We start from the raw sequence: 49,974 nt of genomic DNA on the forward strand, positions 1-49,974 counted from the left end.
CCCCCTCTGGTGGGCAGGTTACCCACGTGTTACTCACCCGTGCGCCACTCAACGATCCGGTGAGTGCAAGCACTCGGTGGATCAATTGCGTACGACTTGCATGTATTAGGCACGCCGCCAGCGTTCGTCCTGAGCCAGGATCAAACTCTCATGAAAGATTGTTTGATTGCTCATTTCAAACCATTTCTGGCTTGTGTTTGTTATCCTTATTTTTAATTCCGATAACAGAATTGTTAGTTTTCATTAAGACCTAGCCGAAGCTAAATCTTAATGACCCTACACATTTGGTTCGTCTTTTTGTTCAATTTTCAAAGATCAATTTCGCCATCAAAACAGCTTTCATCTGTCGTGACAACTTCTATATATTAGCATTCAAACAGATATCATGTCAAGGAAAAATAACCATTTTATTCGATTATTTTTCCCAAACTTTTTCGATAAACTGATCTCTGCCGGAACCTGAACGATAAGCCTTATAATGGTCCGAATCTTTATGATAAAAATCTTGATGGTAATTTTCAGCAGGATAAAAAGGTGCTGCAGGTTCAATTTTAGTAACGATTGGTTTATCAAAACGTCCACTTTTTTCTAGTGCTTCTTTTGATGCTTCAGCTATGCGATGCTGCTCTTCATTACTATAGAAGATAACCGGTCTATACGAGTCGCCTCTATCACAAAATTGCCCAAACGCATCAGTTGGATCTGTTTGTTGCCAATAGACTTCGACTAACTTTTCATACGGAAACACTTCTGGATCATAGGTGATTTCCACTGCCTCAGTATGACCTGTTGTTCCCGAACATACTTCTTTATATGTTGGGTTTTTAACATGTCCACCTGTATAACCTGACACGACTGACTCTATGCCCGGTAAACTATCAAACGGCTTTACCATACACCAGAAACATCCACCAGCAAAAATTGCTTTTTCATTTGCCATTAAACGATCTCTTCCCTTCCTCAGTAACAAATTGATGGTATTCTCTAGCTTAATGACTTCATCTCAATAAGTCAATTTAACGGCTCCCTTAATAGAAGTTTCAAGAATGAATCTACACTAAGGATGCTTTGTTGTTTTATTTGATACTGTTGATGCCACCCATGTATGGTACTAAGGCTTTAGGAATAGTAACCGTTCCATCTTCTTGTTGATAGTTTTCAAGAATGGCGGCAACTGTTCTACCAACTGCTAATCCCGACCCATTTAACGTATTAAGCAACTGTACTTTCCCATCTTCACCACGGTAACGAATTTTTGCTCTTCTTGCTTGAAAGTCTGTACAATTTGAACAAGAACTAATCTCACGATAGGTATTTTGAGCTGGAATCCAAACTTCGATATCATACGTTTTTGCAGCAGAAAATCCCATATCCCCTGTGCTTAGTGCAATAACTCGGTATGGTAATTCTAAACGTTTCAAAATTTCTTCTGCGTTACCCACCATTTTTTCAAGCTCATTATATGATTCTTCTGGTTTTGCGAATTTGACCATTTCAACTTTATTGAATTGATGTAACCGAATCAAGCCACGTGTATCTCTACCAGCACTTCCAGCTTCTGAGCGGAAAGATGGGCTTAATGCTGTAAAATATATTGGAAGGTCACTCTCTGCCAAAATCTCATTCGCATAATAATTGGTCAATGGAACCTCTGCTGTTGGAATCAAGGTCATTTCTCGTTCACCCTTCATTTGAAAGGCATCTTCGCGGAATTTTGGATATTGTCCTGTCCCAAACATGGCTTCATTGGTCACAAGGTATGGTGGGATCATTTCAGTGTATCCTTGTTCATTAACATGCATATCGAGCATAAAGTTATACAATGCACGCTCAAGTCGCGCACCTAGTCCCCGATAATAAAGGAAGCGACTTCCCGACACTTTAGCTCCTCTTTCAAAATCTAAAATGTTAAGAGCTTCTCCAATCTCCCAATGCGGTTTTGGCTCGAATCCGAATTCTTTTGGAGTTCCCCACCGTCTTTGCTCTTCGTTTTGGGCCTCGTCTTCACCTACTGGCACACCTCGTCCCGGCAAGTTTGGTAATGTCACTGCTATATCATAAAATGCTTGTTCTGTATCTTCAAGATCGCGTTCTAAGTCCTTGATAGTTTGGCTAATAGTTTTCATTTCAAGGATTAGATCATCAGCAGATTCTTTTTGCCTCTTCAAAACTGCAATTTTTTCCGTCACTTGATTACGAGTTTGCTTCAGATGTTCACTTTTTTGAATTAATTCTCGTCTTTTCTCATCTAAATCACGATAATCGTTAATGGTTTGCTCGTCAACACCACGTGTCACTAAGGCTTTCTTCAAACTGTCAAAATCTTCTCTTACTAATTTGTTATCTAACATTGCTCTTCCTCCTTGTATTAAAAAAGACCATTCCATCATCCTAACAACCTCACAGCTGCTAGGGACGATAAAACGGTCGATCATCGCGGTGCCACCCTGTTTTGATCCAACTCTCTACCATTGCATAGAATGGGATCACTCTTAAACAAAATAACGGTTTGCCGCCGCAATAACTTATTCTGATAACTCAAGTTATGTGGGTCACTTCAGTTTCGTTACTGACACTCCTTATGGATTCATTAGTTTCGACCAAGTGCCTCTCACCTACCGGCGCCTCTCTTGATGGCTTCTCTAACTACTACTTAAAGAGATTGTTCATTATTGTAATGTGTTTTTTCCTATAGTTACTCTTATTATAGCGTAAGGTTCTGTACTGTCAACCTTACAAAATTGCATTTATGAATTCTCTGGCACTACTCCATAAATCTTTGACAAATTGTGAAATGACACGCCCAGCTCGTACGAATATATTGGCTTTAGCAACAGAATCACTGGCCACTGCATCGGATTCTGCTTCACTCTTTCTACCAGCAATAAAACCTAAATCATCCGTTACTGTTAGGGCAACTTTACCTAACTTTTCACCCTTCTCAATTGGCGCTTCTATCTTGCCATCGCTCGTCGTTAATCCTTTAACTGGTGTAAATACAGCTTCCAGGTCCATTTCAACCGTTCCAATTGGTGCCATCATCACCACATTCGATCCGTAAGAGATTCCGACTTCTTTTTCTTTACCCTTGATGACAGGGATACTTTTGACATGACTAACAGGATCTCCAGCATTGGCAATTGTTGTCTTCTTGAAATTCTCAAACGTAAAATCTAGTAACTGTGCTGTTGCATGAAATCTTTCCTCAGCTTCTGAAGAGCCGATAACAACAGTAATCACACGAAAATCATCTTTTTTGGCTGTTCCAGTAAAAGATGCTCCCGACCCATCTGTTGTCCCGGTCTTTAACCCGTCAACGCCTTCGTAGTAACTATCATAACCTTCTAACATATGGTTGTAACTGTGCATTTTTATTGTTGTGTTAGCATCAGCACGAAAATCGACAGTTGGTTGTGCTGTAATATCTAAGACTTCAGGAAAGTCTGTCAATAAGTGATATGCTACTGTAGCCACATCTCTAGCGGACATCTCGTTTTCAGCATCTGGATCTAAACTATCATCTTCTTTTTCAAGTCTGTATTTATTTGGTAGACCAGAAGCATTTAATAGGATAGCATCATTAATTCCCCAACCAGATACAAGGTCATTCATCTTGGTCACAAAGTATTCTTCACTACCAGCAATCAATTCAGCTAAAGCAATGGCTGATCCATTTGCTGAATAGACTAAAACACTCTCTAATAGTTCTTTAACGGTATAGACTTCATAGGCACTCAATGGCACATTTGAAAGTTCCATATTGTTACTGATTGTAGCAACATAATCACTGATTGGCACTGTGTCGTCCCAAGCAATCTGTCCTTCTTCGATTGCTTGATAAATCAAGTATACCGTGATTAGCTTCGTCATTGACGCGATTGGTAGGCGTTCGCTCCCGTTTTGATCCACTAATACTTTGCCCGTCTCAAGGTCCGCCACTAAAGCCCCCTTAGCGTCGACAGATGGGGCGTTAGCCGGCTCGGCTGCTTTAATGACAGTTGGAGTCATTACACCTAGAACAAATAGCAAAAGGCCTAGTACTGCTCGTTTGATACTTTTTTTTGATTTCAAGTCACTTTCTCCTAACTCATTTCATCATTCTTATCCATATTAGCCGAAAAAAAGAACGAGAACAATTACATCCTCGATCTTTTTTGTTTTTTTATTTAAATGACTGCCGCCACAAGTCTCTCACCATTTTCTTTTGGCTTAGATTTGACGAACGGCTTCTTCGGTCTCTGATTGATCTTTTGACTCTAATGGTAGGATCACAATAAAACGGGTTTTATCATCATCACTTGTCACTTCAATACGACCACCATGGAGCATAACGATATTTTCAGAGATGGCAAGCCCTAAACCTGACCCTCCAGTCTCGACTGACCGAGAGGCTTCTACCCGATAAAACCGATTGAACAAATGATCAATCGCTTCTTTTGGAATTTTCTCACCGTTGTTTTCTACCGTAATAAATACTTCTTTTTTTTCGTTATCAACATAATCCGAGACTTTGATATAGGTTGCATGCTCTCCATATTTCAAGGCATTTGTAATCAAATTGCTAAAAACACGGACCATCCGATCAGGATCAAGATCAATCACTAGATTGCTGTTCTCAGAGTCTAAAGTGATTGTAACTCCCTTTTTTTCAGCTTCCCACTCAAACTCTGCACAAACTTGTTCCAAAAATTTTGTGAGCACAATATTTCTTTTTTGCAAATGAGTAGCAATAGAACGAGTTGTTGTATATTCAAACAAATCATCGACCAAATGCTTCATCTGCTTTGCTTTTTTATCGGCGATATCAATGTATCGTTTGACCTCTTCTTCATTTTCAAATTGGCCATCACGCACTAATCCCAGATATCCTATTATAGAAGTCAATGGCGTCCGGATATCATGCGACACATTCGTAATCAGTTCATCCTTTGATTGTTCAATCTTACGCTCTTCGCTCATCGCCTTAACGGTGTTTTGCACCAAAGCATTAATACTGGTAACAACCTTTCCCATGTCTCCTCTTACCTGAAAAGGAATCTGGTAATCGATGTGGCCTTCAGCAATATAATGCAACTCGTCCAAAATGTGGGTAAGTTGCATTTGACGATAACGTCTAATTAAACGCCATGCTGTAATGGCTGTACCGCCTATTACAGATAACCAGGTAAAGATAATATTGTATAATTGCAGATTTCTAGGCGTTATAGACCACTGCTGTCTAATAGAATAGCTAGGCCCCAATCCAAGTAAGGGGGCTTCCAACAATTGTTTGATGATGATTTGGATGCCCAAATAAATCAAATAGATCAAAGCAATCGTAAAAACACCCTCGAAAATTAGCTCTCCAATTTCCCTTTTGGACAATTGTAGTTGCTCCATATCTACTGGAGAACGGGTATGGCTATTTTTATGATTTGATGTTGGATTATCATTTATCTTCAATCTTGTAGCCAACTCCCCAAACCGTTTCAATCACTTTATCACCATCAGTGGCTTCAGCAATTTTATCTCTCAAGTGACTGACATGGACCATGACTGTTTTAGCTGACACGATACTTTCTTGTTGCCAAACGATTTCGAAAATTTCATCTGTACTATACACACGATTGGTATGACTTGCCAACAGATAAAGAATACCAAATTCAAGTGCAGTTAATTGAATTTGTTTGCCTGTCAAAGTCGTTACTTCATGTGATGCCTTATTGATAATCAATGGCCCTACCTCTATTTGTTCAGGGGAGTCGCTTTCAGGACTGATATGACTTCTTCTCATGAGTGATTTTACACGAGCAACCACTTCTAGTGGATTGAATGGTTTCGTCACATAATCATCCGCCCCAGTTGTAAGTCCTTGAATCTTATCCATATCGGTTGATTTAGCACTAAGCATCAAAATAGGGAGCGTTGTATTCGTTTCTCTGATTTCTTTCAATACTTCGATGCCATTCTTTTTCGGCATCATGATATCTAAGATCATCATGGCGATATCAGGATACTCATTTAACTTGGCTAAAGCTTGCGCCCCATCGTAAGCTTTGATGATATCAAAATCATCATTTTTCAAGTAAATCGTCAATAAATCCACAATTTCACGATCATCATCTACAACTAATAACTTCATAATTTATATCCCCCTATTGCGTCCGTATACATTTTTTTGATAAAAGTACTCACTAGCATCTTTCTTCCTAGCATATCTCTTCCTATGTATCACACACCTACATCATACACAATTACTGCTATAATCTAAAAACGTTATCCCTAAACTTGATAAAAGTTTAAGAATTCTGTGAGAAACACCTGAATGCGTTTGAATTTTTAGTCGTAACGTGGTATTTTAGTCAATAAACAAAATCACATAACCAATCGCTAAAAATTTGAGGAGGCTTATCAACGTGACCAATTGGGACGCTAAATTTAGTAAGCAAGGGTTGACCTTTGACGATGTCCTATTAGTACCACAAGCTAGTGATGTTTTACCACACGACGTGGATCTCTCTGTAAAACTAGCTAAAAACTTGCAACTGAATATTCCTATTATGAGTGCCAGCATGGACACTGTGACAGATGCCAAAATGGCAATCTCCATAGCCCGTCAAGGTGGACTAGGTGTTATCCATAAAAATATGAGTATTGCTGATCAAGCTGAACAAGTTACAATCGTAAAACGATCTGAAAACGGTGTGATTATCAATCCTTTCTTTTTGACACCGGACCATCTCGTCAGTGATGCCGAAGATTTAATGAGTCGCTACCGTATCAGCGGCGTCCCCATTGTGGACGATCTAGTGGAGAAAAAGCTTGTCGGTATATTAACGAACAGAGATCTCCGTTTCATCACCGACTACACTATCCCAATCAAAGATGTCATGACAACTGAAAGCTTAGTGACAGCTCCAGTTGGAACATCACTAAGTCAGGCAGAAGCGATTTTGCAACAACACAAAATCGAAAAACTGCCTTTAATCGATGCAGAAGGTCATTTATCCGGTTTGATCACAATCAAAGATATTGAACGCATCATTGAGTACCCTAACTCTGCTAAAGATGAGCATGGCAGATTATTAGTGGCAGCAGCAGTAGGAATCACTTCAGATACATTTGAAAGAACTGCGGCTTTATTAGCTGCTGGAGCTGATGCCATCGTCATTGATACCGCTCATGGTCACAGTGCCGGTGTGATTCGAAAAATCAAAGAAATTAGAGCACAATTCAAAGACGCCACTCTTATTGCTGGTAACGTTGCAACTGCTGAAGCAACCCGTGCTTTATTTGAAGCTAATGTCGATGTTGTCAAAGTTGGGATCGGCCCTGGCTCTATTTGTACCACTCGTGTCGTAGCAGGCGTCGGCGTGCCACAAATCACAGCCATTTACGACTGTGCGACAGCCGCTAAAGAGTTTGGAAAAACTGTCATTGCAGATGGTGGTATCAAGTATTCTGGCGATATCGTAAAAGCTCTCGCAGCTGGTGGTCATGTAGTCATGCTCGGAAGCATGTTAGCTGGAACAGATGAATCTCCTGGCGAATTTGAAATTTTCCAAGGAAGACGTTTCAAAACCTATCGTGGTATGGGTAGCTTGGCCGCAATGGAAAAAGGATCAAGTGATCGTTACTTCCAAAGTAAAAACGAAGCCAACAAACTCGTCCCTGAAGGTATTGAAGGACGTGTTGCATATAAAGGGTCTGCCAAAGATATCCTATTCCAAATGATTGGTGGCCTACAAGCCGGAATGGGTTATGTCGGAGCAGCTAATCTGAAAGAGCTCAGAGAAAACTCTAAATTCGTTAGAATGTCTGGCGCTGGGTTGAGAGAATCGCACCCCCACGATGTCCAAATTACAAAAGAAGCCCCCAACTACTCTTCCCAATAATTTATTTTTTACAACATTTAAAACAACACTAAAAGAGCTTCGGATTGTTATATCCGAAGCTCTTTTGCTGTTAATTTTTATCTATAAGCCTATTCAAAGCCTATTCAGACTGGGTCAGAACGCACCGCCTCCGCCGCCTCCGCCGGAACCGCCACTTGATCCACCACTGAATCCACCACCACCGCCACTATAGTTACTACCACTAGAACTTGGTGTGGAGGAAGCTATAGCTGTCGCGTTAGATTGTGTCAACCGATTTTGGAACATCAAGGAACTAGCACCGTGGTAGTAATACATACTAGCTAAGTACCCTTGATCTAATTGTTCTGGAGGGATGTATGTTTCCATTGCCTTCGCAACTTTCTCTGCTTCCCCTAAAACGATGGCATAGACTAAATATTTCTCCCATAAAATAATGGAGCCCACTTCTGCCATATCAAGCGTACTGATATCCTTCAACATTTGCGTAAATGCATCCCATTTTTGTTTCTCAACTATACCTTCTTTGGTGTAATTTTTAGGATACAAGAACGAGATTACAACGTTTATCATCAGCATTGCGATTAAAATAGCCATAGAAATGAAAATATAGGGGAATATATACTGCCCAAAATCCAAGAAGTTTAGTCGCGGTACCAAGACTATTACTGCTCCAATTAGAATGGTTCCCACAAAAGCATAGCGTGAGACTTTAGCAACAAAACCACCAATGCCCTTATCACTTTTTTTGGAAGTATTCTTATCAGCAATATAGCCAAACCCTTTTGCATCACTTTTGACTTTCGTTGTAAAGGTCGTATATTTCCCTCTAAATCTCTTTTGTTTCTTCTTAGCAAAAGCTTCAACTTCATCTAAAGTAACGGTTTGACGATCACCAATTACATTAAAGTACCAATCGATCAGATGTTTCTCATAATCATCTAGTCTTTCATCGTGATCAGACAATAATGTTAAGCGATAATCTGTGTCACTAGCACCAAAAGCTTTTTTTAACTTTCCAACAGACTTTTCGATCGGTGCAATCTCAATAACATGGCGACGAACTAGATCCATGATAGTAGCTGATAATTCATCTGCCCCAACCTCTTTACCATAAACGGCAGGTTTTAATAGTGCAGGCTTGATATCACTCGGGGGCTCGAACAAATGGTCAGGAATATTTTCTTTTAAACGATTGAGGCCTTGACGCTTTTTATATAGGACATAACCATTTAGCGCAAACGTTCCTATTGCAAGGAGGGATGTCCCCCCTATTAAGAATTTTCCTATTCTAGCAGCTTTTTCTTTTTGTTCTTGCTCACGTTTGATTTGATTAGCAGTTTCTTCTGCCATTGCCCTTTCATCAGACATGATTTGATCTAGTTTGTCTTCCGCAACGACATTCGTATTAGCTTGAACAATTCTTGTTGGGAAAACAATATTGGCTTCCATAAATTGACCAGCTGGATTATAAGGAATTTTCAAAGTGACCGTTTGATTATCATCACCAATGGTAATGTCACCAGACAGTGCCCCATGAGCCCATCCCTTCAATTCACCAGACTCAACAGGCTCTGGTAATCTGATTGTTGCGGTCACATTCGACAATCCAGCTGACCAGTTACTCCCAATTAATTTTCGATTATACTGAGCTGTATCATTATAATTGATGACAAAATGAGGAAGATCATAGTCAACTTGTAAGATAACTGTCTCATCATCACCAGGAACAAAAATTTTATTCTTCCAAATCCCTGAAGCGTTCGTTTGCTCATAGGTAAAAGGTTGCTCTGAACTATTTTCAGTGGCTTCCTTGGACTCTCCACCACGTGTTATCGTCAGCTTGAAATTTTGTGGTTCTTCTGGTAAACCGTTCGTATCGAGGTCGTATAAAAGACCATTGAACTCTCCATCAAATCGATACTCATACCGTTCTTTTACCTTAGCAGTCCCATCTGGTTGAATTGCAACATCTATTGTAACGGGATCAATGTCAAAACTCGTATCTGCTTTTACTGTTGCCTGTTTGGTCAGCATAAAAAGACTGAGAACCAATGCCAGGCACCAAAACAGCTGCTTAAGTCTAACCTTCATAGCGTCACTCCTATCGGTTTGTGATCCACAATTGTCTTTAAGTGGATTTGTGCTAATGAACATAGTATTGAATGTCTACGTGTCCTGTGGTCTTTTTAGGCTTAAACTAGATTTCCTTTTTAAAGTTAGAAGATAGTCCCTCTAACATCAAAGTGTTTCTTAAACATTATTTTACCAAGAATCGCTACAGCACCGATAATAATATAGCCTGCAGCTGGCAAGGCAATGTTAAGACTAGCTGGTACAAGAAGAGGTATAGACACAATAGCTAGTAACCATACTGCCATAACACCTAGTGAAACGAGTAGATATTTGAAATAGCCTTTCTTTCCTTTTTTTCTTTCAGCAGTTGGAAGATGGTTTGATAAGACAATAATCATCAGACCACCAGCGATAAAGTTCATCAACAAGGTGATCAATCCCATTGGTTGGGCATCTTTTTGATTGATTAATAATGATATTCCAGATATCAAGGCAAATATTCCGCCTAGTAGTAAACCACCATCTACCCCTATTTGCCATGCTGGTGATTTACCATCGACATTAGTATCGCCTGTCTCACCAGAGATAATTTTTTCACTATACTCCGTCAACGTACCATAAAGTTGTCTTGCAGTGACACCACTTTTTTGCTTTTCAACCAATTCAATGACCATCGGATCAATGATAGCATCTCGTTCTGGAAGACTGTAATTTGCTGCTTCCAGAATTTTATTGAGTTCGAAGAGATATTGATCATTTCTTTTGGTCAATTGTTTCTTTGTTTCATCTATTGATTGCACTACAGTTGATTCATTTTTCTCTGATTCGGTCATTTTTTTGCCCCCCGGAAACCTAGCTTAAAACTGTCTCATTACACATTAAATCTAAATAGCATGACATCGCCATCTTGAACGACATAGTCCTTACCTTCTAATCGCACTTTTCCAGCCTCTTTGGCGCCTTGCATACCATGGTATGCTATTAGATCTTCGTAAGACACCGTTTCAGCTCTGATGAACCCTTTCTCAAAATCAGAATGGATGATTCCGGCTGCTTGCGGAGCCTTCATTCCCTTCTTAAAAGTCCATGCACGAACTTCTGGTTCTCCAGCTGTAAAATAGGTAGCAAGACCCAATAACGAATATGCCTTTTTAATCAAGGTATCTAAGCCTGATTGTGCAATACCCATTTCTTCTAAAAACAGCGACTTCTCTTCTGGCTCAAGCTCTGCTACTTCTTCTTCTACTTGGGCACAAACTGGTACAACTTCTGCCTGTTCCTTTGCAGCATACTCTTTCACTGCGTTCACAAATTTATTGCCTTCAATATCACTTAATTCATCTTCTGAAATATTGGCAATATATAAGACAGGTTTCATCGTCAGCAAGAAATAATTCTTAACAATCGGTAATTCTTCATCCGTGAAGTTGATGGATCGTGCTGGCAGACCCTCTTCCAACGTTGGCTTCAATTTATCTAAAACAGCAAGCTCGGCACTTGCTCCCTTTTCTTTAGCCTTCGCCATTTTGAATACACGAGAATAACGCTTGTCGACTGTCTCTAAGTCAGCCAATACTAATTCGAGGTTAATGGTTTCAATATCTGCGATTGGATCAATCTTTCCACTCACATGCGTTATGTTTTCATCTTCAAAACATCGCACCACATGGCAAATAGCATCTACTTGGCGGATATGACTCAAAAACTTGTTTCCTAAGCCTTCTCCTTTACTAGCACCCTTTACGATCCCTGCAATATCTGTAAATTCAAAGGTTGTTGGAACTGTTTTTTTAGGATGTACAAGTTCCGTCAATCGATCTAATCGTTCATCTGGCACTTCAACGACTCCAACATTTGGGTCGATTGTTGCAAAAGGATAATTTGCTGCCTCAACACCTGCTTTAGTTATTGCATTGAAAAGTGTCGATTTCCCGACATTTGGTAACCCAACGATTCCCGCTGTTAATGGCATTATTAGTCACTCTTTCTATGGTTAGTTAACTTAATTTCAATCAGCTGATGATAAAACGCGTTTTAGCTTACGATCAAACTCTCGTCTTGGCATCATTACTATTTGCTGACATTTTTGACATTGTATTTTGATATCCATGCCCATCCGGATTACTTTCCACTCATTAGTCTGGCAGGCATGAGGTTTTTTCATTTCAACTATATCATTCAATTGATAGTTTTTATTGACCATTACCTATCATACCTCCTCAAGATTGAACCCTTAATAATGACATGTGCATCACTGACAGACTCATCACTGACAGACTCATCCCATTATTGTCTCAATCATCTAGTTCTATTCCCAATACATCTAGGATACGCATCAAATCAGAAGACGATAAATACTCTATCTGGATTTTTCCAGAATCTTTTTGAGGTCCAGCGGGGTTGATCGAGACTGAAGTACCAAACTTATCCATCAAGCGATCTTCACTTGCTAGAATATAAGGTGATTTTTTGATTTCTTTCCGCTCTCTTTTTGGTTTTTGCTTAGGCGCATCCAAAATCGTTTGAATCAGTTCTTCTGTTTGTCTAACAGTCAATCCTTTTTTGATAATATCTTTCGTGAGGTCAACGATATCACGTTCATTGCTTAAAGCCAATAACGCTCTTGCATGACCAACAGATAATTGGTTTTCTTCTAATGCGGTTTGCGTTTTGACTGGCAATGACAATAGCCGAACAAAATTTGCAATATAGGGTCTACTTTTCCCAACCCGCATTGCGACATCCTGTTGGGTCAATTTTAATTCTTTCATCAGCGTTTGGTAGGCTTTAGCTTCTTCAATAGCATTCAAGTCTTCCCGTTGTAGATTTTCAACAACAGCTATTTGAATCATCGTTTCTTCATTATAATCACGAATAATAGCTGGAATGGTTTCTTTTTGAGCTAACTTACTAGCCCTTAGCCTTCTTTCTCCAGCAATCACATCATAACCTTTGATTGTTGATCGACGAACAATAATCGGCTGAAAAACACCATTTTCAGTAATGGAATCGGCTAACTCTTGTAGACTCGTTTCATCGAAGAGTTGCCTTGGTTGATAAGGATTAGGCCTGATATCAGACACTTTGAGAATCACAACAGATTCTTCATCATGGTTGATCTCTTCAATCGCTTCTAAAGAATCTTCATCATAGGCAGAATTGAACAATGCATCGATTCCCCGTCCTAAACCTTTATTATGTTTTTTAACCATTTGCCATCACTTCCTTAGACAAGCTCAAATAGACCTCTGCACCCTTAGATTTCGGATCATAATCAATGATTGATTGTCCATAACTTGGTGCTTCTGAAAGTCGTACATTCCTTGGAATAATCGTTTGGTAAACCTTTTCTTGAAAATACTTGATCACTTCATTTTTGACTTCCGTTCCCAGATTCGTCCGTGCATCAAACATCGTCAGTAGAACACCTTCAATTTTTAAGCGAGAATTAAAATGCTTTCGAACCATGGTAATGGTATTCATCAATTGTGATAATCCTTCAAGCGCATAATACTCACATTGGACGGGAATCAAAACCGTGTCACTTGCTGTAAATGCATTGATTGTTAAATGCCCTAACGAGGGTGGACAATCTATCAATATAAAATCATAAGTTGTTTCAAGCGATTGAATCGCCTGATTCAATCGTTGCTCCCTTTTTTGTTGCGTGGTCAACTCGATTTCAGCACCGGCCAGCTGGATGCTAGAAGGAACGACCCATAACCCTTCACGTGAAGATGGTTGAATCACGTCGACTAAGGGAACATCATTGATCAAAACGTCATAAAGATCGTCTTCTAAACTTCCACGATTGATGCCTAATCCACTAGTCGCATTTCCTTGAGGATCAGCATCGATGAGCAACACTTTTTGACCATTATACGCTAATGCGGCTCCTAAATTGACGGTCGACGTCGTCTTACCGACACCACCCTTTTGATTTGCAACTGAAATAATTCGGGTCACTGCGTTTCCTCCATTCTACCTTGATAGATCACTTGTATCCCTTTGACTCATTCCTTACACGATTGACTAAAAATCGCAATAATTCTACTATATCGTACCAAAAAAAAAGAAGATAAACCATAGAGGTTGTAGCACAAGCGTTCAACTTTATGCCATAAGGCAAGATAGCAGAAAATTTGTAATTTTTGAGCTAGATTGACTTATGGACGAAAAGTTGCTTGGGCTACACCGTTTAATAGAGGTTGTTCAATCAGCGCTTAGCTTCGAGAGATAAGGAAAGCTACCTGAAAATTTTTAATTTTCAAGGGAGATTAACTTATAGTCGAAGAAGCTGATGATTGAACACCGTTTAATAGAGGTTGTAGCACAAGCTCCTTCTTTTACCCAAATAGCGACCTATCTGAAAACAAGACCTTAAAAAACTGTGACATAGCCGTTGTCACAGTTTTACTAAGCGAAAGTTTTCTTCATATGATGATTGGGCCTATCTCTTTACACTAACATCATCCATCTAACTACTTTATCCATATACTTTACCTTACAACATTACCAACTATCTAGCACAACCACTAGTTCATCACTAACATTACTCAGTTGTAACAATATCATAAACCAATGGTGGTAACTCTGGTTTTTCCCCAATTTCAATCGTGCCATACAACTTATCTTCTACTTCTGAAACATCTTCTCGGTTACTATAAATTGTTAGAAGAGACTCGCCAGCAGTGACATGATCACCGATTCTTTTGTGCATCACGAGACCAACACCATAATCGATTTCGTCATCCTTAACAGCTCTGCCTGCTCCTAATAGCATCGCAGCAAGGCCAATTTGCTCAGCATCTTTAATATTGACGTACCCACTCGTAGTTGCCGGTAAATCAAATTGATAGGTTGCTTGTGGTAAGAAGTCGTAAGTCGTCACTACTTCTTCATTACCGCCTTGTGCCTTGATCAATTTTTGAAACTGTTCAAGTGCTTTTCCACTTGTAATCTGTTCTTTTAACAGTTGCTTAGCCTCAGCTACTGTAGTAGCTTTTTGAGCTAATACAACCATTTGTGCTCCAAGTTCAAACGCAAGATCTGTTAAAGCTTTAGGCCCTTTCCCCTTCAAAACCTCTATGGCTTCGATAACTTCCAGGGCATTACCAACTGCATTTCCTAATGGTTGCGACATATCTGAGATGACAGCCACTGTTTTCCGACCAGCATCATTACCAATTTGTACCATCGCCTCAGCAAGTTTCCGAGCCTCTTCTGGTGTCTTCATAAAGGCACCAGACCCTACTTTGACATCTAAGCAAATAGCATCAGATCCAGCCGCTATTTTTTTACTCATGATTGAACTTGCAATCAACGGGATACTCCCCACTGTTGCCGTCACGTCTCTTAGGGCATATAATTTCTTATCGGCAGGAGTCAAATTACCTGTTTGTCCTACAATCGCGATTTTATCACGATTGACATGAGCAATGAACTCTTTAGTCGTCAACTCAATATGAAATCCTGGGATTGATTCTAGTTTGTCGATTGTCCCACCTGTGTGGCCTAGGCCTCTACCAGACATCTTGGCAACTGGAATCCCCAACGAAGCTACTAGTGGACCTAACACGAGCGTCGTCGTGTCCGCTACACCACCAGTTGAATGTTTATCCACTTTGACACCATTGATTTTTGAAAGATCGATAGTATCTCCCGACTTGACCATTGCTCTTGTGAGCCATAAACGTTCATCAGGCGTCATATCTTTAAAATAGATTGCCATGAGCAAAGCACTCATTTGATAGTCTGGAATAGTTTCTTCGGTATACCCTTTGATCAAAAAGTCAATTTCCTGTTTCGTCAATGCTTTTCCGTGTTGCTTCTTCTCAATCAATTCAACGACGCGCATAATGACTCTCCTTAGTTATTCTCTTTGGCCTCTTCTAAAACGATTTGAACGCCAGCACTTGCACCAATCCTGGTTGCACCAGCTGCAATCATATCACGTGCTTCTGACAAGTTATGGACACCACCTGAGGCCTTGACCCCTACAGTATCAGGGACAGCTGCACTCATGATTTTGACTGCTTCAATAGTCGCGCCGCCAGTCGAGAATCCAGTAGACGTCTTCACGAAATCTGCTCCTGCTTTTACTGCCAATTCGCTAGCCTTTTTTATCTCTTCATCTTTCAATAGACAAGTCTCTAAAATAACCTTGACCACTGCTTTATGATTACTAGCTTCAACAACGGCACGAATGTCTTTTTCAACGGTGTCGTAGTCATGGTCGATCATTGCCCCAATGTTTATAACCATATCGATTTCTTGTGCCCCATTATTGATAGCATCGGTAGCTTCAAAAGCTTTAACTGTAGTCGTGTTGGCTCCCAGAGGAAATCCAATAACCGTACAGACTAAGACATTTGAGTCTTTTAGTTGCTCACTAGCATAGTTGACCCAAAACGGATTGACGCAAACAGAAGCAAATTGATACTGTTTTGCTTCTGCGATTAATTGGTCTATTTGCTTCTTCGTCGTATTGGGTTTAAGAGCTGTATGATCAACAAAACTTGCAATAGTTGTCATGTTAATTTCTCACCTTTCATCGTGTCTTTAAACTGTCATTAGAAACTAGAATCACATCATCATACGATAGGGTTTCTATTTGGTTTGCCGGCTTGTCTTGGATACTTTCGGGGTGTTTTTTTAACTTTTTCAATCAAAATGATATCTCTATCACTGTGGTCGCTAGGTAAGGTCAAAGAAACGCTTTTAACAACTTTTCCGCCTAAAACTGTGATTGCTTTTTGAGCCATAAGTTCTTCCTCTTGTGCCTTTGCCCCTTTTAATGCTGCAAAATGACCGGATACCCGAGCAAACGGCAAACAGAGTTCTGCCAACACATTCAATCGTGCGACTGCTCTTGCAGTCACTAGATCAAATCTTTCTCGTAGTAGCGGGTCTTGACCTGCATCTTCTGCTCTTTGATGGATTAACGTCACATCTTCCAGCCCCAAGTCATCACTTAACTCTTTTAGGAATGTAATCCGCTTATTTAAAGAATCAACGATTGTAACTTTCAAATGAGGAAAAACGATTTTCAGTGGGATACTCGGAAAACCAGCTCCCGCTCCAACATCCATGATAGTCGAAACCTGAGATAGGTCCATCACAGCAGTCAAAGATAAAGAATCATAAAAATGCTTTTCATACACTTCTGATTGATCAGTAATGGCAGTCAAATTGATTTTCCCATTCCAAGTCGTTAGTAAGTCATAATAACGGTCAAACTGTTCCAACTGTTTATCTGTTAGGTCGATCTGCCAGTTTTGTGCAATCATTTCGGTGAATTGCAACTCATCCATTCGTGGCACTCCTTCTCCTGTGACATCCTTCTCTTGTCTTATTATCTATCTTACCTTATTTTACTTTAGCGATTCTACCTTGTTCAACATAAATCATCAAAACAGAGATATCAGCTGGGTTAACGCCACTGATTCGACTTGCTTGAGCGATTGTTTCAGGTTGAATCAATTTTAGCCGTTGCTTAGCTTCAGTCGCTAGTCCGTTGATGGCATCGTAATCGATATGTTCAGGTATTTTCTTTTCTTCCATTCGTTTGAGCTTCTTCACTTTTTCGATGGCTTTAGCGATATATCCTTCATATTTGACTTGTATCTCGACTTGTTCCTTTTCTTCAACAGTCAACGTCTCACTACTAGGAGCAAATTCCAACAAACGGTCATAGCTTATTTCTGGTCGTTTCAACAATTCACTGAATAGTATGCCATCTTTTAAAGGAGCTGATCCAATTTCAGTCAAGTAGTTACTAACTGGATCGTTAGGTTTAAAGCGAAATTGTGTAATACGCTTTAATTCTGCTTTGATTGCAGCTTTTTTCTCACAGAAGTTGGCATACCGTTGATCATCAATCATTCCTAGCTCGTGGCCCTTTTCGGTCAATCTGAGATCTGCATTATCATGCCGTAAAAGTAACCGATATTCAGCACGAGATGTCAACAAACGGTATGGTTCCGTTGTTCCTTTTGTGACAAGGTCATCAATCATCACACCAATATAGGCATCACTTCTCTTAAGAATAAACGGCTCTTTATCTTGGGCCTTGAGTGCAGCGTTGATGCCTGCCATAATACCCTGCCCAGCAGCTTCTTCATAGCCTGACGTCCCATTCATTTGTCCGGCAGTAAACAAGGCGTTTATCCGTTTTGTCTCGAGTGATGGACGTAGTTGATGTGGAATCATCACGTCATATTCAATCGCATAACCCGGTCGCATCATCTTAACTTGTTCAAGACCTGGAACACTCTTGATCATTTCTACTTGTATTTCTTCAGGTAGCGACGTTGATAAACCTTGAAGGTACACTTCATCTGTCATTTCACCTTCCGGTTCCAAAAAGATTTGGTGTCTTGGCTTATCACTAAACCGAACGATTTTATCTTCAATTGAGGGACAATACCTAGCTCCAACACCTTCTACGATGCCGGTAAACATTGGTGCACGATCTAGGTTTTCTCGAATAATCTCATGTGTTTCTTCTGTGGTATAGGTCAACCAACATGGAACTTGGTCTGTGCGATAGCTTTCTAAATCGGAGGTAAAGCTGAAAAGATGTGGTTCAACATCTCCAGGTTGTATCTCCGTCTTAGAATAATCAATCGTATTGCCGTGAACGCGCGGTGGCGTCCCTGTCTTAAACCTTGCTAACTCAAAACCAAGTTCTAATAGATGTTCCGACAATTTGATACTTGGTTGGCTATTATTAGGACCGGAAGAATACTTTAGCTCTCCAATAATAATTTGCCCTCTAGAAGAGGTTCCAGCAGTCAAAACAACTGCTTTTGACCGATAGATCGCACCTGTGTGGGTAATAATACCTCGGGCGGTTCCTTCTTCAATCACAAGACGTTGTGCAATGCCTTGTTTTAAGTCTAGATGGTCCTCTAACTCGATTGTATGTTTCATTGTTTGGGCATACAGAGCCTTATCTGCTTGTGCCCTGAGTGCCCTAACAGCTGGTCCTTTACCAGTATTCAATAAACGCATTTGAATATAGGTTTTATCGATATTTCGGCCCATTTCACCACCTAGGGCATCGATTTCTCTTACAACAACGCCTTTAGCTGGTCCACCTATGGAAGGATTACAAGGCATAAACGCCAACATCTCCAAATTAAGGGTCAACAATAGCGTATTTTGCCCCATTCGAGCACTCGCAAGAGCTGCTTCACATCCGGCATGTCCGGCCCCAACGACAATCACATCATAAGATCCTGCTTCATATGTTCTCATTTTTTCACCTATTTTCCTAAACAAAATTGACTAAACAATTGTGTCAACAACTCATCTTGAACACTTTCGCCTGTTATTTCACCAAGTAAGTCCCAAGCCCTGGTAAAATCGATTTGAATCAAATCTACTGGTACTTGCTGCTCACAGGCATTCAATACCTCATCAAGACATTTATCTGCCTTCTTCAAGAGATCGATATGTCTAACATTTGAGATATAAGTCGCATCTCTTTCTGCGATCTTACCATCCATAAAGAGATCCATAATACTTTTTTCTAATGCATCGATGCCAACTTGTTCAAGCATGGAGGTTTCGATTACTTGATCAGTGGTCACCAATAGTAACTCTAGCTGTACACGATCCAACTGTTGGGTTAGATCCGTCTTATTCAATAAGATTAGTCTTTTCTTGTCTGCTGTGGCAGCAATCAAGGCCCTATCTGATTCACTTAACGGTTCTGAACGATTGAGGAGCAGTAATACTAAGTCTGCTTCTTCTAAAGCTTTACGACTACGGGCCACACCAATTTGCTCTACAACATCAGTTGTCTCCCGAATTCCTGCTGTATCAACTAGCTCTAGTGGAATACCATTGATAGTGATTGTCTCCTCAATCGTATCTCTGGTGGTCCCGGCAACTTCCGTCACGATTGCTTTCTCTTCTTGAATCAAATTATTCAATAAACTCGATTTTCCGACATTAGGTCGTCCAATGATAGCCGTTTTAATCCCGTCTCTGATGATTCTTCCTTGTCGAGATTGTTTCAGTAGTTCAGCAATCCGTTCCTTGATGTGCTTAGCCGTATGACTGAGTGCTGTAAGTGAGATATCTTCCGCATCGTCATATTCAGGATAATCGATTGTCACTTCTACTTGAGCTAGTGTCTGTAACATCTCCTGTCTAAGGTCTTTGATTTTACTTGATAATCGGCCACTCAATTGGCCCATTGCAAGATCCATCGCTCGATCGCTCTTCGCTTTGATCAAATCCATCACTGCTTCTGCTTGAGAAAGGTCTATCCTACCGTTTAAGAATGCTCGTTTTGTAAACTCACCTGGTTCCGCTAACCTAGCACCCGCATCTAACAAATTTTCTAAAATGCGTTTTACCGCTTGATTGCCACCATGACAATTGATTTCTATAACGTCTTCACGCGTGAACGTTTTTGGAGCTCTCATCACACTGACCATCACTTCGTCAATATCTTGTCCTAAATCATTGCTGACAACTTTTCCGTAATTGATTGTATGGCTCTTTACAGCCGATAATGACTGATGGTGCACTAAACGCACAATGTGATTGCATATGGTTATTGCATCCGGACCACTCACACGTACGATTCCAATAGCCCCTTCGCCAAGTGCCGTTGAGATAGCTGCAATTGTATCTACTTCATTGATCATTTTGGTCCTCCTTTTTGTTATTTTATAAACCGTTGACTAAGACCGAGATTCTTGATACTCAGTATCTCATTGCCTCATTGTCTTGATACTTATTATCTGTTGAATACAAGAGTTTAAAACTCATAGCACCATTTCCAATAAAAAAAGTGCATACTACTCCCTTATATGGGAGTGTACACACTTTGACTGTGAAAACTCTGTTTTATTATACCGAAAAAAAGCATAATTGCAACGTTTAGACGCTACTTTCCCAATTTTTCGCTATTACTTTTAGCTACTGCCTTATCTTCTTGACCCATCACTCAGTCGATAGCTATCAACATCAAAAGTCACCAAAAAATCACCGAAAAGGAACACTCAAGAATTGTTGACAGTTGACAAACTATTTTTTTAAATCACTTTCAATACGTTGAATGCGTTCCTTAGTGAAGAAGACATTCGAAGAGTTTTGTTGTAAGCGATAGACGACTTGAGATCCTGTCATATCTTCAAGCGCATCCTCACTCATCCCCATTTCGAACAAGGTATTTCCGCGTTCGTATAGTACCTCTCCAAGATGATAAATCGATTCCTTTGCCACTAATAGATCGATACAATCGGTTAGAGTTTTGATTGCTTCACCATTGCGGTGGAGCAGATGCTGATTTCGTCCTAAATGGTACATAATGTCAACATTCAAACGAAAATCATCTAATTTTTTGCTCACGAGCTGTGCTCGCTTCAAATAAGAGGTTGCTTTTAACTCATCATTTATTTTGGTATATATGACACCAATCGAATAAGCAACAAAGGCTTCTAATTTTCGATTTTCAATGGCTGTTGCCTTGTCAAGCAACTCTGTTAATTGGCTTATACTTTCTTCATGATCATGATCGATATAAAAGACTAACTGACTATCTACCCAATGATAAAACAGAACTTCTAATTCTGACAGATCTGTTCTTTTTAACTCGGTTTGGATAATTGCTTGTAGTGATAAATAGTCTTGACCACATAACATTGCTAAAATCTGACGTTGATTGTGAACAAATAACTTTTTATCTGCAATATCTGATTCATTAAAAAAAGACTGAATTGGCAAACCAAGCCGCTGTGATATTTTGTAAAGAATATCAGTTCCTAACCCAATCTCCCCTTTTTCAACTCTGGAGATCAAGGTCTGACTACAAATATCTTGAGCAAGCTCCTTTTGCGACATATGTCGCTTCTGTCGTTCTATCTTTATACGATTGCCAATCTGCATTGCTTCAACTCCTTTACTAAAACACATAATGATATTTTAAATCAGAAAAAGCGTTTTAGCAAAACTTTTTATCTAGACTTTTTAAGAAAGAAGCTCTATTTCTAATTAGAAATAGAGCTTCTTATTCTTAATATCATATTGTTTGAGGAATAACACCTTCAAAGAACACATTGTTTATGAAAACGTTTGTTAATTTTCGGTAATTTCATTTTCTTCTAATTCATATACCTTTTATTTGTAGAGAGCGCTTCAGGATTTCGATGAGCAATATCCACAAATCTAAAACGTTCTAGCACATGACGGCTTTCAGTAAATTGAAAGAACCGAGCATCATCTAAATAAACGTAACTTCTCACCACAACAACATGATTCGCCTTAGGATCAAGGTATGTTCTATCTTCATCAGTTGCTTGATCGACTGTAATCTCTTTTTGTGCAAAATTGATTTTGAGCTGTTGTTGCTTTTCAAGATAATCATATAACGATATCTCAAGCTCCTTATCACTCGCCTGTGGTACTAGATCTGGAATAATATAGTCAATATCTAGAATCGCTGGCGTTCCTTGCACAATTCTCTGACGCTTAATCTGCCACATCATCGAATTTGGCTTGACCATCTGTTGAGCCACTAAAAAGTCTGGTGCCTCTATATAATGGTTTTTAATCACAGTTGTTGATGATGGAATATGCTGTTGTTGCTGTAGTTCTTTAAAACTAGTTAATCCATTAATAGGAAAGTTAAAGCGCGTTGTCGGCAAAACAATGGAACCTTTTCCCCGTTGTTTAATAATCAACCCTTGATCGACGAGTCGTGCTAATGCTTTTCTGACAGTCTCTCTCGATACCGCGTATTTTTCAGCTAATTGATTCTCGCTGGGAAGGATATCATCTGGTTTTACTATTCCCTGAACAATAGTATGCCGCAAGCTATGAAAAATGCTCAACTCTTTATTTTCCACCCACCTCAGCCCTTTACTACTAGTGATTTTGGTGATACTAGTGGGTTAATTAATGATTAAAGAATGGAATGTTGATATCCAATGCTTTATCAGCTAAGAAACCACGTTTTTCAAAGATAACAGTTAAAACAAATGGTACAACGATTGATATTCCCATACAGATCCAGAACATTAGTTGAGAACCTGGTTGAATCACAAGAAAACCTGGCAATCCACCTACACCAATATTATTCGCAGTAACCCCAAATGTTGTTGAAATTAGTCCTGCAATACCGGAACCAATCATTGCCGCTACGAATGGGTACATATATTTCAAGTTAATCCCAAACATTGCGGGTTCAGTAACCCCTAGATAACATGATATTGTGGCTGGAATAGAGATTTGTTCTTCTTTTTTATCACCACGATGCAACCACCAGATGGCTAGAACAGCAGATCCTTGGGCAATGTTTGATAAAGCAATCATTGGCCATAATTGTGTGCCCCCAAAATCAGCAGCTAATTGTAAGTCAATAGCATTCGTCATATGATGGAGCCCTGTTATAACTAGTGGCGCATAGAATGTGCCAAATACTGCACCGAACAACCAAGAGAAACTTCCTGTTAATCCTGCATAAACTCCCTTGGAAATCCATTGGCCTATAACCCAACCGATAGGTCCTAATACAGTATTAGCAAGTATGATCGTCACCAATAGCGCAAAAAATGGGACAACAATCATCGAGATAGCTTGAGGTGTCACCTTACGTAACCACTTTTCGAGATAAACTAGGGTGAACCCGGCTAGCATTGCTGGGATAACTTGAGCCTGATAACCAATCTTCTCAATGGTAAAGAAACCAAAATTCCAAACAGGTACTTCGCCACTTGCAATGGCATCTGCCGCACCATAAGCATTTAATAATTGCGGGGAAACTAATGTGATACCTAAAATAATACCGAGAATTTGTGTTGTTTTCATCTTACGTGTAATTGACCAAGTAATACCTACTGGTAAGAAATGGAAGATTGCTTCACCTGGTAGCCAAAGAAAGTCATTCACACCAGCCCAGAATTGGGAAACTTGCACAATCGTTTGTCCATCTAACGCTTTGAATGGAACGCCTTCCAGAATATTCCGGAATCCTAAAATCAAACCACCAGCGATAATTGCAGGGATAATTGGTGCAAAGATTTCTGCTAGAACAGTCATCACACGTTGTAACCAGTTTTGGTTTTGCTTAGCGGCTGCCTTTACATCATCCTTAGAAACGCCTTCGTGTCCTGTGATAGCCACAAACTCATTGTAAAAATCTGAGACATCATTACCGACGATAACTTGAAATTGTCCTGCTTGAGTAAAGGTTCCTTTCACCGCATCCAGTTTTTCAATTTCTTCGACATTTGCTTTCTTTGGATCGTTTAACACAAAGCGCATCCGTGTTGCACAGTGTGTAACAGCATTTATATTGCTGTCCCCACCGATGAGATCCACCAGTGCTTTCGCATCCTTCTCATATTTTTTTGCCATGATAATCCTCCTTATAATAAAATCAGTTGGCTTTATAAATAACTTGTCTAGACAAGTTCCTTACGAGACTAGTATAGCTAATTTTTGTGAATCTGTAAAGCGGTTTCACTTGCAAGTAATTAGAAACACAAAAAGAGCCGAGACATAATATGTCTCAGCTCGATAAAATATCTCTCAATCACACAATCAACAACTTGATTGACTGATAAAAGGTCTTATCAATTGTTTATCGCTCAATCGACTGCCTCAACCACTAGATAGCGATGTGGTTCTTTTCCTTCTGAATGTGTCTCAACTTGGTTATTGCGACTCAACTCCGCATGGATAATTTTCCGTTCAAATGACGGTAATGGTTCTAAAAAGACTGGTTGTCTGGTTTCAATAGCTTTTTTAGCCGTTCTTTCAGCAATACGTTTTAAAATCTCATAACGCCGTTCCCTATAATCGCCAACATTGACGAGAACTGACAGTTTACCCTTCACATCACGGAAAAGCATGACCTGTGCTAAATTTTGTAGTGCGTCGATGATCTTACCATGATGCCCGATGATCAAGCCTGCTTTGTCAGACTCAATCTGGAAGATGACATGATGCGGCTTGATGACGACCGAAACACTATTTGGTGCACCATAAACCTCACAAACTTTACTTAAGTAATGTGCCACATCTTCTGCAACCTCAGATATTTGATTTTCTTGATCAAACTCACTGGTTTCATCCGTATCCTCTTTAGATTGATCATCAGATTGATCTAAAGAAGTAGCGTCAGATGCTGCAGTCTCTTCTTTTAATCCATCAACCGCGTCGTCATTAACACTAGTAATAGTATTAGTAGTGTCATCACTGTCATCACTGCTATCACTTTCATCATCTAACACATCATCCGTTAGGACTTGGACTTCTTGATATTGTATATCTTGTGGTTCGTCAATAGGGTCTAAGGTGAGACGTGTCAATTTCACTTTTGCGTTTCGTTGACCTAATCCAAATAACCCTTTTTTTCCTTCATCTAAGACTTCAATCGTGACATCTTTTGATTCAAGATTCATCGTCAACAACCCACGTTGAATGGCTTGATCGACTGTACTTCCCTCAACTACTACTTCATCTTTAGAATTCATCGTGTATCTCCTTTGTCGCTAGGTGATTATCTCATTACCATTATTTTAACATACAAAGGTCACTTCAAACTAGTTTGGATCATTTCTTTTTGTTATGCCACGCTTTCTTCAAATCGCGTTCTCTTTTCTTTTCAAGACGCTTCTTTTCCTCGCGTTCGCGTTGCAACTTATAAGGATTATTCAATAGCAATGTTTGACCAACACTGAAGACATTACGTGCAACCCAGTACAGGGAAACAGCACTTGCTAACGGTACGGCCATCACAACAATCATAACTGGCATAAAGAACGTCATCCCTTTCGTCATCCCATTTTGGACAGGTTGAGCTTTCATTGATAACCAACTGGTCAAAAAAGTAAATATCCCAGCCAAGACCGGTAAAACAAAATAAGGATCTGGATCCCCTAGATCCATCCACAAGAATGAACCGCTTCTCAAAACTGGTGACCGCGAAACGGCTTGGTACAAGGCAATCAAAATAGGCATTTGAATGACTAGTGGTAAACAACCAGCAAACTGATTTACACCCTTTTCCTTATAAAGAGCACGTGTTTCTTCTTGAATTTTTAACTGACTTTCACGATCAGACATAGGATACTTAGCCTTGATTTTTTCAACCTCAGGCTGTAATTCCGCTGTTTCACGTGTTGTCTTGAATTGAAATTTCATCAACGGTAATAATAAAATGCTGACGATCACGGTAAATATAATGATCCCCATACCATAGTTATTACCAAAAAGAGCTGATAACCATTCAATAATTTTAATGAAACTATAGATGATACCTTTTTCCCAGAATCCAGTACTACTTTCAGTGACATCACTCCGACCACAAGCGGAGAGCAATAGTACCAAAGGTATCAACAATGCTATTTTCTTCTTATTCTTAATCATCAGAATCCTCGCTTTTAATGAGTAGACCCGCAACAGTCAACACATGTGTCATATTTTTGACTAACATCTCCAATGGCAAATTCACCACTGGTTGGCGTGCAATAATCACTAGATCTACATCTGGTTTGATTTGTTTCTCCAACTGTAAAAAACCTTCTCTGATACGTCTTTTGATTTTATTTCTCACGACTGCATTTCCAAGTTTTTTACTCACTGAAATTCCTGCTCGAAAGTGTTGTTGATCTTTCTTTTCCAAGACGTAAACAACAAATTGACGGTTTGCATAAGACTTTCCCACCTTGAAAATTTGTTTAAAATCACGTTCAGATTTAACTCGATAACGTTTTTTCATAAAAGACTCACTTTCACACTTCTACTATCAAAAAAAAAGACCACTGAGACGGTCAGTGATCTAAGCGCTTAAGACTTTTCTACCTTTACGGCGTCTACTTGCTAATACTCTTCTACCATTTTTAGTGCTCATGCGTTTACGGAAACCATGAACTTTTTGGCGTTTACGTTTGCTTGGTTGATACGTACGTTTCATCTCGAAATGCACCTCCTATAATTTACTGGTGGTTATTACATCTTCACAAAATTTCAATGTAAGAACAGTCTTAAAAATTATAGATGTAATCACCATGAAAGTCAAGCTATCTTAGGAAGATGTCGTAAAATTTTGTGACTAACAACTGAAAATGTCCCGAATACCATTTCATGGTTTTTCAAGTATTACTTTTTTGGTCGCCACTCGTTCAATAAAGACTTCGTCATGCTCGATAATTACCATTGTGGGATTTTCTGCCTGAATGACTTGTTCGAGTTGCTCTTGATTGAAGACATCTAAATAATTCAATGGTTCATCCCATAAAAATAATTCAGCTGGTGTTACTAAAGATTTAGCCATTTCAATACGTTTACGTTGTCCCATACTCATATCTTCAATCCGATTTTCAAAAACAAAGCGATCAGTTCCCAGTTGTCTCAAATTCATCAGTAATTGTTGATAATCAAGCTGTTGTTCTTTCGCAAATGCTTGCAATGTTCCTTTATTATCTTCATAGTTTTGTCGCACTAGACTGATTGTTAGCCGATCAGGCCTAACAATCTCACCAGTTGCCGTTCCTTTAAAGTGTCCCAATAAGTATGCAAGCAAAGATGATTTACCAGATCCATTTGGACCAATGATTGCCAATCGGTCTCCTTTGTTCAATTGAAAATTGATTGGCTTGAATAAGGGACTCCCATCATAGCTTAACTGTAGATTCTTAACTTCTATCAGTCTTTTATGATGAGTAGGTTCAAATTTCAACCGGAGTAACTCCGTCTGTTCGATATCTTTCAGTAAGCCTTCTTTCTCCTCAATTTGTCCTTCAAGACGATGTTCAATCGTTTTCGACCGTTTCATCGTTCGAGCCGCTCGAGCGCCAATAAAGCCAGTGTCAAAAATTGCACCGCTTCCTTTTTGATTAGACTTACCGTACTTATCACCTTCACGTTCTTTTGACCAAGCTGCCTTTTCACGAGCGGTTTGTTTCAAACGTTCGATTTCTTTTTGTAATTTTTCATTTTGCTCTAGTTCATACGCATCACGTTGTTTCTTTTGGTCTTCGTAAACCGAAAAGTTTCCTTGATACAAGACAATTTGGCTTCTTTCAATAGATAGAATATGATCAACAACTTCATCAATAAATAAGCGATCATGACTGACAACGATAAAGCCTTGCTTTTTAGCTTTAAGATAATCAGCTACCTGTTGTCTACCCACAATATCGAGATGATTAGTCGGTTCATCGATCAACGGAAAATGAACATCGTCAACAAATAGCAAGGCTAGTAAGACCTTGGTCTGTTCGCCTCCTGACAAGGTATCGAATTGGCGCCACAAGACATCAGGATCGACCTTTAAAAGATTGAGTTCTTTCTCAATCTGCCACTGCTCAAAATCTGCCATAGTCTCTAGTACGGTAAACGTCAATTGTTTCTTGTCCGCGATTGGCTGTGGAAAATAACGAAAAGATTCTTGATACGTTATCCTTCCTTTATTGGGTAACTGACCAAGTAGTAGCTTTAAAAAAGTTGTCTTACCACGACCATTCCTCCCTACTAGTCCTAACTTCCAACTTGAATCAATGGTTACATCTGTTTCTTCAAATAAATTGATTCCTTGTAAATCATATCCAAACGTTAAATTTCTGATTTGAATATTCGACATCTAACCCACCCCTTTATAAAAAACTCACCCTATTTCTAGGATGAGTACATGTGGGTCGTATCAAGGTGTTTTTATCAGGACAGTAAAAAACAAAGACCATCCCGTAACCGAACACCAGATTTTTCTTAGAAGAACCACCACATAGAATTTATCACCAATCCTAGAAATCTGCACACTACCTCCATGTCGCCTTAATAGTAGTCCTTGATAACTACTACAGAGCTTGATAGATCATAATGATATGCAGCTTCAACAAATTGGTTAGTTTTTCAATGTAGTGCCCTCCAAACGTGTTCTGATTTAGTAATTTAAGAATAGCATAGCTCTAGGTAAACTTCAATCAGATCAATGAGGCCTCAAATCTAGACCTTCTCTTTTGACAGTTTATTAGTCTATTTTATTTGGTTAAGATATTTTAACAGGTCTACGCTATGATTAGTTGCTGTTTGACCTTCTTTTCTATTTTCTAACATGGTCACCATTAAATAGTTTTTGTTATCTGGATTGTAGGCTAATAAAAAGCTATTCTCTTGACCAGTTTCGTCTTGCTTTTCTTTGATTTCAGCAGTCCCTGTTTTGGCTGCTAGTGACAGGTTTAAACTCGCCAGTTCATGAGCAGTTCCATTTGGATTAGAAACTACTTCTTTCAAGTCATCCGAAATACGATTGGCTGCTTCTTTAGAAATAACACTTTCTTTTGTTTTCGTTTCGGCATCAGCTTCTAATTTTGGATAGACTAGTTTCCCTTCTTGTGCGAAGACTGTATACGTAGTCGCTTGTTGAATGGGACTGATCAACAGTTGTCCTTGGCCATATCCTGTGTCTGCCAGTAGAATTTCTGAGTCCAAAGTTCCATCATTTGAAATCTGAGCTGGAGTCATACTAAATGGTAACTCAAGTTTCTCTCCAAAAATAAATTTTTCTAATCCTTTAATAAACGTTTCTTGTCCCATTTTTAGGGTCTCTTGAGCCATATAGATATTGTCGGAGTAAATCATTGCTTTTTCTAAGTCAACTTCAGATACATCTGATACTCTTGTTACCATATAATTCCCCCAAGAACTATCTTTTTGCCATTTCAACCCATCGATAGTTAAAACGTCAGAAGGATTAATAGTGCCAGCATCTAAGCCGATTGCGGCCGTCATCGTTTTAAACGTTGATCCAGGCGTATAGCGATTTGTAAAGCGATTCGTAAATGGTAACAGTGGATCATTATTATACTTGTCATAATCTTCTTGAGAGATGCCATTGGTCATGAGATTAGGGTCAAAACTTGGTGAGCTCGTCAAAACCATTAGGCTACCATCTGTAGGATTCATGACCACGCTTGATCCTGCTGCCCCATCTAATTCATCATAGGCAATTTGTTGTGCTTTCGAATCTATGGTCAATTGAATCGTTTGGCCATCCTTTTTCTCAATTTGTTGGAGAACTTCTTTTTGATTACCGTCTTTATCAGTAATCGCAATCGTTCCACCATCTTGAGCCCTCAAGTTTTTCTCATAGCTAGCTTCAAGCCCGCTCTTTCCTATAACACTCTCACTGGTCAACTCATCATCACCCTCTAAATCTTCAGCAGTCACTTGTCCTACGTAACCAATCAGATGAGCCGCTGCTTCTCCTAGAGGATAATACCTTTGATTGACGGCTTGCGTTCTTGCTGCTTCTGGGAGTTCTTTCTTGGCTTCTTCATCACTTAGCACCTTAAGAGGGACAAAATAACTTGGTTGTACCCAGCTTTGTTCTATTGCTTTTTCAATTGTATCAGCGGATATATCATAGGTAGAAGCTATTTCTTCTATATGACCTGTTTTTTCATCCCCCTCTCCCAATTCTTCCGGAACAACACCTAGTTCTTGAAAATCTTTATTGATGGCTAAGCCATTACCATCTTTATCGGTTATTTCCCCTCGTATCCCTTTTTGAACCGAAACAGAAATTTTATCTCGACCAGTCATACCAGGAAGCAATAGTCCAGGTTTCCAATCAATCAATTTATCCGTAATGGTGCCGAAATAGGTGAGATCTTCTAGTTTACCTAAAGAAGTTGTCATTGCTAAAGAATAGGAAAATTCATATTGACCACTGTCATTTATTTTAACTTTCACATCTTTTACAGAGATATTATTGGCTTCTATACCAGAAAAAATCGTTTGATAACGCTCATTGATAGCATCCGCAGACGTGTTAGCATCTGCCATACTTTCTTTATTGAAATAGTGTCCTAGTTCCTCATATGACTGCTTGCTAAGACGTTGTGTAAAATCAGAAATGACGGTTTCGTTTTCCTTTAACGCTGACCTTGCTGCCATATACTTAAATCCAAAAATACCACAGACAATAACAACTACCGTCAGGATACCTGCTAGTATCCAAAGAGATCTACGAGATTTTTTCGTTGGATCAACTACTTTTTGACGACGATTTACCTTTTTATCTTTATCCTCTTGCTTTGTCACACAATCACGTTCCTTCTATATGATACGATTATACGCTTTTACGCTTTCTGTTCTTAACAATCTACACAATCTACTTTTTTACAATCTACTTTCAAAACTTTTAATGACTTTACTTAAGTCTAGCTGATGCCACTGAATCTTCACTTATTTTCTGTTTAACCCATGAATTTACACCATATGGCTTTTTATACCTCAAAGTTTAGCATTTGTTTGATGAACCAATCTAGTTAACACCCTATTTCTTATCATAATTTAAAGCAATTAGCTCAACCTTTTTAGATTTACTGTGGATAAGTAGAGTATAACTATCTTTCGTTTAAACACTTTCCACTGCTTTTTTTACTTTTTTTACCCAAATTAACAGGCTGATGATATTAATTTATCCACATGATGTGGAAAAGCGGATATTTTTTATGAAAGCTCGTGCCAATAGGATTAGTTCAGAACATTTATGCACAAGTTCCTGTTTATAACCTCTAACTAAGTCCAAAATCACCTTATTAATCCACAGGGTGTGAATAAGTTTTAAACCTGTTGTGAGTAACTTTTCTCTATTTATTAACAGATGTGGAAAAGTGGATAAACATTTGCTAGAATATGAGATGCATATGTTTATTTTGGGAGGGAAGCGATGTGAGTGAAAAAGATGAATTATGGGAGGCCGTGAAACGCAATCTCAAGAGTCAATTAGCCAATATCAGTTACAACACCTGGGTCGGTGAAGCCCGCCCCATTGATTTAACACAGAAAAAGATCTATATAGAAGTTCCAACACAAGTTCATAAAGATTATTGGAATTCTTCCTTATTATCGACGGTTGTTGAAACAGCCTATGACATCCTCCATCGAGAGATAGAACCTGTCGTTATGCTTCCTAATGAATCTATTCCAAAAGAATCAACTAAACGGTCAACACTTTTACCAAAATCACCAAATTCGCAATTGAATCCCAATTACACCTTTGATAACTTTGTCATTGGTAAGGGAAATCAATTTGCGCACGCTGCTGCATTAGTCTGTGCGGAAAATAGCGGTAATATATACAACCCTTTATTCTTTTATGGGGGTGTTGGACTTGGAAAAACGCATTTGATGCAAGCCATCGGTAACTTGATGTTATCTCTTCGACCAGACTCCAGAGTCAAATATGTGACGAGTGAAGCCTTCACAAATGATCTGGTAAAGGCAATTCGAACAAATAAAACGGATGAATTTCGTGATGAATACCGCAATCTTGACCTATTAATGGTCGATGATATCCAATTTTTTGCAGATAAAGAAAGTACGCAAGAAGAGTTCTTCCATACTTTCAATGAATTATTCAATAATCAAAAGCAAATCGTACTAACTAGTGACCGAATTCCTGAGGAAATTAGAAACCTAGAAGAACGGCTCGTTTCTCGTTTCAAATCTGGTCTAGCAGTTGACATTACCCCACCAGATTTTGAGACACGTATCGCTATTTTGGATCAAAAGGCTGAGGCCATTGGACTAGAAATATCTGATGATGTTCTTTATTACATCAGTGGTCAGATTGATTCAAACGTTCGAGAACTTGAAGGGTCCTTAACACGCGTCCAAGCTTACGCGACGACAATGGGTGAGGACATCACCGTAGACCTTGCTGCTGCGGCACTCAAGACATTATTGCCTCATCAACATAAAGTGACAATCTCAATTACTGATATCCAAAAGAAAGTTGCCAGTTACTATCACGTGACGACCCAGGATTTGAAAGATCGCAAACGAAATAAAGAAATCGTTATTCCACGACAGATTGCTATGTACCTCTGTCGAGAACTCATCAACGAGTCCTTTCCAAAAATTGGAAATGAGTTTGGTGGAAAAGATCATTCCACTGTGATCTATGCTTATGATAAAATTGCTGACGCCTTAAAAAAAGATAGCAAGCTAAGTCGTGATGTGGACAACTTAGTGGCAGAACTCAAAAAATAAAGCTGTGGATAACTGACTGACTTCTCCCCAGATTACTCCTCAAGTTATCCACAGACTGAAAACAGGAATGTCTAAGTTAAAATGAAGTTTTACACAGTTTCCACAGGCCCTACTACTATTACTATTTTTTATTTATATATATATATTTACAATTACGCAATACATTAGAACTGAAAAAGGAGCTCATCTAATCGTGAAATTTTCAATCAATCGTCTTGCTTTTATCTCAATCTTGAATACAGTCCAAAGAGCAATTGCACAACGTACAACTATCCCTATATTGACAGGTTTAAAAATCGATGTGACGAGAGAGGGATTATGGTTAACAGGGAGTGATGCTGATCTCTCCATTGAAGCGCATCTTGAAGTCAGTGATCCAAGCGTTCAATTATTAGTGGAAAAAACTGGTGCTATTGTTTTACCTGCACGTTTCTTTATTGACTTTATCAAGAAACTATCTGGAAAAATGGTCTCACTGAGTTTAGAGGATGATAACAAGGTTTCAATCGTTTCTGATCAAGCTAGAGTTGAATTATTCGGAATCGATGCTCAAAACTACCCACACCTCCCTCAAATTAATACAGAAGAAAGTATTGAACTTAGTGGCGCCTTATTCAAACAGTTAGTAAATCAAACAATCGTATCAGTATCGACGCAAGAGTCGAGACCTATCTTAACTGGAGTACATTTCACGATAACTAAACAAAGTGTTAAAGCTGTGGCTACAGATGCTCATCGCTTAAGTCAACGGATTGTTAAATTAGACGAATCAGTATCAGATACTGAATCTAATGATAGTGTTAACACGCTTAGCGAAGATGACGAAGATGGTTATGATGTTATCGTTCCTAGTAAGTCATTGGTAGAATTGATCAGGACAATCGAAGATGATGAAGATATTCGTTTGATGATTTCTGAAAATCAAATTTTATTCCAAACTACGCATTTCAATCTTTATTCCCGTTTACTCGAAGGAAATTATCCTGATACCGATCGTTTAATTCCAGAATCATCGAATTCAGTCATCACAATCAACTCTAATCAGTTATTACAAGCAACAGACAGAGCATCATTAATGGCGCATCATGAAGATGATAATGCTGTTAAATTAACAATCATGGATGGTAACGTGGAGTTATCTAGTTATGCTTCTGAAATGGGAAATGTCACAGAAAAACTAGAATGTGAAGCTGTTACTGGTGAAAACATCACGATTACCTTTAACCCTGATTACTTAAAAGCTGCTCTAAAAACTTTTGATGGTAGTGACATCGTTCTTAACTTTATCGCATCCACTCGTCCATTCTATATGACGCCTAAGAGTGAAGACCCAATAGATAAGGCACAATTTATCCATTTGATCACTCCTATTAGAACAAATTGATGCTGGTCCATTTTGAGTCAATACAGTCTAACTAAAAATGAGATAATCGCTAAGAGAGGCATTTAGATACTTTCTTAGCGATTTTTTTTGGTGTAAATCAAATCTATTGAAAAGTTGTAAAATTGCTTATACGCTTTTATACGCGCCATACGTTGTTATTAACCTCCAAAAACGGTATAATAATAAGGAAACTTATTGCTCAGAGGGGGGAGATGACGTATGACAGAAATCGTACCTATTGATTCCGAGTACATTACATTGACACAGTTGTTGAAGCAAGTTTCTGTAGTAGGTACAGGTGGTGCTGCAAAATGGTATCTGCAAACGAATGCTGTCCTTTTAAATGGAGAAATCGAACAAAGACGGGGAAAAAAATTATACCCCGGCGACCAAGTCGAAATTATCGATCATGGATTGTTCTTGATTCGAAAACATGAGTTATCGCATCAAACAAAGGATGATTCTGACAATCAGACTGGTCCACAGAGTGAAGATACATGTATTTAAAAGCATTGCATTTAATGCAATACCGTAACTATAAGTCTATTGATCTTGAAATGAGTTCTGGGATCAATGTCTTATTAGGCGAAAATGCACAAGGAAAGACCAATTTGATTGAAGCTATCTATACGCTTGCAATGACTAAAAGTCATCGTACAAACAACGACAAAGAGTTGATTAGTTGGGGTAATGATGCAGCTTATATCAGCGGAGAATTGGTTCGGAGACAAGGCAAGATCCCTCTTTCTCTTCAGTTTATTTCTAAAGGAAAAGTAGCAAAAATCAATCATTTGGAGCAATCGCGCTTAAGTCATTATATTGGGCAAATGAACGTGATTCTCTTCGCTCCGGAAGATTTGGCGTTGGTCAAGGGCTCTCCTCTAGCTAGGAGACAATTTATCGATAGAGAGCTCGGTCAGTTGAACCCACTTTATTTGCACCATAGTGTCTCGTATAAATCACTCCTAAAGCAACGAAATGCTTATTTGAAACAGCTTAATCGGAAAGTTGCAACAGACAAATTGTATTTGACTGTTCTAACAGAGCAACTTGTTAAGAGTGCATCGCATATTCTGTTTATGCGGTACCACTTTTTAAAAAAACTTGAAGGCTTTGCTGAACCGATTCATTATAAGATTTCGGATCAAAAAGAATCTCTTGCTTTGCGTTATGTTAGTGGGATTACGATCACCAATGAAGATACTATCTCTACTCTTTATGACAGGTTATTAGAGAAGTTAAAGCAGCATGAAAAACATGATATTGAGAGAGAAACAACGAATTATGGACCTCACAGAGATGATTTTTCATGTATTGTCAACGCGATAGATATTCAAAAATTTGGATCGCAAGGACAACAACGGACAACAGTTTTGAGTCTGAAGTTAGCGGAAATCGAGTTAGCTTACGACGCAACGGGAGAATATCCCGTCCTTTTACTTGATGACGTTTTGTCTGAATTAGATGATATGCGACAAACCTTGCTACTAAAAACGATTGAAAATCGCGTTCAAACTTTTTTGACGACGACCTCAATCACAGGAATCAAAAAACAACTAATTGTCAAACCGACAATTTTTACTGTCTCAAATGGAAGAATTATAAATGGAGTGTGTGATATCGAATGAGTGAAGTGGATAAGAACAAAGAAGAATTAGCTCATGAATATAATGCGAGTCAGATTCAGGTCCTTGAGGGTCTTGAAGCTGTTCGTAAAAGACCAGGAATGTATATCGGATCAACTAGTAGTACCGGATTACACCATTTAGTGTGGGAAATTGTCGATAACTCGATTGATGAAGCTCTAGCAGGATTCGCAACTAAAATCATGATCACAATCAATAAAGATAATAGCATCACTGTGTTAGATGACGGTCGTGGTATTCCAGTAGACATCCAACAACATACAGGACGACCTGCAGTTGAAACAGTCTTTACAATCTTACATGCCGGAGGAAAGTTTGGCGGTGGCGGTTATAAAGTTTCAGGAGGTCTGCATGGTGTAGGAGCCTCAGTTGTTAATGCTCTATCAAGCAAATTGACTGTTCAAGTCTTTAAAGATGGTATTATTTACCAACAAGAATACGAACGTGGTGTCGTCAAATATGATCTAAAAAAAGTTGGCGAAACAACAGAACATGGGACCAAAGTTCATTTTATTCCGGACAAGGAAATATTCAAAGAAACAACTGAATTTGACTACAACACCTTAATGACAAGAGTGAGAGAATTGGCATTCTTGAATAAGGGATTAAATCTGACCCTAACTGATTTAAGAGGTGAAGAACCTGTCTCAGAAAAGTTCCACTATGAAGGTGGTATCAAGAGTTACGTCTCTTATTTAGACCGAAACGTTGATGTTTTGTTTGATGAGCCTATCTACTTAGAAGGAGAACAAGACAGTATCTTAGTTGAAGTCTCTTTACAATATACCAATACTTATAAAACAACCTTGATGAGTTTTACGAACAATATCCATACCTATGAAGGCGGAACGCATGAAGCAGGTGTAAAAACAGCTTTGACGCGTGTTATCAACGATTATGCACGTAAAAACAACCTGATGCGAGATAACGAAGCCAATTTATCTGGTGAAGATGTTCGTGAAGGAATGACAATGGTTCTTTCAATCAAACATCCGGATCCACAATTTGAAGGGCAAACGAAAACCAAATTAGGAAATTCTGAAGCAAGAACCATCACAGACCGCTTATTCAGTGTCCATTTTGATCGTTTCATGATGGAGAATCCGACGATTGCTCGACAAATCGTCGACAAAGGTCTATTAGCATCCAAAGCGCGTCTTGCAGCCAAGAGAGCTCGGGAGGTCACACGTAAGAAAAGTGGTCTTGAAATCAGTAATTTACCAGGAAAACTAGCCGATTGCTCTAGTAATGATCCTTCTATCAATGAAATCTTCATTGTAGAGGGTGATTCAGCCGGTGGTTCTGCTAAAACTGGACGGAGTAGACATTTTCAAGCTATCTTGCCTATTAGAGGTAAAATATTAAATGTTGAAAAAGCATCCATTGAAAAAATACTAGCGAATCAAGAAATCAGATCTTTATTTACTGCTATGGGAACAGGTTTTGGTGGCGATTTTGATGTCAGCAAAGCTAGATATCATAAAGTCATTATCATGACTGATGCTGATGTTGATGGTGCTCATATCAAAACCTTATTGATTACTCTTTTCTATCGTTATTTCAGACCTATTGTTGAAAAGGGCTATCTTTACATTGCACAGCCACCTCTTTATAAGGTTAAGCAAGGTAAAAACGAAGAATATTTGAATAGTGATGAAGAGTTGACAGAACTGCTCAAAACGTTACCAAAAACGCCTAAACCATTGATTAATCGTTACAAAGGTCTTGGAGAGATGAACGCAGAGCAATTATGGGAAACAACTATGGATCCTGAAAATCGTTATCTCTCTCAAGTTGATATTGGAGATGCTGAAGAAGCTAATCAAGTCCTTGATATGCTGATGGGTGATCGCGTTGAACCAAGAAGAGAGTTCATTGAAGATAATGCCGTTTACGTCGACAATTTAGATATCTGATTACCAGACGACTGGCTTCAATCAAACAACTCGTTCGTTACTACATAGCGAGTGAAAAGAAAAAAAGGAGAGTTTAAATGGTCGATAAAGTTGACTTAACTGATAATTCACCAAAACCTGTTGTTGAATTATCAACTGAGATGCGAAAGTCATTTTTACAATATTCGATGAGTGTTATCGTGTCACGGGCACTACCTGATGTGAGAGACGGCCTGAAACCTGTTCATAGGCGTATTCTCTATGGGATGAATGAGTTAGGTGTCACACCTGACAAAGCTCATAAAAAGTCTGCGCGTATCGTCGGAGATGTTATGGGTAAGTATCATCCCCATGGTGATAGTGCTATCTATGAATCCATGGTGCGGATGGCACAAGATTTCAGTTACCGTTATCCATTAGTTGATGGCCATGGTAATTTTGGCTCAATTGATGGAGATGGCGCTGCAGCAATGCGGTATACAGAATCGCGCTTATCTAAAATTTCGTTAGAAATGTTAAGAGATATCAATAAAGATACCATTGATTTTATTGATAACTATGATGGTAGTGAACGCGAACCAGTCGTATTACCTGCTCGTTTCCCTAATTTATTAGTTAACGGGGCCACAGGTATTGCTGTTGGGATGGCAACCAATATACCACCACATAATTTAAAAGAAGTTATTGCTGCATTAGATATGTTGATGGAAAAACCAGATGTGACGACACAAGACTTGATGACTGTTTTACCGGGACCCGATTTTCCAACTGGTGGGTTAGTGTTAGGTAAATCTGGTATAAGAAGAGCCTACGAAACTGGTAAAGGGAGTATCATCTGCCGTGCTAAACTTGATATTCAAGTTGGTAAAAATGATAAAGAACGTATTATTATCACTGAGTTACCTTACATGGTCAACAAAGCTAAACTAGTCCAAAGAATAGCTGAATTACATCGGGATAAACGAATTGAAGGTATCACTTATCTAAACGATGAATCCGACCGTAATGGTATGCGGATCGTTATCGATGTCAGACGTGATGTTAGTGCACATGTTTTGATCAATAATCTGTATAAGCTAACACCGTTACAAACATCATTTGGGTTCAATATGTTAGCCATCGTCAAAGGTGTACCGCGGACATTATCTCTAAAAGAAATTCTAGAATACTATCTTGAACACCAAGAAGAAGTCGTTAGAAGACGGGCTGCTTTTGATAAGAAAAAAGCTGAAGCAAGGGCTCATATTCTAGAAGGATTGCAAACAGCTCTTGATCACATTGATGCGATCATCACAATCTTGAGAAGTTCGAAAACAGGTGAAGAAGCGAAACAAATTTTCATGAAAGATTATGGGTTAAGTGATGTTCAAGCACAAGCCATTCTTGACATGAGAATGATTCGGTTGACCGGGTTAGAACGGGAAAAAATCGATGCTGAGCACACCAATTTGATGGCTCAAATCAAAGAGTTAACGGCTATTTTAGAGAGTGAACAAAGACGGTTTGAAATCATCAAAGATGAATTGCAACAAATTAGCGATAAATACGGTGATGATCGCCGAACAGAACTCTTAGTTGGTGAAGTATTGAGTCTAGAGGATGAAGACTTGATTGAAGAAGATAATGTGATGATCACTTTGACACATAATGGATATATCAAACGCTTATCTAATGATGAATTTAGAACACAAAAACGTGGTGGTCGTGGTGTTCAAGGAATTAGTATCCATGACAACGACTTTGTAGAGACGATGTTCTCTTGTTCTACTCATGATACGATTCTTTTCTTTACCAACACGGGTAAAGTCTATAAAATCAAAGGTTATGAAATTCCAGAATATGGTCGGACAGCTAAGGGATTACCACTAGTAAACTTACTACCAATCGAACATAATGAAAAAGTCCAAACGATGATTAATGTCGGAGAATTACAGGCTGATAATAGCAATCTCTTCTTTGCGACACGTCAAGGTGTTATCAAACGGACGCCAATGAGCGATTTCCAAAATATTCGCGCTAACGGTATTCGGGCAATCAACTTACGTGATGATGATGAATTGATGAAAGTTCGTCTGACAACAGGATCTGATACAATGATTATTGCGTCTCGTAAGGGATTATCAGTTGTTTTCAAGGAATCTGATGTTCGTTTAATGGGACGTTCAGCTGCTGGTGTAAGAGGAATCAACCTCGCCGCAGACGATGTTGTAATTGGAATGGATTCGTTTAATGAACCTTGTGATATCTTGACTGTTACAGATAAGGGCTATGGTAAACGAACAAGTAGTGACCAATACTCAATCCATCGTCGCGGTGGTAAGGGGATGAAAGCTATCCAATTGACTGAACGGAATGGAGAACTCGTTGCCATTCGTTGTGTTGATGGTCATGAAGATATTGCAATGGTAACGAACCAAGGAACAGTTATTAGGTGTCATGTGACAGATGTATCATTGACCGGTAGAGCGACACAAGGTGTCAAGATTATTCGGTTAGATCCAGAAGCAGTGCTTTCAGCCGTTGCTGTTATCGAACCAGATCCTGAAGAAAACGAGACAAATGATAATGATGACGAAATTGAATCAAGTGGTGAGCTCAGTGAATCAAATGAAAAAGTTACTGATTCGAGTTTAGATAAATTGATTGATCGAGCTATGGACGATTCCAATTTAACAAGTCATAAAAAAGATAAAGATCATTTTGATCATGAAGACTAATCAAAGATCTAGATACTAATCAATGATTAATAGATACTAATCAGTGATTAATAGATACTAATCAATAAAAAATTTATAAATAAAGGAAGAGATCGTTCACTGATGCAGTGAACGATCTCTTCCTTTTTGAGTCTTAATCAATTTAAAAATTTTAAAATTGTTCCTCAGTTTCAATTTTTAGTGTGATACCATTCGGATCTTTTACAATCAAACGACCATCATGATCAGTTGTAAAAGAAGTTTGTTCTGTTTCTAATCGGTTGGTAAGTTCTGCAATATCACTAGTCGATGGAACAACAATTGTAAAGTAATTTAGCCCTAAATCGTTATCTTTAGGAGGTTCGATTACTCCGCCCCACGTATTTGTGCCAATGTGATGATGATAAGTACCAGCTGCAAAAAACTTTGCTTGTGAGCCATAGGTATCTTTAAGTGTAAGACCTAATATAGTTGCATAAAAATCCTGCGTTTTATTCAGTTCAGCGACAGACAGATGTACGTGCCCAATAGTTGTTTGTTTTGGAAATTTGTCTGTACTATCATCTCTTGAGGATAAAACACCATCAGCATCCATAGCTTCAGTAATACCCTTGATTGTACCGTCTTCTTTTATATCCCACTCATAAATTGGGCGGTCACGGTAAATTTCAATACCGTTTCCTTCTGGATCAGCAAGATAGATTGCTTCACTATAGCCGTGATTTGAAGCACCTTGTAAAGGTGCTTCTTTTCTGATTAGACTTGCTAAAGTGTTACCGAGATCTTTCCTAGTTGGTAAAAGATAAGCAACATGAAATAAGCCAGTGGTTGCTTTTCTTTCTGAAGGAATATCCAATTTATTCAAAACAAGTAAGATTGGAGAATTATTTCCAGTATTAAAATATGCCTTACCATCCTCTTCTCTTACAAGAGATAAACCAATGATTGTTTGATAAAATTCAACCATCTCTGCTAAATTATTTATATTTAAAGAAATTCTTCCAGGATGTGTTTGTGAATCAATTTGATATAATTGTGTCATATTAGTTTCCTCTACTATTCTAAATTATTTATTGCCCATAAAAATAAAATTCAACTATTCTCTCAGGATACATATTTCAACAAATAAGTAAGCTGACAATGATAGTCTACAATACTTACTTATTGTAAGTCAAATAGTTATTCTCGGAAAACTACCCAGTTAAGTAAGAGATTTTTGAATAATAACACTCACTCAATTATATCGCTTTACCAACTAGTCGATTTATTTTAACAAATTATTGCTATGAGTTTGGATCCTTGCTATAATTAGTCAATGTGAGTACTCTACTAAGAGAACTCTCCTTGCTTTCTATTTGAATAGAAAGCCATAAGTCCAAGAGGAGGTGACAGTCGACATGAGTCAACAATCGAAGTACGAAATTTTATATATCGTTCGTCCTAACCTTGACGAAGCTGCTAAGAAAGATTTAGTAGAACGTTTTGATGCGTTATTAACGAATAATGGTGCTGAAATTATTGAATCTAAAGACTGGGCAAAACGTCGTTTAGCTTACGAAATCAATGATTTTCGTGAAGGAATCTATCATTTAATTACATTAACTGATGAAGATTCAGAAGCTATTGATGAATTTGCGCGTCTAGCAAAGATCAATAATGATATTTTACGTCATATGATCGTAAAATTACCTAATTAATAACTTTTAGTCATCAAAAGGAAAGGTGAATTAAATGATTAATAATGTTGTATTAGTTGGTCGCTTAACTAAACCTGTAGATTTGCGCTATACGGCTAATGGCACAGCAGTTGGATCATTCACGCTAGCAGTCAATCGTAGTTTTACGAATCGTGACGGTGAACGCGAAACAGATTTTATCAATTGTGTCCTTTGGCGTAAAGCAGCTGAGAACTTTGCTAATTTTACTCGTAAGGGTTCATTAGTTGGGATCGAAGGAAGTATACAGACTAGAAATTATGAAAACCAACAAGGTCAACGTGTCTATGTAACAGAAGTATTAGCTTCAAACTTCTCACTATTAGAATCACGTTCAGTTACTGAACAAAGACCAGCTGGCGATGGTGCATCTAATGATGGACCTCAAAATTCATATCAAAACAATAACAACACCAATTATCAATCTCAAAACAATTCAGCGAAACAATCATTCTCAAACGATCCTTTCTCATCTAATGACAATGATGTTATAGATATTTCTGATGATGACTTACCATTCTAAATACTAACTGAAAGAATATCTGTAAGGAGGGATTTTTGTGCCAGGACCACGTAGAGGTGGACGCAGACGTCGTAAAGTATGTTACTTCACTGCTAACCACATTGATTATATCGATTATAAAGATGTTGAATTATTGAAACGCTTCATTTCTGAAAAAGGTAAAATTTTACCACGTCGCGTTACAGGAACAAGTGCTAAATATCAACGTCCATTAACAATAGCAATCAAAAGAGCACGCGTAATGGGATTACTTCCATTTACAAGTGCTGACTAAACGTCTGTTTAGTCTATTATATGACAATTTAATCTATAGATTGTCACTAGAAAATAGCAAATAAATGAATTACGTTTTATATACAATATAGAATATATAACGAACAAGTTTTCTACATTTTGTGGATAACTTGTTTTTTTGTGGATAAGTTTATATAAAAGTGATACTTGAAATAAAGTCAGTATGTAATTAGTAATAGAACAGCAAGATCTTGTGCTCCATAGAAGAATAATGATGTGTAAATATCGTTGACAACTGAGACTTTATGATTCTGTTAACAAGATATCCACAGTCAGTTAAAAGTTAAGTATAGAATCATGTAGCTGGTTAGGATAAGTAGAAAATAAATTATTGTAAACATGTTGATAACTATTAGAAATATTGGTTCATGTGAAACATATCCACAGTATCTAGTAAAGTTACTAACAGTTAAGACTATAGGATTACTATATGTCTGTAAGTATAATTTTGCTGGTTAACACAATCATAATGATTTTAAAAGTAGTAACAAATTCAATCGATTATAAACAACAGATCCTTTCCTCGATTGTATCTTTCCTTGTGAGTTTAACTTCTCTACCCTTTCCAACTTTCATTTCGATTCTTCCACATCTTCAAATATAGCTGCCACCTATTATACTTCTAATAAATAACTATTTGAGTTGGAGCTTAAATCCAATTTTACAAAATATTGAAAATCCGATTAAAACGTATAGTAGATAACTGTTAGTGTAACTGTTTAGAAACAACTTTTAAAAAGAAGTGCTAGTTCCCTACTTTTTTGACAGTATAAATCGATTTTATAGCTACTTATCATATTTAAATGCAAACCTGATGAATAAGAAGATAATGAAATAACTTATGCAGTACTTATGTAGTGATGACAAACAAGAATAAGGGACAAGATAACTACATAAAATGTTTCACGTGAAACATATTATGTAGTTTTTAAGCCAGCAGCAAGATAATTTGATCGATACTCTATAAAAAATTTGACTTAATTAAGTAAAAAGATATAACAAGCTAAAAATCACTAGAAAAGTTATAAAAAGACTAGAATAACTAGCTAACTAAGCTTAGTAAAGGCCCTATTTAACTTAGTTGGCCGAAGAAATATAGCCTAAAAGGACGCATAATTGCAAAAATGTCTAAAATAATGTTTCACGTGAAACATTATCAAGTAAAATAAGGATATTGTTGATCTTGTCAAACTATTACTAAGGAATAGGTATAGTTAAAGTAGCTTCCTTTCTATCGAATGTTTTTGTTTCAAAGATTATTCGAATTCTATCTCAGATTATTTTTCTATTCTTCTCAATCTAAAAGTCTCACTATTAACAAAGTCATATAACCATTTATAGAAATGAAATGTTGTTTATGATGGATAAGTATACGGATAAGATACATTAGTTAGGCAAGTTGGTGAAAAAATGTAAAGTTGGTACAGCAAAAGTAAACTCGTGAGTAAATTTAGTTAATGTAAAGAACGAAATGTTTCACGTGAAACAATTTTGGGAACTTATGGTACAAATTGGCTATTAGTATCTAAAAACGAAATTTTTCTTGTGTTACAAAACAGATAACGCTCTAAATCAAAAAAAATTTGTTAAGAAAAGATAGTAAGCACTTGTAGGTATAGGCATTGAGATTAGGTATCTTTTCAAAGCCTTACTAGTACTATTCTGTTTCTGTATAAAGGCAAAGATAGATGAATTTGGCAAGATCGGATCATGTTTCGTTATAGATACTCTTATTCTTCCTATTAATATCTATTCTCATATGATTTCTTATGATAATAAAGAAAACTAGTCAGTGTTATAGTCTGATTTATTAAAAATGGAAATAGTAGTACATGCTTACTGTATATACAAAACTAAGTGGACATTAACTCAGTTTGTCAGTTGTACGGTTTTAAATTATTTAGTAGTGTGTAGTGTGTAGTGTGTAGTGTGTATGTAAGAAGTGAGTTAGTAAAGTAAGGGTAATTGAATACTTCAATGTTACTTCATACTATTTCATGAAAAATTATATTTTTTTACATCAAATGAGTTAGAGATAGGTTATTGATCTGATTTATCATAAAAATTTAAAAATAATGATTTTCTTTAATCCGAAAATTATTGGAATGTGACCAATATACGCTGGTATACAATATTGATGAACGATAAGGATATTTAAGTTTGAAGTATATTGGTTTACTAAATTTTATTTAACGGGAATAGACTGTGAAGTGCTGTATAGTTTTATATAGTGTACTAGTATTTAGGTATAAAGGACTTATGTTGGAGTAGGACACTAGGACAGGGGCTGATTGGTGTAAAGTAAATGATTATGTTCTACAAACTATAAAGAACATATGTTCTTGTTAAGTGTTTTTATTTTTGGTGGCTTTAATGTTATAATAAGCTAGATTATTTGTCTGATTTAATGCTTTTCTGGTCTATTTCGCAGGGCTATTAGTCAGAGATTAGATGCTTGATTGTAGTGACATAAATAAGAAGCAGTGAGTTTTTTTAAAATTTACTAACACACAACTTTAAGATGGTGGAATCAATCTTAGGAGGATAAAGCAGGTGACTTATGGACTTTTTTAAATTTAACCAATTACCGAGTTATATTCGTGATAAACGCATTAAAATCCCGTTTTTTATCATGATTTCTTTGTTGTTTATTATTCTAGTACTGTCATTTATCAATAATTGGTTTGTAGGAATATTAATGCTGGTTTTGTTTTCAGTTGTTGTAGGTTCTGTCATTTTTATTTCTAATTATTTGGTTGATGAAACGAATGCTTATATTTCAGATCTGTCTTACCGTATCAAAGAGGGTGAGCAGGAGGCATTGATTCGGATGCCAATTGGTATTCTTCTATATAATGCTGATCTAGAGGTCCAATGGGTCAACCCGTATTTTAAGAAGTATTTTCAAAAGAAAGATATTATGGGGCAAAAGGTTGCTGATTTACATCCGCAACTGGGACAATTGATTACAGAAGCAAAATCTGAAGCTTTAACGACTTTCGAATGGAATCAACGATTCTTTGATGTGAGTGTTCAACATGATATACGAGCTATTTACTTAGTGGATACCACGCGCTATTCATCAATTGTCAAAACTTATAATGACGAGAAAATCGTATTCGGTCATATTTTCATCGACAATTATGATGAAATTTCGCAATCGCTAAACGATCGTCGTAAGTCTAACCTAAATAACTTTGTGACGAATCAATTGACGAACTGGGCAAAGGCACATAATATCTATTTAAAATGGGTCGATGATGATCGTTTTATTGCTGTCTTAAATAGGAAGAGACTATATAAAATTGAAAGTGAACGTTTTGATATTATTGATACAGTCAGAGAAACCACGGCTCGTCAAAATTATCCATTAACGATAAGTATGGGCTTCTCATATGCTGATGAAGATGAAAAAGTGTCAAACTATTCTGATATCGCAATGTCTGCACAGTCTAACCTCGATCTAGCTTTAGGTCGTGGGGGAGATCAGGTGGTCGTTAAGTCGAAGAAGGAGCAAGCAAGGTTCTATGGTGGTAAGACTAATCCGATGGAAAAACGGACGCGGGTGCGTTCGCGGATGGTTGCTCAAGCGTTACAAGATTTGATTCGTGAATCAGATCAAGTCATTGTTATGGGACATAAGTATCCAGATATGGATGCTATTGGGTCTGCTCTAGGAATCAGAAGAATTGCGCAAATGAATGGTAAAACAGCTTATATAGCTGTTAAGCCAGAGGAATTTAGCCATGATATTGAAAAACTGATTACTGAAGTGAAAAAGAATGAAGATATAGGACCATTTGTTGTAAATGCTGAAACACTACGTGATAAGATAACACCACAAACGTTGGTCGTTATCGTAGATGTCCATAGGCCGTCTATTGTTTGTGATAAGGAAATATTGGATAAGGCGGATCAAGTTGTTGTCATCGACCATCATCGTCGTGGACAAGAGTTTCCTGAAAATCCAGTATTGGTTTATATCGAACCATATGCTTCTTCTGCAGGCGAGTTGATCACTGAACTATTTGAATATCAATCAAATGAAGCAGATCCGATTTCTAAGATAGAGGCTACTGCAATTCTCGGAGGAATAATCGTGGATACTAGAAACTTTTCACTAAGGACTGGTTCACGGACGTTTGATGCTGCTAGCTATTTGAAATCGTGTGGTGCAGACACCGTATTGATTCAAAGACTGCTAAAAGAAAATTTAAAAGCATATCTCTCAAGAAGTCATCTATTAGAATCACTTGAAATGTATTATGGGAAGCTCGGAATCGCTACTGGTGAAGAAGACAAGAATTATGGCACAGTGGTGGCAGCTCAAACAGCTGACACCATGCTGTCTATGGAAAATGTTGAAGCTTCCTTTGTAATCACCAAGCGAGATGATGGCCGTGTTGGTATCAGTGCCAGAAGTCTAGGCGAAATTAATGTACAAACGATTATGGAAAAAATGGGCGGTGGTGGTCATTTATCAAATGCCGCAACGCAACTAGCTGATGAAACAGTAGCGACAGCTAAGAAAAGACTGGTCGATATATTGAAGAGTATTTATGAGCCAACTGAAAAGGAGTAGCGAGAATGAAAGTTATATTTTTACAGGATGTTAAAGGGCAAGGACAACGTGGCGAAATAAAAGAGGTTTCTGATGGTTACGCACAAAACTTTTTGATTAAAAATAAGAAAGCTAAGTTAGCAACCAGTGCCAATGTTGCCGAATTAGAAGGCAAGAAGAAAGCAAAGAAAAAATTAGAAGCCGAAGAGTTGGAAGAAGCCAAAAAATTAAAAGAGTTCATTGAAAAAGAGGATACTGTTGTAAAATTGGCAACTAGGGCAGGCGAAAATGGCCAAATATTTGGTTCTATCACCACTAAACAGATCGTCCAAGGCTTTCAAAAGCAATATAATATCAAACTAGATAAACGAAAAGTTGAACTGGATGAGCCAATTAGGGGATTAGGAGAACGTCAAATCCCAGTTAAATTACACCCACAAGTAACTGCCAAATTGACTATCGATATAGCTGGTAAGTAGTAACTGTGTTTAAGAAAAGAGGAAAAGCTTTTGGAAGAATTACCAATTGACCGCACACCGCCACAAAATATAGAGGCAGAACAATCTGTTTTAGGCTCTATATTTATTGATGCTGATCGTGTTGTCAGTGTCTTAGAGTTCTTAACTGTGGATGATTTTTATCGCAAGGCACATCAATTGATCTTCCAAGTGATGTTGGACCTCAATGAAGCTGATCAGGCCATCGATGTCATCACAGTCGCCGATTCTCTCGAAAGCCAAGGACAACTAGAAAATATTGGTGGATTACCATATCTGATTGAATTAGCAAATATGGTACCTACTGCTGCTAATAGTGATTATTACGCCAAAATCGTTAGCGAAAAGGCGATTCTAAGACGATTAATTACAACAGCAACTGATATCGCTAGAACGAGCTACCAGCCTGGTGACCCGTTAGAAGTGGTATTAGATCATGCGGAGCAACAGATACTAGAGGTGTCTGAACGAAAAAGTAGATCTGGTTTCAAAAAAATATCTGATGTTGTCGAACAATCTGTGGCAAATATTGAACAATTGGCACAACAGTCTTCTGATGTGACAGGTATTCCTACTGGTTTTTATGAGTTAGACCGAATGACTGCTGGGTTACAACCTGATAACTTAATCATCATTGCAGCTAGACCAGCTGTTGGTAAAACTGCATTTGCACTGAATATTGCCCAAAATGTGGCGACAAAAGCGGACCAAGTCGTCGCAGTTTTCAGTTTGGAAATGGGAGCAGAGTCATTAGTCAACCGCATGTTATGTGCGGAAGGTAATATCGATGCAAGTAACTTACGGACTGGTAAATTGTCCGAAGATGAATGGGATAGCTTAGTGATGGCTATGGGAACTTTGGGAAATTCAAAAATCTATATCGATGATACACCAGGAATCAGAGTAGCTGAGATTCGGGCCAAATGTCGCCGCTTAAAGCAAGAAGCTAAAGAATTAGGATTAGTAATCATCGATTATCTCCAATTGATTGAAGGTAGTCGAAAAGAAAACCGTCAACAGGAAGTATCAGAAATCTCTCGCCAGTTGAAAAAACTAGCAAAAGAATTAGGTGCTCCCGTTATCGCTTTGTCTCAGTTGTCACGTGGCGTAGAACAGCGACAAGATAAAAGACCAATCCTTTCTGATATCAGAGAATCAGGGTCTATTGAACAAGATGCTGATATCGTAGCTTTCTTATATAGAGATGATTACTATAGATCAGAAGATGGCGAAGAGGTCGAAGACAATAACATCATAGAAGTCATCATTGAAAAGAACCGGAGTGGAGCGCGTGGAACCGTGCAACTTATTTTTACGAAAGAGTACAATAAATTCACTTCTCTCGTGACCGACAAGTTTGCTGGGGAAGCACCGTCGGCTTAAAAATGAAAATGTTCCAATAATACAAATGTTTTTCTGAAAAATATTACTTTATTGATATAATTTACATTAATTTATTAACTATTTCTTGCTTTATCGGAAAAAATGTAAGGTTACAATACATGTGTTACATGAAAATAAAAAAATAGAGGAAGCTTCTGCTATACTGTAATTACCACACCACAGAAAGGAAAGCTTCCCCTATGAAGAATATTATAACAGAAGAAATGCGATACAGAAAGAAAGTCGTTGATTATGCGGTTAAACATGATAATAATGCCAAGGCTGCACGCAAATATCACACAAATCGGATGCAAGTCAAACGTTGGAGAGACAACTATGATGGGACATGGGATAGTTTAAGAAATAAGAGTACAAAGCCCCACTCACATCCCAATCAACATACTGAAGAAGAGTTAAATATCATGA

At 38.1% G+C, this 49,974-nt stretch carries 40 protein-coding genes, 1 rRNA gene and 1 other annotated feature; of the genes, 14 read left to right on the forward strand and 27 right to left on the reverse strand.

Annotated elements, in window-relative coordinates; all coding sequences use genetic code 11:
* The 6 genes from H541_RS0104115 to H541_RS0104140 all read right to left on the reverse strand — a co-directional run.
* Positions 1-156 (reverse strand): 16S ribosomal RNA (locus H541_RS0104115); the annotation flags it as partial.
* Positions 157-415: 259 nt separating this feature from the next.
* Entirely contained in the window at positions 416-940 is a 525-nt protein-coding gene (msrA, locus tag H541_RS0104120; RefSeq protein ID WP_022796077.1) for a peptide-methionine (S)-S-oxide reductase MsrA, read from the reverse strand.
* A 136-nt stretch (positions 941-1,076) separates the two neighbouring features.
* Entirely contained in the window at positions 1,077-2,351 is a 1,275-nt protein-coding gene (gene serS / locus H541_RS0104125) for a serine--tRNA ligase (protein WP_022796078.1), read from the reverse strand.
* Positions 2,352-2,408: 57 nt separating this feature from the next.
* Positions 2,409-2,672 (reverse strand) — a binding site (T-box leader).
* A 61-nt stretch (positions 2,673-2,733) separates the two neighbouring features.
* Positions 2,734-4,071 carry a serine hydrolase gene (locus tag H541_RS0104130; protein WP_022796079.1) on the reverse strand — a complete coding sequence of 446 codons (1,338 nt, stop codon included), beginning with the start codon at positions 4,069-4,071 and terminating at the stop codon, positions 2,734-2,736.
* 138 nt (positions 4,072-4,209) lie between these two features.
* Entirely contained in the window at positions 4,210-5,442 is a 1,233-nt protein-coding gene (locus H541_RS0104135) for a sensor histidine kinase (protein ID WP_240470895.1), read from the reverse strand.
* Positions 5,429-6,121: a response regulator transcription factor gene (locus H541_RS0104140; protein WP_022796080.1), complete on the reverse strand. Its 693-nt coding sequence runs from the start codon at positions 6,119-6,121 to the stop codon at positions 5,429-5,431. Before H541_RS0104140 ends, H541_RS0104135 begins: the two co-directional genes overlap by 14 nt.
* A 274-nt stretch (positions 6,122-6,395) precedes the next feature.
* Between H541_RS0104140 and guaB the strand changes: the two genes are divergently transcribed.
* A complete protein-coding gene (gene guaB / locus H541_RS0104145; protein WP_022796081.1) occupies positions 6,396-7,874 on the forward strand; it encodes an IMP dehydrogenase in 1,479 nt (492 codons plus the stop codon).
* A gap of 114 nt (positions 7,875-7,988) precedes the next feature.
* On the opposite strand, the gene H541_RS0104150 is transcribed toward guaB, so the two are convergent.
* From H541_RS0104150 to pbp4, 20 genes are all read right to left on the reverse strand, one after another.
* On the reverse strand, positions 7,989-9,947 hold the full coding sequence (locus H541_RS0104150) for a DUF2207 domain-containing protein (RefSeq protein ID WP_022796082.1): 1,959 nt from the start codon (positions 9,945-9,947) through the stop codon (positions 7,989-7,991).
* A 125-nt stretch (positions 9,948-10,072) separates the two neighbouring features.
* A complete protein-coding gene (locus tag H541_RS0104155; protein WP_022796083.1) occupies positions 10,073-10,762 on the reverse strand; it encodes a DUF1129 domain-containing protein in 690 nt (229 codons plus the stop codon).
* Positions 10,763-10,800: 38 nt separating this feature from the next.
* Positions 10,801-11,901 (reverse strand): redox-regulated ATPase YchF, encoded by a 1,101-nt coding sequence (gene ychF / locus H541_RS0104160; RefSeq protein ID WP_022796084.1) that lies wholly within the window; start codon positions 11,899-11,901, stop codon positions 10,801-10,803.
* Positions 11,902-11,937: 36 nt separating this feature from the next.
* Complete coding sequence (locus H541_RS0104165) at positions 11,938-12,132, reverse strand: DUF951 domain-containing protein (RefSeq protein WP_022796085.1); 195 nt, start codon at positions 12,130-12,132, stop codon at positions 11,938-11,940.
* A 91-nt stretch (positions 12,133-12,223) separates the two neighbouring features.
* On the reverse strand, positions 12,224-13,141 hold the full coding sequence (locus H541_RS0104170) for a ParB/RepB/Spo0J family partition protein (RefSeq protein ID WP_022796086.1): 918 nt from the start codon (positions 13,139-13,141) through the stop codon (positions 12,224-12,226).
* Positions 13,134-13,895 (reverse strand): ParA family protein, encoded by a 762-nt coding sequence (locus H541_RS0104175; RefSeq protein WP_022796087.1) that lies wholly within the window; start codon positions 13,893-13,895, stop codon positions 13,134-13,136. The genes H541_RS0104170 and H541_RS0104175 overlap by 8 nt, the downstream gene beginning before the upstream one ends.
* A gap of 586 nt (positions 13,896-14,481) precedes the next feature.
* Positions 14,482-15,786, reverse strand: coding sequence for a pyrimidine-nucleoside phosphorylase (locus tag H541_RS0104180; protein WP_022796088.1), 1,305 nt, complete (start codon positions 15,784-15,786; stop codon positions 14,482-14,484).
* An 11-nt stretch (positions 15,787-15,797) separates the two neighbouring features.
* Positions 15,798-16,463, reverse strand: a complete 666-nt coding sequence (gene deoC / locus H541_RS0104185) for a deoxyribose-phosphate aldolase (RefSeq protein WP_022796089.1) — start codon at positions 16,461-16,463, stop codon at positions 15,798-15,800.
* A gap of 59 nt (positions 16,464-16,522) precedes the next feature.
* Entirely contained in the window at positions 16,523-17,242 is a 720-nt protein-coding gene (gene rsmG / locus H541_RS0104190; protein WP_022796090.1) for a 16S rRNA (guanine(527)-N(7))-methyltransferase RsmG, read from the reverse strand.
* A 55-nt stretch (positions 17,243-17,297) separates the two neighbouring features.
* Positions 17,298-19,190 carry a tRNA uridine-5-carboxymethylaminomethyl(34) synthesis enzyme MnmG gene (gene mnmG, locus H541_RS0104195; protein ID WP_022796091.1) on the reverse strand — a complete coding sequence of 631 codons (1,893 nt, stop codon included), beginning with the start codon at positions 19,188-19,190 and terminating at the stop codon, positions 17,298-17,300.
* 8 nt (positions 19,191-19,198) lie between these two features.
* Positions 19,199-20,593: a tRNA uridine-5-carboxymethylaminomethyl(34) synthesis GTPase MnmE gene (mnmE, locus tag H541_RS0104200; RefSeq protein ID WP_022796092.1), complete on the reverse strand. Its 1,395-nt coding sequence runs from the start codon at positions 20,591-20,593 to the stop codon at positions 19,199-19,201.
* Positions 20,594-20,975: 382 nt separating this feature from the next.
* Positions 20,976-21,836, reverse strand: a complete 861-nt coding sequence (locus tag H541_RS0104205; RefSeq protein ID WP_022796093.1) for a helix-turn-helix domain-containing protein — start codon at positions 21,834-21,836, stop codon at positions 20,976-20,978.
* 215 nt (positions 21,837-22,051) lie between these two features.
* Positions 22,052-22,795, reverse strand: coding sequence for a trehalose operon repressor (gene treR, locus H541_RS0104210; RefSeq protein WP_022796094.1), 744 nt, complete (start codon positions 22,793-22,795; stop codon positions 22,052-22,054).
* Between the two features lie 49 nt (positions 22,796-22,844).
* Positions 22,845-24,305 (reverse strand): PTS system trehalose-specific EIIBC component, encoded by a 1,461-nt coding sequence (treP, locus tag H541_RS0104215; protein WP_022796095.1) that lies wholly within the window; start codon positions 24,303-24,305, stop codon positions 22,845-22,847.
* Between the two features lie 233 nt (positions 24,306-24,538).
* Positions 24,539-25,426 carry an RNA-binding cell elongation regulator Jag/EloR gene (gene jag, locus H541_RS0104220; RefSeq protein ID WP_022796096.1) on the reverse strand — a complete coding sequence of 296 codons (888 nt, stop codon included), beginning with the start codon at positions 25,424-25,426 and terminating at the stop codon, positions 24,539-24,541.
* A 79-nt stretch (positions 25,427-25,505) separates the two neighbouring features.
* Positions 25,506-26,321: a YidC/Oxa1 family membrane protein insertase gene (locus H541_RS0104225; RefSeq protein ID WP_022796097.1), complete on the reverse strand. Its 816-nt coding sequence runs from the start codon at positions 26,319-26,321 to the stop codon at positions 25,506-25,508.
* Entirely contained in the window at positions 26,314-26,673 is a 360-nt protein-coding gene (gene rnpA / locus H541_RS0104230) for a ribonuclease P protein component (RefSeq protein WP_022796098.1), read from the reverse strand. Before rnpA ends, H541_RS0104225 begins: the two co-directional genes overlap by 8 nt.
* Positions 26,674-26,733: 60 nt before the next feature.
* Positions 26,734-26,868, reverse strand: a complete 135-nt coding sequence (rpmH, locus tag H541_RS0104235; RefSeq protein WP_022796099.1) for a 50S ribosomal protein L34 — start codon at positions 26,866-26,868, stop codon at positions 26,734-26,736.
* 168 nt (positions 26,869-27,036) lie between these two features.
* Positions 27,037-28,536, reverse strand: a complete 1,500-nt coding sequence (gene abc-f, locus H541_RS0104240; RefSeq protein WP_022796100.1) for a ribosomal protection-like ABC-F family protein — start codon at positions 28,534-28,536, stop codon at positions 27,037-27,039.
* A gap of 392 nt (positions 28,537-28,928) precedes the next feature.
* Positions 28,929-30,911 carry a penicillin-binding protein PBP4(5) gene (gene pbp4 / locus H541_RS0104245; protein ID WP_052168259.1) on the reverse strand — a complete coding sequence of 661 codons (1,983 nt, stop codon included), beginning with the start codon at positions 30,909-30,911 and terminating at the stop codon, positions 28,929-28,931.
* A gap of 720 nt (positions 30,912-31,631) precedes the next feature.
* On the opposite strand from pbp4, the gene dnaA reads away from it, so the two are divergent.
* From dnaA to gyrA, 6 genes are all read left to right on the forward strand, one after another.
* Positions 31,632-32,954: a chromosomal replication initiator protein DnaA gene (gene dnaA / locus H541_RS0104250; RefSeq protein WP_022796102.1), complete on the forward strand. Its 1,323-nt coding sequence runs from the start codon at positions 31,632-31,634 to the stop codon at positions 32,952-32,954.
* Positions 32,955-33,147: 193 nt separating this feature from the next.
* Positions 33,148-34,338: a DNA polymerase III subunit beta gene (dnaN, locus tag H541_RS0104255; protein ID WP_022796103.1), complete on the forward strand. Its 1,191-nt coding sequence runs from the start codon at positions 33,148-33,150 to the stop codon at positions 34,336-34,338.
* Between the two features lie 219 nt (positions 34,339-34,557).
* A complete protein-coding gene (gene yaaA / locus H541_RS11530) occupies positions 34,558-34,845 on the forward strand; it encodes a S4 domain-containing protein YaaA (protein ID WP_022796104.1) in 288 nt (95 codons plus the stop codon).
* Positions 34,836-35,966: a DNA replication/repair protein RecF gene (gene recF, locus H541_RS0104265; RefSeq protein WP_022796105.1), complete on the forward strand. Its 1,131-nt coding sequence runs from the start codon at positions 34,836-34,838 to the stop codon at positions 35,964-35,966. The genes yaaA and recF overlap by 10 nt, the downstream gene beginning before the upstream one ends.
* Positions 35,963-37,900, forward strand: coding sequence for a DNA topoisomerase (ATP-hydrolyzing) subunit B (gyrB, locus tag H541_RS0104270; RefSeq protein ID WP_022796106.1), 1,938 nt, complete (start codon positions 35,963-35,965; stop codon positions 37,898-37,900). Before recF ends, gyrB begins: the two co-directional genes overlap by 4 nt.
* A 77-nt stretch (positions 37,901-37,977) precedes the next feature.
* Positions 37,978-40,596: a DNA gyrase subunit A gene (gyrA, locus tag H541_RS11535; RefSeq protein ID WP_022796107.1), complete on the forward strand. Its 2,619-nt coding sequence runs from the start codon at positions 37,978-37,980 to the stop codon at positions 40,594-40,596.
* Positions 40,597-40,747: 151 nt separating this feature from the next.
* Here gyrA and H541_RS0104280 read toward each other — a convergent pair whose 3' ends face one another.
* Positions 40,748-41,617: a VOC family protein gene (locus H541_RS0104280; protein WP_022796108.1), complete on the reverse strand. Its 870-nt coding sequence runs from the start codon at positions 41,615-41,617 to the stop codon at positions 40,748-40,750.
* A gap of 355 nt (positions 41,618-41,972) precedes the next feature.
* Here H541_RS0104280 and rpsF point away from each other — a divergent pair, with 355 nt between their 5' ends.
* The 7 genes from rpsF to H541_RS0104315 form a co-directional block, all read left to right on the forward strand.
* Positions 41,973-42,272 (forward strand): 30S ribosomal protein S6, encoded by a 300-nt coding sequence (gene rpsF / locus H541_RS0104285; RefSeq protein ID WP_022796109.1) that lies wholly within the window; start codon positions 41,973-41,975, stop codon positions 42,270-42,272.
* 34 nt (positions 42,273-42,306) lie between these two features.
* A complete protein-coding gene (gene ssb / locus H541_RS0104290) occupies positions 42,307-42,813 on the forward strand; it encodes a single-stranded DNA-binding protein (protein ID WP_022796110.1) in 507 nt (168 codons plus the stop codon).
* 37 nt (positions 42,814-42,850) lie between these two features.
* Positions 42,851-43,087: a 30S ribosomal protein S18 gene (rpsR, locus tag H541_RS0104295; RefSeq protein ID WP_022796111.1), complete on the forward strand. Its 237-nt coding sequence runs from the start codon at positions 42,851-42,853 to the stop codon at positions 43,085-43,087.
* 2,580 nt (positions 43,088-45,667) lie between these two features.
* Positions 45,668-47,689, forward strand: a complete 2,022-nt coding sequence (locus H541_RS0104300; protein WP_022796112.1) for a DHH family phosphoesterase — start codon at positions 45,668-45,670, stop codon at positions 47,687-47,689.
* 5 nt (positions 47,690-47,694) lie between these two features.
* The gene (gene rplI, locus H541_RS0104305; protein WP_022796113.1) at positions 47,695-48,147 is read left to right on the forward strand and encodes a 50S ribosomal protein L9; all 453 of its coding nucleotides are present in this window, start codon (positions 47,695-47,697) and stop codon (positions 48,145-48,147) included.
* Positions 48,148-48,177: 30 nt separating this feature from the next.
* Complete coding sequence (dnaB, locus tag H541_RS0104310; RefSeq protein ID WP_022796114.1) at positions 48,178-49,548, forward strand: replicative DNA helicase; 1,371 nt, start codon at positions 48,178-48,180, stop codon at positions 49,546-49,548.
* Between the two features lie 200 nt (positions 49,549-49,748).
* Positions 49,749-49,974 (forward strand): helix-turn-helix domain-containing protein (locus tag H541_RS0104315; RefSeq protein WP_022796115.1); only part of this gene is annotated, 226 nt, incomplete at its 3' end.

Source organism: Bavariicoccus seileri WCC 4188 (assembly GCF_000421665.1).
GTDB lineage: Bacteria > Bacillota > Bacilli > Lactobacillales > Aerococcaceae > Bavariicoccus > Bavariicoccus seileri.

Coding starts and splice junctions, on each gene's coding strand:
- H541_RS0104180 (WP_022796088.1), bottom strand. CDS start 15,786: ATGCGCGTCGTTGAATTGATTGAGAAGAAGCAACACGGAAAAGCATTG.
- H541_RS0104155 (WP_022796083.1), bottom strand. CDS start 10,762: ATGACCGAATCAGAGAAAAATGAATCAACTGTAGTGCAATCAATAGAT.
- rnpA (WP_022796098.1), bottom strand. CDS start 26,673: ATGAAAAAACGTTATCGAGTTAAATCTGAACGTGATTTTAAACAAATT.
- rplI (WP_022796113.1), top strand. CDS start 47,695: ATGAAAGTTATATTTTTACAGGATGTTAAAGGGCAAGGACAACGTGGC.
- mnmG (WP_022796091.1), bottom strand. CDS start 19,190: ATGAGAACATATGAAGCAGGATCTTATGATGTGATTGTCGTTGGGGCC.
- treP (WP_022796095.1), bottom strand. CDS start 24,305: ATGGCAAAAAAATATGAGAAGGATGCGAAAGCACTGGTGGATCTCATC.
- gyrB (WP_022796106.1), top strand. CDS start 35,963: ATGAGTGAAGTGGATAAGAACAAAGAAGAATTAGCTCATGAATATAAT.
- recF (WP_022796105.1), top strand. CDS start 34,836: ATGTATTTAAAAGCATTGCATTTAATGCAATACCGTAACTATAAGTCT.
- jag (WP_022796096.1), bottom strand. CDS start 25,426: ATGAATTCTAAAGATGAAGTAGTAGTTGAGGGAAGTACAGTCGATCAA.
- mnmE (WP_022796092.1), bottom strand. CDS start 20,593: ATGATCAATGAAGTAGATACAATTGCAGCTATCTCAACGGCACTTGGC.
- H541_RS0104150 (WP_022796082.1), bottom strand. CDS start 9,947: ATGAAGGTTAGACTTAAGCAGCTGTTTTGGTGCCTGGCATTGGTTCTC.
- H541_RS0104170 (WP_022796086.1), bottom strand. CDS start 13,141: ATGGTTAAAAAACATAATAAAGGTTTAGGACGGGGAATCGATGCATTG.
- ssb (WP_022796110.1), top strand. CDS start 42,307: ATGATTAATAATGTTGTATTAGTTGGTCGCTTAACTAAACCTGTAGAT.
- rpsF (WP_022796109.1), top strand. CDS start 41,973: ATGAGTCAACAATCGAAGTACGAAATTTTATATATCGTTCGTCCTAAC.
- msrA (WP_022796077.1), bottom strand. CDS start 940: ATGGCAAATGAAAAAGCAATTTTTGCTGGTGGATGTTTCTGGTGTATG.
- H541_RS0104165 (WP_022796085.1), bottom strand. CDS start 12,132: ATGGTCAATAAAAACTATCAATTGAATGATATAGTTGAAATGAAAAAA.
- H541_RS0104225 (WP_022796097.1), bottom strand. CDS start 26,321: ATGATTAAGAATAAGAAGAAAATAGCATTGTTGATACCTTTGGTACTA.
- H541_RS0104205 (WP_022796093.1), bottom strand. CDS start 21,836: ATGCAGATTGGCAATCGTATAAAGATAGAACGACAGAAGCGACATATG.
- serS (WP_022796078.1), bottom strand. CDS start 2,351: ATGTTAGATAACAAATTAGTAAGAGAAGATTTTGACAGTTTGAAGAAA.
- H541_RS0104140 (WP_022796080.1), bottom strand. CDS start 6,121: ATGAAGTTATTAGTTGTAGATGATGATCGTGAAATTGTGGATTTATTG.
- rpmH (WP_022796099.1), bottom strand. CDS start 26,868: ATGAAACGTACGTATCAACCAAGCAAACGTAAACGCCAAAAAGTTCAT.
- ychF (WP_022796084.1), bottom strand. CDS start 11,901: ATGCCATTAACAGCGGGAATCGTTGGGTTACCAAATGTCGGGAAATCG.
- H541_RS0104280 (WP_022796108.1), bottom strand. CDS start 41,617: ATGACACAATTATATCAAATTGATTCACAAACACATCCTGGAAGAATT.
- gyrA (WP_022796107.1), top strand. CDS start 37,978: ATGGTCGATAAAGTTGACTTAACTGATAATTCACCAAAACCTGTTGTT.
- abc-f (WP_022796100.1), bottom strand. CDS start 28,536: ATGTCGAATATTCAAATCAGAAATTTAACGTTTGGATATGATTTACAA.
- H541_RS0104300 (WP_022796112.1), top strand. CDS start 45,668: ATGGACTTTTTTAAATTTAACCAATTACCGAGTTATATTCGTGATAAA.
- deoC (WP_022796089.1), bottom strand. CDS start 16,463: ATGACAACTATTGCAAGTTTTGTTGATCATACAGCTCTTAAACCCAAT.
- yaaA (WP_022796104.1), top strand. CDS start 34,558: ATGACAGAAATCGTACCTATTGATTCCGAGTACATTACATTGACACAG.
- rsmG (WP_022796090.1), bottom strand. CDS start 17,242: ATGGATGAGTTGCAATTCACCGAAATGATTGCACAAAACTGGCAGATC.